Source organism: Streptomyces sp. AC602_WCS936 (genome assembly GCF_019049125.1).
Classification (GTDB): Bacteria; Actinomycetota; Actinomycetes; order Streptomycetales; family Streptomycetaceae; genus Streptomyces.
On the sequence record NZ_JAGMUF010000020.1, the window covers coordinates 1 to 55,389 of the forward strand.

Genomic DNA, 55,389 nt, shown 5'->3' on the forward strand with positions numbered 1-55,389 from the left:
GAGTAGCTGAGTGGTCGGAGGCCGGGGCGGCTGGGGCGGTTGGGGCGGTTGGGGGCTGGGGCGGCGAGGGGGGGCTGGGGCGGCCGGACGGTCGGGTGACCGGGACGGCCGGGCGGCCGGACGGTCGGGTGACCGGGACGGCCGGGCGGCCGGGCGGTCGCGCGTCGGACGGCCGGAGCGGTCGGGCGACCGGGTCACCGGGTGACCAGCGCGGCCGAGGCAACCGAGGCGGCCCGCCAGCGGGCGCCAAGCCTCGCGGGCGCCAAGCCCCACGGGCGCCAAGCCCCACGGGCGCCAGACCTCGCGGGCGCCAAGCCCCACGGGCGCCAAGCCTCGCGGGCGCCAAGCCTCGCGGGCGTCAGGCGTCGCGGGTGTCAGGCGTCGCGGGCGGCGGTGACGTCCGCCGGCCGGCCCAGCGGCTGCGGCTCGGGGTCGTCCGGTGCCGGGCCCAGCGGCTCGCCGCCCGCCTCGCTGAAGGCGGTGAGCGCCTCGACCAGGGCCGCCCGCTGGTGCGGCGCGAGCCGTTCGACGATCGTGGCGACCTCGGCGCGCCGCCGGGCGCTGACGTTCTCGACGGTGCGCCGGCCCTCGTCGGTGAGGCGCAGAAGGGTCTCGCGCCGGTTGTCGGGGTTGGCCCGGCGGTCGGCGAGCCCCGCCGCGATCAGCCGGTCGACCATGCGCATCGCCGTCGACGGAGCGACCCGAAGGTGGTCGGCGAGCGTGACCAGCTTGGTGTCGCCCCTGGTGAAGAGCACCATCAGCATCCGGAACTGGGGCAGCGTCACCCGCTCCTCCACCTCGGCGAGGGACCGTGCGGAGACCGCCACCAGCAGTCGTGAGGCGGCCAGTACCGCCCTGGTGACCGCGTCGACGTCGTCCAAGCCCTCGGCGGGCGTCTCACGCTCCGGCATGTGTCCTTTCTACCGCGCCGAATCCCGGTGCCGAACCTCGGCCGGCACCCGGGAACGGCCGGCACCGCCTGTACATCTTTCCCCTGTGCAAGGGTGGGGACGGATTCCCGGACCCGGAGGACGGCGATGACACGAGGGACACCCGCGGTGGCACCGGGAACGGCCCGGAGTCCCCGCGCGTTCACGGGGTTGGCGGTGGACGGTCAGAGGGCGCCGCTGGGCGGGGCGAAGAAGGAAGGAAGAGCGGGATCATGACCGCTTCGGGGCCGAACGGCGGCGCGACGCCGAACGAGCCGCACGAGCCGGGCGGTGTGCCGCCCGTGTCCGAGGACGTCTGGCGGAAGTTCCTCGAGGACGACGAGCGCGCCATCCGCGCCTCCGCCTTCCGGGAACCCGCGGCGCGCGAACGGACGCCCGGATGGCGGCCCGCGCCGCCGCCCGCCGCGGTCGGCGAGCTGTGGCGCCCGGAGGACCCGTGGCCCGGACCGGCCTGGCGCGAACTGGACGGCCGCGCCCGCGTCCGGCGGATCGGCCGGGTGATCGGCACGGCCGCCGCGGTGGCCCTCGCCCTGACCGCGTGGTCCCAGCTGTCCACCGGCCCCGGCACGCCCGGTGGCGGACCGGCCGACACGATCGGGCAGCGCCTGGAGGAGAGCCCCGTGCTGCCCAGCGCCGCCACCCCCGCGCCGACGGCGTCCGCCGCCACCAACCCGGCGGTCTTCGAGCCCGACCCGTCAGCCGTTCCCCGGGCGTCCCTCTCTCCCTGGACATACGACTGAACGCTCGTTTAGCATGTTGTACATGCGTTCAATCCCGGAGGACCGGACCACCCGGGCCCTCATCCGCGACGAAGCCCTCGGCCTGTTCGCCGCCCACGGGCCGGACTCGGTGACCGTGCGGCAGATCGCCACGGCGGCCGGAGTGTCGCCCGGGCTGGTGGTGCACCACTTCGGCTCGAAGGACGGGCTGCGCCAGGAGGTCGACCAGTACGTCGTGGCCGCCTTCGAGGCGATGCTGGGCGAGCTGACCGGCGACGGGAGTGACGAGCCGCTCGACTCCGGCGCCGGGGCCGCGTCCCTGAGCGCGGCGTTCACCCGCCACTTCCCGGCAGGCTCGCCGCTGCCCGGCTACCTCCGCCGCCTGCTGCTGGCCGACTCGGAGGCCGGACGACAGCTGTTCGGCCGCCTGTACGAGCTGAGCCGTGCCGCCCTGGACGACCTGGCGGCCGCCGGACTGGCCGTACCGGGCCGGGACCCGGCGGCCCGCGCGGCCGTGCTGCTCGCCAACGACCTGGCCGTGTTCCTGCTGCGCGACCGCATCGGCGAGGTGCTGGGCACCGACCCCCTGTCGGCCGACGGCATGGCCCGCTGGGCGCCCGAGGTCCTCGGCATCTACACGGGCGGGCTGAACGCGCCACCTCCAGCGGAGGGACCCCGAGAAGCCTAGGAAGGCAACGGTGACCGCACATGCCGACCGACCCGCCACCCGTACCGCGCACGCCGTCCACCCCGCACATGCCGTCAGCACCACAGTCGGCATCCGCACCACAGCCTGCACCCGCACCACAGCCGGCATCCGCACCCGCCGCGCCCGGCTCCGCCTCCTCCCCCGTGCTGCACGCCCGTGACCTGCACAAGGCGTACGGCAGCCACCAGGTCCTGCGCGGCGCCGACCTCACCGTCGCCCCCGGGCAACTCGTCGCGGTCGTCGGCGAGAACGGCGCCGGGAAGTCCACCCTCCTCAAGGCGCTCGCCGGCACCCTGCCCCTGGACCGCGGCGAGGTCCGGCTGACCGGGACGCTCGGCTACTGCCCCCAGGACCCGGTGCTGAACGGCAGCCTGACGGTCGAACAGCACCTGCGCTACTTCGCCGCCGCCCACCGCCTGCCCGGCCTCGACCGCGGCCGGGACCTCGTCCGCGCCCTGGGCTACGAGCGCTACGAACGGACCCCCGCGGGCGAGCTGTCCGGCGGCACCCGGCAGAAGCTCAACCTCACCCTGGCCCTGCTCCACGACCCCGGCGTACTGCTGCTCGACGAGCCGTACCAGGGCTTCGACTGGGAGACGTACCTGCGCTTCTGGGACCTCGTGGAGGATCTGCGCACCCGCGGCAGGGCCGTCGTGGTCATCACCCACCTCGTCTTCGAGCAGGACCGGTTCGACCTGCTGGCCGACCTGGCCGAGGGCCGCCTCACCGCGCGCGCGGCGGCCGGAAGGGAGCACCGCCGTGTCGACGCCTGACCCGACCACCCGTCCGGGACCGCTGTACGGGCAGTTCCCGACCGCCCTGCGTTTCTCGGTGCGCGACCAGACCCGCAACCGGCTCGCCGGTCTGCTGCTGCTGGTGTTCGTGCCCGTCTGGTACCTGGTCATGAACGCGATGGCCGGGGGCGAGCCGCTGGACTTCAAGCTGTACGCCACCGGTGAGGTGCTGCACGTCGACGGCGGGCACCTCACCCTGATCACGGCGGGGCTGAACTCGGTGACGATGATCGCCGGGTTCGTCGTCTTCGACGCCGTGCGCAAATCGCTCGCCTTCGACCGGCGCCTCGTCTTCGCCGGATACCGGCAGTCCACCCTCATCGGTGCCAAGACCCTGGCGGTCGCGGCGGTCGCCACGGGTATCGCCCTCTACACCGCGCTGGCGGTGCTGGTCTTCTGGCGCCCGGCGGTGGGCGCGTGGTTCGCCGTGCTCGCCGGGTTCACCGTCATCGCGCTCACCTACGGGGCTCTGGGTCTCCTCCTCGGCGTGCTGGTCAAGCGCGACCTGGAGGGCTTCTTCCTGATCATCATGGGCGGGCTGATGGACACGTTCCTGCAGAACCCGCTGGGCAACCCGCTCGCCAACGAGCCGATCCTGCAGTGGTTCCCGTCCTTCGGCCCCATGCAGTTCGCGGCCGGCGGCGCCTTCGCGGACGGCGCGCTGTGGGGGCACCTCGGGCTGGGGCTGGCCTGGGCCGCCGGGTTCAGCGCGGTGGGGCTGGTCATCTTCCGGGTGCGGACCCGCAACCGCGTCCGCTGAGGCGTCAGGCGCTGCGCTTGCGGGACGACGCCGTCTTCCTGGCGGTGCCCTTGCCGGCCGTACTCTTGCCGGCCGCACTCTTTCCGGTCGCCTTGTCCGTCGTCTTCTTCGGGGAGGCCCGGTCCGCCGTCTTCTTCGCGGGCTGGGCGGACTTCGCCGCCGACTTACGGGCGGCCGGCGAGGCCGACTTCTTGGCCGCCGTCTTCTTCGCGGTCGTCGACGTCGACTTCTTGCCGCCGGTCTCCTTGGGTGTCCGACGGGCCGGCCGCTCGCGCTGCGGCAGGGTCCTGACCTCGGCCGTCCCGGTGCCTTCCCCGTCCCGGGACTCCCGGGCGGCCCGCACGCTGCTCTCCAGCGCGGCCATCAGGTCCAGCACCTTGCCGGGCGCCGCCTCCGCGGAGGCCTGCGGGGGTGCCTCGCCGGCCGCCTTGGCCGCGATGACCTCCTCCAGCGCCTCGCGGTACTCGTCGTGCAGGTCGTCCAGGTCGATCTCGCCGAGCGTGTCCATCAGCGCGTCGGCGAGGTCCAGCTCCTGGTCGCGGACGGTGACGCCGGTGTCGGGGACGACGCCCTCGGGGGCGCGCACCTCGTCCGGCCACAGCAGCCCGTGCATGGCGATGGCGTCGCCGACGACCCGGAGCATGCCGAGGCGTTCCCGGCCGCGCAGCGCGAACTTGGCGATGGCGACCCGGTTGCTGCGCCCCAGCGCCTCGCGCAGCAGGGTGTACGGCTTGGCCGCGGTCGCACCGCTCGCCGCGAGGTAGTACGCGGAACCCATCTGGAGCGGGTCGATGCGCTCCTGCGGGACGAACGCCACGATCTCGATCGTCCGCGCGGTCGGGACCGGCAGGTGGGACAGGTCCTCGTCGGTGATCGGGATCATCGAGCCGTCGGCGTCCTCGTAGGCCTTGCCGATCTCGGCCTGGCTCACCTCGCGGTCCTCCAGCTCGCAGACCTTGCGGTAGCGGATGCGGCCGCCGTCCTCCGTGTGGATCTGGCGGAAGGAGACCGAGTGGTTCTCGGTCGCGTTCATCAGCTTGATCGGAATGCTGACCAGGCCGAAGGAGATGGCGCCGTTCCAGATGGATCGCACGTGCCGCACCTTTCCTGCCAGTTTCGTGAGATTGTCATGGTATGGCGCCTATCACCGAGGTGGAGGGGCGGCGGGTCGCACTCAGCAACCTGGACAAGGTGCTGTATCCCGGGACCGGCCTCACCAAGGGCGAGCTGCTGCACTACTACGCGACGACCGCCGAGGTGCTGCTGCCGCACCTGCGGGACCGTCCGGTCTCCTTCCTGCGTTACCCGGACGGTCCGGACGGCCAGGCCTTCTTCACCAAGAACGTGCCGCCGGGTACGCCCGACTGGGTCACCACGGCCGAGGTCCCCCGTTCGGAGGGGCCGGCCCGGATGGTGCTGGTGCAGGACCTGGCGAGCCTGATGTGGGCGGCGAACCTGGTGACCGAGTTCCACACCCACCAGTGGACCGCGAGCGACCCCGACGAGGCCGACCGGCTGGTCTTCGACCTCGACCCCGGCCCGCCCGCGACCGTCGTGCACTGCTGCGAGGTCGCGCTGTGGCTGCGGGAGCGGCTGGCGGCGGACGGCATCGAGACGTACGCCAAGACGTCCGGCGCGAAGGGGCTGCACCTGCTGGCGGGGGTGCGGGGGGCGTCGTCGGAGCGGGTGTCGGAGTACGCGAAGGCGCTGGCCGTGGAGGCGGAGCGGGCCTTGCCGCGGCTCGTGGTGCACCGGATGACGCGCAGCCTGCGGCCGGGGAAGGTGTTCGTCGACTGGAGCCAGAACGCCGCTCGCAAGACGACGGCCACCCCGTACACGGTGCGGGCCCGCGCGGTGCCGGCCGTCTCCACCCCGGTGACGTGGGAGGAGGTGGCCGGGTGCCGGCGGGCGGAGCAGTTCGTGTTCCGGACCGAGGACGTGGGGCCGCGGGTGCAGGACTACGGCGACCTGCTGGCGCCGCTCTTCGACCGGCGGCGGGCGGCCGCACTGCCCTGACCCGCGGCACAGTGCCCTGGCTGCCCCGCACGCCGGGCGGGTCCTCAGACGGGCGTCCAGGTGCCGCGGTCCCGGGCCACGGCGTGCAGGGCCTCCACGTCCGCCGGTTTGAGCGTTCCGCCCAGACGGGCCAGGTCCGGCAGCTCCCCGTCGGTGAGGACGCGGACCGAGCGCGGCGGCCCAGCGCGACCAGGGGGCCGGTGACGTGGACGCCTTGCCGGCGGGCGGGCAGCGCGTGGACGGCGAAGAGGCCGCCGGGGCCGATCACCAAGTCAGGTGATGGACCCGGCCATATCCGCACTTCCGAGATCGCCTTGGTGACGTTACGAGGCGCACAGTCATCATCCCCACGACCACGGGAACAGGCGGGGTGCTGCCCGGGCAAGAACCGGGCTACCTTTGACAGCGGTTGGGGAGATCGGTGCCGGGGAGTCCGCGGGCCGGTCTGCTCGGGCGGGTTTGGGGAGGCGCCGTTGCGTACTCGTGGGCCGGCCGTGGACGGAGATCGTGCCGGGGCTGTGGATGGGCGGGCACGAGTGCCGGCGGCAGGCCGGGCGGGTGGAGCCCGTCGTCGTGCGGGACGAGTTCGATCTGGTGCAGACCCTGCTGCGGCTGCCCGGGCACGGGCCGGACCCGGGCGTCGAGCACCATGTGTGGCCGATCCCCGACGGCCCCCTCGACGGCACCCAGCTGGCGGGTGTGATCCGGCTGGCCCGGGCCGCGGGCGAGGCGCTGGACGCCGGCCGCACGGTCCTTGTCCGCTGCTTCCACGGGTACAACCGCTCGGGTCTCGTCGTCGCGCACACGCTGATGCGCCGGGGCGCCGACGCCGACGAGGCGGTCCGGCTGATCCGGGCCCGGCGCTCGCCGTGGGCGCTGCACAACGAGCTGTTCGTCGAGTATCTGCGGGCCGGCCTGGACACCGTGCGGCTGCTGGAGGAGCTGGCCGAGTAGCCCGCCGCGCGGGGCCGCGCGCAGAATGGACTCCCGTACGAGCGATCTACAAATGATCTACGAATGATCACCGAACGCCAGGAGTGCAGTGGTCCCGAGCCGCCGCGGGCGTCCCGTCCGCGTCCCAGCCGCCCTCGCGCTGCTCGCGGCGGTGGCGGCGACCGGGGCGCTGGCCGCGTGCGGTGACTCGGGCGGGCTGCGCGGCGCGGGCGCGACACCGGCCGCGCAGAGCCCGGCCCGGCTCTGGCCCGACCTGACGCCGGCGTCGAGTCCCGCCTACGACATCGGCGAGGTCGACCACGAGGCCGTCAAGGGCGTCGCGGTCCCCGGCGGCGACATCCGCCGGGCGGACCCGGTGGCCGTCGTGCGGGCCGAGATCGCCGCGCACCCCGGCGAGTACGAGGGCGCCGGGGCGCCGTACCGGGAGACGGCCGACCGGATGGCGGACTGCGGCGAGGGCGCCGGGAGCGGCCGGTGTCCGGTGCTCCGGCCGTACTACCGCGACCTGACCGGCGACGGGCGCCCCGAGATGACCCTGGGCTTCCGGCTGCTGCCCGAGAAGCTGACCGCCGTGCGCGTCTACACCGTCGACGGGGACCGGCTGGTGAGGATCATGTCCTACGAGGACGCCGTGAGCGCGGTGGCGCTGGCCGGACGGACGGTGATCGTCCGTTCCCCCTCGGAGGTCGCCGGCTACGAGTACCGACTCCAGTGGACCTGGGACCCCGACCAGCGGGCCATGCTGCTGACCAGCGACGAGATGCTGCCCACGGAAGGCGGCGGCAAGCGCACCGAGCGGCCGTCGGCATCCGCGTCCCCGTCGGCGAGCGCCCGGTGAGGCTCGCGCTTCCCCGGTGGACCGGACCGCTCGCGGTGAAGGCGGCCGTCTTCATCACCGTGATGTGCTGCGCGCTCGCCGCGCTGCTCGGCGTCCTGGTGCACGTCTCGGTGACCAACCAGACCGTGGGGCAGGCCCGGGACACGGCCCTGGCCCGGCTGCGGGAGGCCACCGAGGCGTACGAGGCCGGGGACCCGCTGCGGCGGAGCGCCGGCGTCGATCCGCCGGGGCTGCCCGGGTCGCTGCGGGAGCTGGCGGTGTCGGGCCGGCGCGGCACGATGGTCGCCGAGTACGGGGGGCGCCCCACGATGTGGGCGGCGGGTCCGGTCGCCGGTGGCCGGGCGCTGGCGGTGCGGGTCGACCACACCCAGGGCGAGCGCACCATCGACGGTCTGGACGGCGCGATCGTGTGGTCGTCGGCGCTGGCGATCGGGGCGACGCTGCTGGTCGGCGCGTTCGCCGTGACGCGGGTGACCAGGCGGCTGCACGCGACGGCGCGGGTGGCCCGGCGGATCAGCACGGGCGACCTCGACGCGCGGGTCGGCGACCCTCGCGCGTCGGACCCGACCCGCCCGCAGGACGAGGTGGCCTCGGTCGCCGCCGCGCTGGACTCCATGGCGGCGTCGTTGCAGGGCAAGCTGCTCGCCGAGCAGCGGTTCACCGCGGACGTGGCGCACGAGTTGCGCACCCCGCTCACCGGTCTGCACGCGGCGGCCGAGCTGCTGCCGCCGGGCCGCCCGACCGAGCTGGTGCGGGACCGGGTGGCCGCCCTGCGCACGCTCACCGAGGACCTGCTGGAGATCTCCCGGCTGGACAGCGGGCGGGAGCGGCTGGAGACGGAGCCGGAGGCGCTGGGCGACCTGGCCGCACGGGTCGTGCGGGGCTCCGGCACGGGCACGCGCGTGGAGGTCGTACGGGACGCGCGGGTGGAGACCGACCGGCGGCGGCTGGAGCGGGTGCTCGGCAACCTGGTCGCGAACGCGCACCGGCACGGGCGGGCGCCGGTGGTGCTGACCGTGGACGGGCCGGTGATCACCGTACGGGACCACGGGGACGGCTATCCGGAGTACCTCCTCGTCCACGGGCCGCAGCGGTTCCGCACGGAGAGCGGGACCAAGGGGCACGGTCTCGGTCTGACCATCGCACTCGGGCAGGCGGAGGTGCTGGGCGCCCGGCTGGAGTTCGCGAACCCGCCGGACGGCGGGGCGCTGGCGACCCTGACCCTGCCCCACAAGCCCTGACCCGACCCGTACGGACGGGACCGTGCCCCGATGGCGCAGTGCGACGGGCGGACCGTACCCGCCGCTCCTAATGTGGCGATCAGTCACGCCCCGTCCGCTGCCCGGGAGGTACTCCCATGTCCCTGCTGAACGCACCGTCCCCGCGCTCGTCCCTCATCCGCGGCCTGGCCACCGCGGTCGCCGCCGGGGCGCTCGCCACCACCGTCGCCGTCACGCCCGCCGTCGCGAACGACGAGTGGGGCGGCGGCAACTCCGGCTCCGGCTCCGGCAGCTCCTCCGCCGGCCCCACCGGCGGGAACGGCGGCGACGGCCGACACGAACAGGCCCGCTACCGGGGCGTGGTCACCGCCCACCGGCTCGCCCTGCGCACCTCGCCGACCCGCGGCGGAGAGGTCATCCGGTACGCCCACCGGGGCGAGACCGTGCACATCTACTGCAAGACCCCGGGCGACAAGGTGAAGGGCAACCCCCTCTGGTACCTCCTCACGGACGGCACCTGGGCCTGGGGCGCGGCCCGCTACATCGACAACATCGGTCCCGCGCCGCGCTGGTGCTGATGCGAACGACCCCCACACCACACCATTTGGGTAAGTTCCGGACATGACCAAGGCCGGAACCGGAACCGGAATCACCGTGGCCCAGGCGGACACGCCCGCTCCCGTCGCCCGGCTCCCCCGGCGCCGTGGCATCGAACTCGCGCTGATCCTGATGGCCGTGCTGCTGTCGGTGTTCGGCTACTGCAACGTCGGTCTCGCCCAGCACGGCACCCTCCCGCCCGGCGCCGCCGGTTACGGCGCCGGGCTCGGCGTGCTCGCGCTCCTCGCCCATCTGGCGGTACGGCTGCGCGCCCCGTACGCCGACCCGCTGCTGCTGCCGATCGGCGTGCTGCTCAACGGCCTCGGCCTGGTGCTGATCTACCGGCTCGACCTGGAGACGCCGGGCGACCGGGCGGCCCCCACCCAGCTGGTGTGGTCGACGCTGGGCGTCGCGCTGTTCATCGTGGTCGTGCTGCTGCTGCGCGACCACCGCGTCCTGGCGCGCTACGCCTACGTCTGCGTCGCCACCGCACTCGTCCTGCTCATCGTGCCGATCTTCTTCCCGGCGGTGAACGGCGCCCGGATCTGGATCCGGATCGAGGGCTTCTCCATCCAGCCCGGCGAGTTCGCGAAGGTGCTCCTCGCCGTCTTCTTCGCCTCCTATCTGGCCGCCAACCGCAGCGCGCTTGCGTACGCGGGCCGCAGGGTGTGGCGGCTGCAACTGCCGACCGGCCGTGTCCTCGGCCCGATCGTCGCGGTGTGGCTGGTCAGCGTCGGCGTCCTGGTCCTGGAGCGCGACCTGGGCACCTCGCTGCTCTTCTTCGGCCTGTTCGTGGTCCTCCTCTACGTCGCCACCGGCCGCACCGGCTGGATCGCCGTCGGCCTGCTGCTGGCCTCGCTGGGCGCGGTCGCCGTGGGCTGGCTGGAACCGCACGTGCACAGCAGGGTGGAGGACTGGCTGCACCCCTTCGCGTCCATCGAGGCGGGTGACGGGCCCAACCAGCTGGCCCAGTCCCTCTTCGCCTTCGCGGCGGGCGGGGTGACCGGCACCGGCCTCGGGCTCGGGCACTCCATCCTGATCGGCTTCGCCGTCAAGTCGGACTTCATCCTGGCGACCGCCGGGGAGGAGCTGGGCTTCCTGGGCCTGACGGCGATCTTCCTGCTGTACGCGCTGCTGGTGGAGCGCGGCTACCGGGCGGGGCTGGCCGCGCGGGACCCCTTCGGCCGGCTGCTCGCGGTCGGCCTCTCCTCGATCGTGGCGCTCCAGGTCTTCGTCATCGCGGGCGGGGTGACCGGGCTGATCCCGCTGACCGGCATGGCGATGCCCTTCCTGGCGCAGGGCGGCTCGTCGGTCGTCACCAACTGGGCGATCGTGGCGCTGCTGATCCGGGTGAGCCACGCGGCGCGGCGCCAGGCGGGCCCATGACCCGGCACATCCGGCACGCCGCCGTCTTCTGCGCCCTGCTGCTGGTCGCCCTGCTGGTGAACGCGGCCCGGGTGCAGATCGTCCAGGCCCCGGAGTACGACGACAACCCGGCCAACCGCCGCCCCGACATCGCCCGCTACCAGCAGCCGCGCGGCGACATCCTGGTGGGCGGCGAGCGGGTCACCGGCTCCCGGGACACCGGCGAGCACCTGCGATTCGAACGGACGTACGCCGACGGGCCGCTGTACGCGCCGATCACCGGTTTCGCCTCGCAGGCGTACGGGACGACCCTGCTGGAGCACGCCGAGGACGGCCTGCTCTCCGGCGCCGACCCGCTGCTCGCGCCTCTCCCCTACTGGAACGACGTGACGGGGGCGCACAACCCGGGCGGCGACGTCGTGACCACGATCCACGAGGCGGCACAGCGGGCGGCCTTCGAGGGGCTCGGCGGGCGCAAGGGCGCGGTGGCCGCGGTCGAACCGTCCACGGGCCGCGTCCTGGCCCTGGTCTCCACCCCCTCCTACGACCCCCAGCTGCTGTCCGGCAACAGCGCGGACGCCACCCGGACCTGGGCCCGGCTGAACGGCGACCCGGACAAGCCGATACTCAACCGGGCGGTGCGCCGCACCTATCCCCCGGGTTCGACGTTCAAGGTGGTCACCGCAGCGGCGGCCCTGGACGCCGGCGTCATCCGGGACCTCGACACCCCGACCCGCTCGCCCGACCCGTACACCCTCCCCGGCACCCGGACCCGGCTGACCAACGAGGCCGACGGCTGCCGGAACGCCACGCTGCGGGAGGCGTTCGAGTGGTCCTGCAACACGGTGTTCGCCAAGCTCGGCGTGGACGTCGGGGTGCGCGACATGGCGGCCACGGCGGAGGCGTTCGGCTTCAACGACGACGGGCTGCGCATCCCGTTCGCGGTCTCGCGGTCCACCTTCGACACCTCGGTGGACCGGGCGCAACTCGGGCTCTCCTCCATCGGGCAGTACAACACGCGGGCGACCCCGCTACAGATGGCGATGGTGGCGGCAGCGGTCGCCAACGGCGGCCAGGTGCGCTCGCCGTACCTGGTGGAACGCACCCTGCGGGCGGGCGGCAGCCTCGTGGCGACCGCCGGTTCGCGGCCCTCCCGGGAGGCGATGCGGCCGTCCACCGCGGCGCGGCTCAAGGAGCTGATGCGGGGCGTGGTGGAGAACGGCACCGGCGCGAACGCGGCCATCCCCGGCGCCGTCGTCGGCGGCAAGACGGGCACCGCCCAGCACGGCGTCGGCAACTCGGGGGCGCCGTACGCCTGGTTCGTCTCCTGGGCGCAGGGCGAGCGGGACCTGGAACCGAGGGTGGCGGTCGCGGTGGTGGTGGAGGGCTCGGCGGCGGACCGGGAGGACATCAGCGGGGGCGGGCTGGCGGCGCCGATCGCGCGCGGGGTGATGGAGGCGGTGCTCGGGGGATGAGACGGGGGTACCGCCGCGCCGGGCGCCCGACCTAACGTTCGGTACATGACTGATGCCGTCGCGTACGAACTCGCTCAGGTCAACATCGCCCGCCTCAAGGCCCGGCTGGACTCCCCGCAGTTGAAGGACTTCGTCGACTCGCTCGACCCGGTGAACGCCGACGCGGACGCGGCGGACGGGTTCGTGTGGCGGCTGCAGAGCGAGGAGGGGGACGCGACCGGCATCGCGGTCTTCGACGACTCCTGGCTGATCATCAACATGTCGGTGTGGCGGGACGCGAACGCCCTGACGGCGTTCATGTACCAGGGGCGGCACCGGGAGATGCTGGCGCGGCGCAGGGAGTGGTTCGAGCGGGTCGCGGAGGCGATGACAACCCTGTGGTGGGTACCGGCGGGACACCGGCCGACGGTCGCGGAGGCGGAGGAGCGGCTGCTCCACCTGCGGACGCACGGGCCGACGCCGTACGCGTTCACGTTGCGGACGTCGTTTCCGGCGGAGGCGTCGGTGCCGGTCGCGGGTGAGGCACCGGCCGGGTTGGGGCGCTCCGTCTAGCGGCGGCGATCGATCGCGGTGAGGTCGATGTCGATGAGAAAGGGGACCGTGAGTTTGAGTCGGTTGTGGAAGATGCCTGTGGGTACGTAGGACTTGGTCATCGACTCCAGCTCATAGACGTAGACGACGGGAAGCCCGTTGCTCTCCTCGACCCGCCAGTAGTGCGTGATGCCCGCAGCGGCGTACTTGCGCGGCTTGGTCTCGCGGTCCCTGTCAACCGAGTCCTCGGAGACCACTTCGGCCGCCAGAAGGACGTCGCGGTGCAGGAGCCGAGTCTGCTTCGGCCCCAAGTCCGCACCCGCGCGGGCCACCAGCACGTCGGGTTCCGGACGGTTCCGGTTGTTGAGTGTCACCGTGAACTCGCGGTAGATCTCGAATTCGTCCGGTGCCTGGTCAATGAGGGCACGGTCCAGCAAGCGGATCGTACGCATGTGAAAGGCGGTCTGCGGACTCACGAAGACAAGGCTCCCGTCGATCAGCTCCGTGTGCGGAGGCAGGTTGGGAAGCTCGTCGAGGTCGTCCGCCGTCCAGCCGCCCTCCGGCGGACGGGGCCACTGGTAGTCGTCGTCCAGCCCGTAGTCGCGTGCGGCGCTCATGATCGCTCCCATGTGCCGGAGTCTGACTGACGTGGCCAGCGTACCCAGGGCGAACGACGACGGAGCGCTCCATCGAGCGATACCGCGCCGGACGATTGACGGCCGCCCACCTTTACCCCCGGTCAACAAGTCCCGCCCAAGGGATTGACGCGCTTGCTGACGCGCAGTCTCATAAGTCGGAGCGAGTCAGAGTGACCCCGGGTAACACGACGAGGTGGGACAGCCATGAGGACCCTGACGGAAGCCGACGCGCTCGATGGCCTGCGCGACGCGCTGGGCCTGCTCAAGGACCGGGAACAGGTGGCCGAGCGACTGCTCGAATCCTCCGCCAGGCACTCCTTCGACCCGGACGAGGAACTGGACTGGGACGCCCCCTTCGAGGAGGGCAAGTGGTTCTGGCCGCCGGAGCTGGTGTCGTTGTACGACACCCCGATGTGGAAGCGGATGAGCGAGGAGCAGCGCATCCTGCTCTCCCGGCACGAGGCCGCCGCGCTCGCCTCGCTCGGCATCTGGTTCGAGCTGATCCTCATGCAGTTGCTGGTCCGGCACATCTACGACAAGGCGGCGACGAGCGCCCACGTGCGCTACGCGCTCACCGAGATCGAGGACGAGTGCCGGCACTCGAAGATGTTCGCCCGGCTGATATCCCGGGGCGACACCCCGTGGTACCCGGTGAGCCCCGTCCACCAGCACCTGGGCCGCCTCTTCAAGACGATCTCCACCACGCCGGGCTCCTTCACCGCGACCCTGCTCGGCGAGGAGGTCCTGGACTGGATGCAGCGGCTGACCTTCCCCGACGAGCGCATCCAGCCGCTGGTCCGGGGCGTCACCCGCATCCACGTCGTGGAGGAGGCCCGGCACGTGCGCTACGCCCGTGAGGAGCTGCGCCGCCAGATGGTGACCGCGCCGAAGTGGTCGCGGGAGTTCACCCGGCTCACCTCCGGCGAGTTCGCCCGCGTCTTCTCCGTCGCCTTCGTCAATCCCGAGGTGTACACCAACGTCGGCCTGGACCGGCGCGAGGCCATGGCACAGGTCAAGGCCAGCGGCCACCGCCGGGACATCATGCAGACCGGCGCGAAGCGCCTGACCGACTTCCTGGACGACATCGGGGTGCTGCGCGGGGTCGGGCGGCGGATGTGGCGGTCGTCGGGGCTGCTGGCGTAGCCCTCCCCGGCAACGGCCGGTCCGTTCCGCCGGCGTGGGTGGCCGCCGGGGTCCGCGGGTTACGCTGCGCTTCATGACCCCGCAGGCCCCCACCCCCGCCTACCGCCGGCTCAGTGTCGAGGAGCGCCGCGTCCAGTTGCTGGAGGCCGCGCTCGCCCTCTTCGCCCACCGGCCGCCTCAGGAGGTCTCCCTGGACGACGTGGCCGAGCAGGCCGGGGTCTCACGGCCGCTGGTGTACCGGTACTTCCCGGGCGGCAAGCAGCAGCTGTACGAGGCCGCGCTCCGGTCGGCCGCCGACGAGCTGCGGCTGTGCTTCGACGAGCCGCGCGAGGGCCCGCTGCTGGACCGGCTCTCCCGCGCCCTGGACCGCTACCTCACCTTCGTCGACGAGCACGACACCGGCTTCAGCGCCCTGCTGCGCGGCGGCAGCGTGGCCGAGACCTCCCGTACGTCCTCCATCGTGGACGGCGTACGCCGGGCCGCCGCCGAGCACATCATGAGCCACCTGGACGTCGCCGAACCCGGCCCGCGGCTCCACATGACCGTCCGGATGTGGATCACGGCGGTGGAGGCGGCGTCGCTGATGTGGCTGGACGAGGACAAGCAGCCGTCCCTCGACGAGATGCGGGACTGGCTGGTGGAGCAGTTCCTCGCCGTGCTGACGGTCACCGCCCGCCGCGACCCGCAGACGGCGGCACTGGTCGAGGCGCTCGCGGCGGACCTCTGACAGCGGCCGGCGGATCACCGAGACTGGTGCCGTGAAGAGCGAAGACACCCCCTTCGAGGGCGGCCCGATGGACGGGCGGGTGCTGCCCGTGCTCGTCGGGATGACCGGGCACCCGCCGAAGACCTACCGCATCCCCGTACCCGACCCGGACGGCGGCCCGCCCACCGTGCTCGTGTACCGGAGGGAGCCCCGGGACGCGCGGGGCGGGCTGCGGTTCGCCCGTTGGAAGTACGTCCACGACCCGGATGGCAAGAAGGCTTCCGGCCGGAAGTGGCCCTGGTCGAAACCGGACCGCCCCGCAGCCGCCGATCCAGACGCCACGCCGGGTGGCAAGCCGGACGACGCCGACGGGTGACCCCGTTGCGCCGAACCGCGCACACTCGGCGCGCGGAGCCGGCCGGCCCGCCACATGCTCACCGTGCGGAGCGGACCCACCGCCCCGCACCGGAGGTGATGGCGTGTCAGGAAGGCTTCTGCGTCTGGTGTGTACGGCCGCGTTGGCGGCCGGGATCGTGTGCGTGCCCGGGCCCGCCGCGGCCGAACCCGCGCCCGGCACGGCCGAGGACCGTTCCGTGGCCGGGCTGCTGACGGATCTTCAGCGGCTGTACCGGGAGGCGGAGAAGGCCACCGAGACCTACAACGGCACCGAGGAGCGCCTGAAGAAGCAGCGCGCCGAGGTGCGGCGGCTGGACGCGGAGCTGGCGCGGACCCGCCTGTCCCTGCACGACAGCCGTGGCGCGGCCGGGCGGCTGGCCCGGCAGCAGTACCAGAACAGCGGCAACCTCTCCCCGTACCTGCGCCTGCTGCTGGCCCGCGACCCGCAGCACGCGCTCGACCAGGGCCATGTGATCGGCCGGCTGGCCCGCGAGCGGGTCGAGACCGTAGGCCGCCTGACCGGTGCGGAGAAGAAGGCCGAGGACCTGGCCCGGCGCTCCCGCCAGGCACTGGACCGGCAGGTCGCGCTCGCCGAGCGCCAGGAGGAGCAGCGGGACGACGTGCGCGAGCGGCTGCGCGCCGTGGAGGAGCTGCTCGCCTCGCTCACCCCCGAGGAGCTGGCCGCGCTGGCGGAGCTGGAGGAGAGCGGGATCGCCGAGGAGCAGGAGCGGTTCCTGGCGTCCGGCGCGCTCGGCGACGACGCCAAGCCGTCCGCCGGGGGCAAGCGGGCGGTGCGCTTCGCGGTGGAGCAGCTCGGCAAGCCGTACGAGTGGGGCGCGGAGGGCCCGGCCACCTACGACTGCTCGGGACTGACCTCCGTGGCCTGGCAGCGGGCCGGGACGCCGATCCCGCGGACCAGCCAGGAGCAGTGGGCGCGCCTGGAGCGCGTGCCGCTGGACGAGCTGCGCCCCGGTGACCTGGTCGTGTACTTCCCCGAGGCCACCCACGTGGCGATGTACCTCGGCGACGGCATGGTCGTCCAGGCACCGCGCCCCGGCGCCGAGGTCAAGGTGTCACCGATCGCCGCCAACCCGGTGCTGGGCGCCGTACGGCCCGACCCGGGCGGGGAGCCGCTCGGGCGGTACACGCCGCCGAGGCTCCCCGCGGGGGCGACGGACGGGTCGGACCAGGGGTACGCCGACGCCTACGCGCCCGCGGCGCCCGAGACCTCCATCAGGTAGCCCTCGGTCTTCGCCGGGTCGTAGAAGAAGTTCTCGAAGTCGGCCGGGTCGTTGAAGCCGTTGGCGAAGCGGTCGGCGACGGGCTGGAGCTGGCCGGCGGCGCCGATCAGGTTGAGGATGTGCTCGGGCGGCGGGGCGAGCATGGCGTTGGTCCACTTGGTGACGTGCTGGGCGGTCTCCCAGTAACGGTCGAAGGTCTGCCGCATCCAGGTCTCGTCGAACTCCTTGTCGCCGTGCTCGAGGATCGACGCGAGGTAGGAGGCGGCGCACTTGGAGGCGGAGTTGGAGCCCTGGCCGGTGATCGGGTCGTTGGCGACGACCACGTCGGCGACGCCGAGGACCGCGCCGCCGCCGGGGAGGCGGCCGACCGGGTTGCGGACGGTGGGGGCGTAGCGGCCGGCGAGGGTGCCGCCCGCGTCGGTCAGCTCGACCTTGGTGGCCCGCGCGTACTCCCACGGGAGGAACTTCTCCATGAGTTCCAGGGTCAGGGAGAGGTGCTCCGAGGGGTCCTTGACGTCCTTGAAGGCGTCCAGCGGGCCGCCGGGTATGCCCTCCCAGAACAGGATGTCGGCGCGGCCCGAGGTGGTGAGGGTCGGCATGATGAACATCTCGCCGACGCCCGGGACCAGGTTGCAGCGGACGGCCTCCGTCTCCGGGTGCTCCGGACGCGGGCCCATCCCGTGCACGTAGGCGACGGCGAGGGCGCGCTGCGGCTCGCTGTACGGGGACCTCTCCGGATCGCGGCCGAACATCTGGACCAGTTCGCCCTTGCCCGCCGAGACGAGGACGAGGTCGTAGGCGCGGGAGAAGTAGTCGAGGTCGCCGACGGCCGCGCCGTGGATGACGAGCTGGCCGCCGCGCTGGGCGAAGGTCTCCATCCAGCCGGCCATCTTCACCCGCTGGTCGACGGACTGTGCGATGCCGTCGAGGCGGCCCAGCCAGTCGATGGCGCGCTGCGAGGGGCCCGGGTCGAAGGAGCCGGGGGCCGCGACCGAGACGCCGAGTCCTTCGATCTTCGGGGCCTGGGACTCCCAGAAGTTCAGCTGGAGATCGCGCTCGTGCTGGAGTGCCGTGTGGAACATGCACTGCGTCGACATGACCCGGCCGGTGCGGATCTCGTCCGCGGTCCGGTTGGACATCAGGGTGACCTCGTAGCCGTGCGACTGCAGGCCGAGGGCGAGCTGGAGACCGGACTGGCCGGCTCCGACGACGAGTATCTTCCGCATGCGGTTTTCCGTCTCCTACTCGGGGGTCGTCTACTCGGGTGTTTCGTCGAGCGCGTGGCCCACGAGGGACAAGAGGGTCTCGATGGCCGAGATCCGGCGGCGCGCGTCCATGATCATTACAGGTATGTGCGCGGGGATCGTCAACGCCTCCCGCACGTCCTCCGCCTGGAACAGCTCGCTGCCGTCGAAGTGGTTAACGGCGACGACGTACGGCAGTCCGCAGCTCTCGAAGTAGTCCAGGGCCGGGAAGCAGTCCTTCAGGCGGCGGGTGTCGGCCAGGACGACGGCGCCGATCGCGCCGCGCACCAGGTCGTCCCACATGAACCAGAACCGCTGCTGTCCCGGCGTGCCGAACAGGTAGAGCACCAGGTCGTCGTCGAGCGTGATGCGGCCGAAGTCCATGGCCACGGTGGTGGTCAGCTTGCCCGGGGTGGCGGTGAGGTCGTCGGTCTCCTCGCTCGCCTCGGTCATCAGCGCCTCGGTCTGCAGGGGCGTGATCTCCGAGACGGCGGTGACCAGGGTGGTCTTGCCGACGCCGAACCCGCCGGCCACCACGATCTTCGTGGCTACGGGCGCGCGTGTGCGGTCCGTCTGCCAGGGCTGCATGGGCTCGTCCGGGTCGACGAGCGGGGAGACGCCGGAGGCGGCGGCGTCAGAGACGACGGAGTCCACTGAGCACCCTTTCGAGCAGAGCGCGGTCCGGACGGCCCGTTCCGTGGCCGGTTCCGGTGCCGTACACACGGATCTTTCCCTGGTCCGCCAGGTCGCTGATGAGGACGCGGACCACACCGAGCGGCATCTTCAGCAGCGCGGCGATCTCGGCCACCGTACGCATACGGCGGCACAGTTCGACGATGGCCCGCATCTCCGGCATCACACGGGAGGTGAGCGAACCGTTCGTGAGTTCCTTGCGCTCCTCGGCGGCCTCCAGCGCGGCGGTGCCGGCCGTGGCGCCGACGAACGTCTCCACGAGCAGGACGTGGCCGAAGCGGGTGCGGCCGCCGGTGAGCGAGTAGGGGCGTACGCGGGCGGGCTTGCGGTCGGCGCCGCGTACGGGGAGGTTCCCCCGGCCGTTCTTCTTGGGGGTGCTGCTCATCGGAGACTCCCCGTCGACTCGGACTCCAGGGATTGCCGCAGCTCGCTGCGGAGTTCGGGGGTCAGCACGTGGCCGGCGCGGCCGACGAAGAGCGCCATGTGGTACGCGACGACGCTCATGTCGCAGTCCGCGGAGCCGTGCACGCCGAGCAGCGAGCCGTCGCTGATCGACATCACGAAGAGGCTGCCCTCGTCCATGGCGACCATCGTGTGCTTCACGTTGCCGTAGTCCATCAGCCGGGCGGCGCCGATGGTGAGGCTGCCGACGCCGGAGACGACCGTGGCGAGGTCGGCGGCGGAGCCGCGCGGTCCGGCGCGGCGCACGGCCTGTGCCTCGCGGGCCGCGTCGTTCCGCTCCTGGTCGGAGGAGAGGAGCAGCAGGCCGTCGGAGGAGACCACGGCGACCGATTGGATGCCGGGGACCTCCTCGACGAGGTTGGTCAGCAGCCAGTGGAGATTGCGGGCTTCACTGCTCAGTCCGAAGGTACTGGGCGCGGTCAACTGCTTGCCTCCTCGACAGTGCCCCCCGTGGCTTCTTCGGTTGTCCCCGCTGCGGCGGACGGCGCCTCGTGCTGCTCCGTCCGGTCGGCTATCTCGGCCTCGACGTCGCGCCGGCCGGCCTCCGCACCGCGGCGGAACCCTCCCAGGCGACGGCGGAGTGCTTCGGCGTCCACGGAACCCGAGGTGCGCGGCTTCGGTGCCGCGGCGGGGGTGGTGAGTTTCGGGGTCCGCTTGGGCAGGCCCTTGGCGGTGACGGGCTCGGCGGCCGCTTCGCCGTCGGTGTCCTCGTCGGCCCGCGACGTGCCCTCGTCCGGCGTGCGGTCGTGGGCCTCGGGGCCGATGGCGTACGGGTCGGGTGCGGGCTCCGGGTCCGGCTCCGGTGTCCGGTCCTGGCGCTGATCGTGGTCCTGGGGACCCGCCTGAGCGGGGATCAGCAGCGCCATCGTGGAGTCGTCGGGGAGGTCGTGGCCCGGGGCCGGCGCGGTCTCCGGCTCCGGGGCCGTCTCCGGTCCGGTGGCGGCCGGGGCCGTCTCCGGTCCGGCGGCGGCCGGGGGCGTCTCCGGGTCCGCCGTCGGCTCCGTGCCCTCCGGCTCTCCGGCGTCCTCGGGCTCGTCCGCCGCGTCGGCCTCCGCCCGCCGTACGGCCTGCTCCGCCGAGGCGACGAGCGGGTCCGCGTCCTTGTGCGCGCCCTTCTCCGCGCGGCCGTGCAGGACGTTGGAGTTGGCCTCCGCGTCGGCGCCCGGCAGCGAGAAGGACCCGGTGTCGGTCATCGGCACGCTCGGTGCCAGCGCCGCCGGCGGGGCCGCCGCGAGGAGCGGGCCGGGCAGGACCACGACGGCCGCGACACCGCCCTGCTTCTGCTCCCGCAGCCGCACCCGTGCCCCGTGCCGGTGGGCGAGCCGGGCCACCACGTACAGGCCGAGCCCGAGACCGTCGTCGCCCTCGTGCTCGTAGGGCGCGTCCGGGTCGAAGTCGGTGAGGCGGCCGTTGAGGCGCTGGAGGCGTTCGGTGGCCATGCCGATGCCCTCGTCCTGGACGGAGAGCATCACCTCGCCGTTCTCCAGCAGCCAGCCGGAGACCTCGACGGGCAGGTCCGGCGGCGAGAAGGAGGTGGCGTTCTCCATCAGCTCGGCCAGCAGGTGGGAGAGGTCGTCGGCGGCGAAACCGGCCACGTGCGCGTGCGGCGGCAGCGCGGCGATGCGGACCCGCTCGTACCGCTCGATCTCGCTGACCGCGGCCCGGACCACGTCGACCAGCGGCACCGGTGAGGCGCTGTGCTGGACGTGCTCGGTGCCGGCGAGGACGAGGAGGTTCTCGCTGTGCCGGCGCATGACGGTGGCGAAGTGGTCGAGCTTGAACAGGGTGGCCAGGCGGTCCGGGTCCTGCTCGCGCTCCTCCAGGCTCTCGATGACCGCGAGTTGCCGCTCGACCAGGCCGAGGGTGCGCAGCGCCAGGTTCACGAAGGTGGAGCCGATGCTCTTGCGGACGACGTCCAGCTGGGCGGCGGAGCGGTCGAGTTCGGCGCGCAGCTCCTCGCGGGCGTCGGCCATCTTCTGCCGCTGGCCGACGAGGTGCTTGCGGTCGGACTCCAGGGTGTTGACGCGCTCGGCGAGCGTGACGGCGTGCGCGTGCAGGGCATTGACGGAGCGGACGACCTGGGCGAACTCGTCGTCGCGGCCGGTGAAGGCGACGGCTTCCTCGGCCGTCGGGTCCTGAGCCTCCGCGAGCCGGGCCGACCCGCGGCGCAGTACCGACAGCGGGCGGGTGAGGGTGCGGGCCATGGCGGTGGCGATGCCCACGGCGACCAGGAGGAGGGCGGCAAGGGCGGCGATCCGGATCTCCAGCGCGGTGACGTCGTCGTCGCGCAGCTTCTCCAGGTCCGTGACGCGCTTCTCGTAGAGGGCGGACTCGGCGCCGCGCATGGCGTCGACGCGGGCGGAGAGCGCGGCGTCGAGCCGCTTGGGGCTGGTCTCCAGGTCGTCGTCGGAGAGCGTCGGCTCGTCGGTGAGGCCGGCAAGGTACTTGTCGGCGGAGTTGACCTCGGGGCCGGCGACCGTGGCGTCGAAGCGGTCCCGGGCCTCCTTGGGCGCGCCCTCCCGGAAGTCGGCGAGGGCGGCGTCGGAGCGCACCCGGGCTTGCTGGGCGGCGGCGGCGAGCGCGTCGCGCTGCTCGGCGTCGGCGTCCGAGGAGGTGGTCGTCTCCGTCGGCAGGCCCGTGATCGGGTCGATGACGGTCTCGGTGGTGCTCGGCACGTTCAGGGCGGCGAGCAGCAGTCCGCGGGTGGCGGAGGCCTGCTGGACGGCGGTGTCCAATTCGGCGAGGGCGTACGCCCCGGCCCCGGCGCGGGGCGGCATCTGCTCGGCCAGTTCCTCGGCCAGGGCGTGGAGTTCGGTGATCGCCTCCGAGTACGCCTCGTGCGCTTCGAGGGCGGTGCTCTTGCCGGTGAGGGCGGCCCGGCGCAGGGCGGCGATGGCGTCCAGGTCCTCGCGCAGGGAGGCGGGCGTGTCGGTGTCGGCGCGCAGCTCCTCGACCTGCCGGTCGACGCGGGCGCTGCGCTGCTCGGAGGGCGCCTTGGACTCGGGGCGGCCCGCGGCGATGTAGGGGGTGACCTCGTCGCGTTCGTCGGCGAGGGAGTGGGCGAGGGTCAGCGCGCCCTGGGTCCGCTCGGCGAGGGTCACCAGTTCCTGGGAGTCGTGCAGCTGCCCGGAGGCGGCCACGACCGACGGGGCTCCGGCTCCGGCGACGGCGGCGGCCACGACCGCCACGGCGACGATGAGCCGGTTGCGTACGTGGGTGGGGCGGCCCTTGCCGACGGGGGCCGCCGGCGGCGCCGGAGTGGAGGTGCCGGGGGTGCGCTCCGCGCTCCCCGCGGGGGCCGTCTGCTTGTCTGTGCGACGAGGCCGCGTCTTCTGCACCGGTGCTCGCATTCCTGACTCGTGTACCCGTGGGCGCGGGTGGCGCTCCGTCAACTGGCCGGCCGGCGCGTGCACCCTCCGCCACGCTCCGGGCCGCTCCCCGGCCGCCGGCTGCGCGTCGGACGGGGGCACCGCGTGAGCAGGGCAGGCCCGCCACCGGTCCCCGACCCTCCCAGTGCCGGTGGGTGGTGGGCGCGCATCGTCCGACCCGCCACCCGAAGGAGTGAACCCCGGACCGGAGTTGGTGGGCAAGTTCCCCCGGCTCGTGCGACTCGCCCGCGCGGCGAGCCGGTTGGACGTCTGGGACGGGCGGTGGCACTATGTGCCGCCACGCGTTGCCGGAGTACCGAATTCCGCCCCAAAAGCGGCGCCTGACCTGCGTCACCGCGCCGATTCCGGGAGAAGTCGAGGAAGGTGCCAGGCTTTTGCGGACGCTGTGAAGGGGTCGTGCAGACTGGCCGGATGCGTACGGAACTCGTCTCGGAACCCGGACTCGCCGACCACCCCAACGAGGACTTCGCGAGCGTCGGACTACCGGCCTCGGGACAGGGTGGTTCGCTCGTCGTGCTGGACGGCGTGACACCACCGCGGGGCGAGACCGGATGTCTGCATTCCGTGCCCTGGTTCACCGCGCGCCTCGGTGGTGCGCTGACCGAACTGACCGTTTCAATGCCGGATGTTCCCCTCGACGACGCCCTGGCCCGCGCCATCGCGCGTACCTCGGCGGCACACGCGGAAACCTGTGAGCTTTCTCACCCCCGCACGCCGCAGGCAACCGTGGCCGTCGCCCGCTGGTCCCCCGCGTCGGTCGAGTACCTGGTCCTGTCCGACTCCGCCCTGCTGGTGGAGGCGCCCGACGGCACCGTCACGGCTCTTCTGGACGACCGGCTGGCCCGGCTGCCCCGCTCGGCCCTCGCCACGGACGCGCTGGTGGACGCCCATTACCGCAACAAGGAGGGCGGCTTCTTCACGGCCGCGGCCGACCCGTCGGTGGCGACGCGGGCGGTGACGGGGGTACTGCCGCGGGGCGAGGTGCGGACGCTGGCCGCGCTGACGGACGGGGCCGGGCGGTGGGTGGAGAAGTTCCGGGAGGGCGACTGGGCGGACTGCCTGGCGCTGGCGCGCAAGCAGGGCGCGCAGGCACTGGTGGACCGGGTGCGGGAGCTGGAGCGCGCCGACGCGGCGGGGCCCCGGTCCTTCCTGGGCCGCAGCAAGACGCACGACGACGCGACGGTGGTGTACGCGGAACTGTGACCGTGCCGGAGGCCGGCCCCGCCCCGCGCCGCTACTTCTCCATCCCCCGGTTCAATTCGTGCAGCAGCCGGGCCAGTTCGGTCACTTCGCGCGGGTCCCAGCCGGCGAGCCGGCGGGCGTACCGGGCACGGCGGGCCTCCCGGACCCGGCCGACGCGGTCCTGGCCCTCCTGAGTCAGGGTGACCAGCCAGGCGCGGCCGTCCGCGGGGTCGGGCTCGCGGGCGACGAGGCCGAGTTCCTCCAGGGCGCGCAGCTGGCGGGACATCGTCGCCTTGCCGACGCCGATGTAGGCGGCGAGTTCCGTGGCCCGCTGCCCCCCGCACTCGCCGAGCCGCACGAGGAGGCCGTAGGCGGACGACTCCAGGTCGGGGTGGACCTCGCGGGCCATCTCGCCCTGGTTGGCCCGGGCCCGCCGCAGCAGGACGGTCAACTCCCGCTCCAGCGCCAGGAACTCCGGTTGGTTCACACCACTGCCGGACACCGCGGATTCGACTCCGCGCCCGTCGCCGTTCCCGTCCTCGTGCACGTCAGCCCCTGCCTCGATTTTCCCGGTCCTGAAAGTTTCCGCCACAAGGCGTCATCGCCGCAGCTCGGCAAGTATTTCGCAGGCTTAGACCAACGGCAGCTCCCGACCCCTCTTCCACCCGGCGTTCTACGTGCGTAGCGTTCCCTCCGGGACAGGCGGATGGCATGCGCACGCCAGCCCGGCGCGCACGCCCCGCACGGTCTCTCCCCACCCGCGCATCCCCCACCGAGCACCACCGAGCCATCGGAGGCACGTCATGCTCGTGCACAGATCGGGATCGGCCCGCGGACGGCGCTTCGCCGTGACCGGGACTCTGCTCGCCGCGTTCTCCCTGCTGTTCACCGTCCCCGCCCACTCCTCGTCGGCCGCCGACACCCCGCCGCGCGGCTCCGCCCACATGGGCATGGGCGTCGTGGAGCACGACGGACAGCACGGCACGCCCGTCCCCGGCCGCGCCGTCCAGACGGAGGGCGTGGACGTCTCCAGCCACCAGGGCAACGTCGCCTGGTCGACCCTGTGGAACAGCGGGGTCAAGTGGGCCTACGTCAAGGCCACCGAGGGGACGTACTACGAGAACCCCTACTTCGCCCAGCAGTACAACGGCTCGTACAACGTCGGCATGATCCGCGGGGCGTACCACTTCGCCACTCCGGACACGACGAGCGGCGCCGCCCAGGCCAACTTCTTCGTCGACAACGGCGGTGGCTGGTCCCGCGACGGCAAGACGCTGCCGGGCGCGCTGGACATCGAGTGGAACCCGTACGGGGCCACCTGCTACGGCAAGACGCAGAGCCAGATGGTCTCCTGGATCCGCGACTTCCTGAACACCTACAAGGCCCGCACCGGCCGCGACGCCGTGATCTACACGGCCACCAGCTGGTGGACCCAGTGCACCGGCAACTACGGCGGCTTCGCGGCGAACAACCCGCTGTGGATCGCCCGGTACGCCTCGTCGGTGGGGACGCTGCCGGCGGGCTGGCCGTACTACACGATGTGGCAGTACACGTCGTCCGGACCGACGGTCGGGGACCACAACAAGTTCAACGGGGCCCTGGACCGGGTCCGGGCGCTGGCCAACGGCTGACGCTCCCGGCGCGTACGGCGAGGGCCCGGACTCCACGCGGAGTCCGGGCCCTTTCCCTTTACTCATCCGGCCGCGTGCTCCGTCACGCCGCGACCGGAACCTTGCGCTCCGCACCGTTCGTCGCCGGTGCCAGCGCCAGTTCCAGGACCTGCCGGACGTCGGTGACCGCGTGGACGTCGAGCTTGTCCAGCACCTCCGCCGGGACGTCGTCCAGGTCGGGCTCGTTGCGCTTGGGGATGATCACCGTGGTGACGCCCGCCCGGTGCGCCGCGAGCAGCTTCTGCTTGACCCCGCCGATCGGCAGCACCCGGCCGGTCAGCGAGACCTCGCCGGTCATCGCCACGTCCGTGCGGACCAGCCGCCCGGAGAGCAGCGAGGCCAGCGCCGTGGTCATCGTGATGCCCGCGCTCGGCCCGTCCTTGGGGACCGCGCCCGCCGGGAAGTGGATGTGCACGCCACGGTCCTTCAGATCGGCCACCGGCAGCTCCAGCTCGGCGCCCCGGCTGCGCAGGAAACTCAACGCGATCTGCGCGGACTCCTTCATCACGTCGCCCAGCTGACCGGTCAGGGTCAGACCCGCCGCGCCCGTCTCCGGGTCGGCCAGCGACGCCTCGACGTACAGGACGTCGCCGCCCGCGCCGGTGACCGCGAGACCGGTGGCCACGCCCGGCACCGAGGTGCGGCGCTCGGCCGGGTCCTGGGCGGACTCGGGCACGTGGTGCGGCCGGCCGATCAGGGCGCGCAGGTCGTCCTCGGTGACCGTGAAGGGCAGCTCCCGTTCGCCCAGTTCGCGCTGGGCGGCGACCTTGCGCAGCAGCCGGGCGATGGCCCGCTCCAGGGTGCGCACGCCCGCCTCGCGGGTGTACTCGCCGGCCAGCTTGCGCAGCGCGCCCTCGTCGACCTTCACCTCGTCCCCGTCGAGTCCGGCCCGCTCCAGCTGGCGCGGGAGCAGGTGGTCACGGGCGATGACGACCTTCTCGTCCTCGGTGTAGCCGTCGAGGCGGACCAGCTCCATGCGGTCGAGCAGGGCCTCCGGGATGGCCTCCAGGACGTTGGCGGTGGCGAGGAAGACCACGTCGGACAGGTCCAGTTCGACCTCCAGGTAGTGGTCCCGGAAGGTGTGGTTCTGCGCCGGGTCGAGGACTTCGAGCAGGGCGGCGGCCGGGTCGCCCCGGAAGTCCGAGCCCACCTTGTCGATCTCGTCGAGGAGGACGACCGGGTTCATGGACCCCGCCTCCTTGATCGCCCGTACGATCCGGCCGGGCAGCGCGCCGACGTACGTACGCCGGTGGCCGCGGATCTCGGCCTCGTCGCGCACACCGCCGAGAGCGACGCGGACGAACTTGCGGCCCATCGCGTGGGCGACCGACTCGCCGAGCGAGGTCTTGCCGACGCCGGGCGGGCCGACCAGGGCCAGTACGGCACCGCCGCGCCGCCCGCCGACGACGCCGAGGCCCCGGTCGCCGCGCCGCTTGCGCACCGCCAGGTACTCGGTGATGCGCTCCTTCACGTCCTGAAGGCCCGCGTGCTCGGCGTCGAGGACGGCCTGGGCGCCCTGGATGTCGTAGGCGTCCTCGGTGCGCTCGCTCCACGGCATCTCCAGCACCGTGTCGAGCCAGGTGCGGATCCAGGAGCCCTCGGGCGACTGGTCGGAGGAGCGCTCCAGCTTGTCGACCTCCTTGAGCGCGGCCTCGCGGACCTTCTCGGGCAGGTCGGCGGCCTCCACGCGGGCGCGGTAGTCGTCGGACTCCTCACCCTCCTGTTCGCCGTTGAGTTCGCGCAGTTCCTTGCGCACGGCCTCCAGCTGGCGGCGCAGCAGGAACTCCCGCTGCTGCTTGTCGACGCCCTCCTGGACGTCCTTTGCGATGGTCTCGGCGACGTCCTGCTCGGCGAGGTGGTCGCGCAGCTGCCGGGTGGCGAGCCGCAGCCGCTCGACCGGGTCGGCGGTCTCCAGCAGCTGGACCTTCTGCTCGGTGGTGAGGAAGGGCGAGTAGCCGGAGTTGTCGGCGAGCGCGGAGACGTTCTCGATGGCCTGGACGCGGTCCACGACCTGCCAGGCGCCGCGCTTGCGCAGCCAGGCGGTGGCGAGCGCCTTGTACTCCTTCACCAGCTCGGCGACCTGGCCGGGCAGGGGCTCGGGCACGGTCTCGTCGACCCGCGTGCCCTCGACCCACAGGGCGGCGCCGGGGCCGGTGGTGCCGGCGCCGATGCTCACCCGGTGCCGGCCGCGGATCAGGGCGCCCGGGTCGCCGTCGGCGAGGCGGCCGACCTGCTCGACGGTGCCCAGGACGCCGGTCCTGGCGTAGGTGCCGTCGACGCGTGGGACGAGCAGCACGCGGGGCTTGCCGGGCTCGGACCCGGCGGCAGCCTGGGCGGCCTCCACCGCGGCCCGAACCTCGGCGTCGCTCAGGTCCAGGGGGACGACCATCCCGGGCAGCACCACTTCGTCGTCGAGCGGCAGCACGGGCAGGGTGAGCGGTGTGAAGGCGGCGGACTCAGCAGCCATGATCTCCCCTTCGGCAGTCAAGTTGAGTTACATCGACTCAATGAAAGGGAGTCCCGGAATGTTCCCCGGGGCCTGTTCGCTCTGAGCGATCAACCTCTCGGCGCCCCGTCTGCCGGGAGAGCGCCGTCGAGCCGCCCGGAATTCCTTTGCCAGGATGGGCCGATGCCCACCACTTCTTCCCACGACGTCCCCGAAGTACTGGACCGCCGCGAGGGCCCGCACGGTGAGGTCGTCCTGCGCCGGCACGGGGCGCTGCTGCAGATCATCGCGAACGGCTGCTTCCTGATGGACACCTCCGACGGGCGCTCGGAGCGGCGACTGGTCGACGCGGCGGCCGAGGCACTCGACGCCTCCGGCGGGCGGTCCGCGCCGCCCCACCTGCTCATCGGCGGTCTCGGCGTCGGCTTCTCGCTCGCGCACGCGGCCGCCGACCCGCGCTGGGGCCGGATCGCGGTCGTCGAGCGCGAGCGCGCCGTCATCGACTGGCACCGGGGCGGCCCCCTCGCGGAGCTGTCCGCCGAGGCATTGGACGACCTCCGCACGGAGGTCGTCGAATCGGATCTGGTCCGTTACGTCAATGAGACTTCCGACACGTACGACGCGCTCTGCCTCGACATCGACAACGGCCCCGGCTGGACCGTCACCGAGGACAACGACGGGCTGTACGCACCGGCCGGACTGGCGGGCTGCGCACGGGTGTTGAGGCCCGGCGGGGTGCTCGCCGTGTGGTCCGCGCAGCCCTCTCCGGAATTCGAAGAAACCTTGCGTAATGCCGGGTTCCAGCAGGTGCGTACCGAAGAGATCCCGGTTGCCCGGGGCGTTCCGGACGTCGTCCACCTCGCCGTCGGGCCTGGATAGCAAAGGCGCGTCCGATCCCCGTACGCTGCTGCCCTGACGCGGTCTTTCAAGCGTCAATCGCAGTCATGCGCAGACGAGGGATCACCCCACTGATTCCGGTAAGCACACCTCAGGGGCGGGCGATGGAGCAGACACAGACCTCCCACAACGGCACGGCGACGGCGACCCAGGGCGCTCAGCGGCGGGTGCTGGTGGTCGAGGACGACCAGACGATCGTCGACGCCATCGCGACCCGCCTGCGCGCCGAGGGGTTCCTGGTGCAAACGGCGGGCGACGGGCCCGCCGCGGTCGACACGGCCGAGGCCTGGCAGCCCGACCTGCTGATCCTCGACATCATGCTGCCCGGCTTCGACGGCCTGGAGGTCTGCCGGCGCGTGCAGGCCCAGCGGCCGGTGCCGGTGCTGATGCTCACCGCGCGGGACGACGAGACGGACATGCTGGTCGGCCTCGGCGTGGGCGCCGACGACTACATGACCAAGCCGTTCTCCATGCGCGAGCTTGCCGCGCGCGTGCACGTGCTGCTGCGCCGGGTGGAGCGGGCCGTGGTGGCCGCGTCGACGCCGCGCAGCGGCATCCTGCGCCTCGGCGAACTGGAGATCGACCACGCGCAGCGCCGGGTGCGGGTGCGCAGCGAGGACGTCCACCTCACGCCGACCGAGTTCGACCTGCTGGTCTGCCTGGCGAACACGCCCCGCGCGGTGCTCTCCCGGGAGCAGCTGCTGGCCGAGGTCTGGGACTGGGCGGACGCCTCCGGCACCCGGACCGTCGACAGCCACATCAAGGCACTGCGCCGCAAGATCGGCGCCGAGCGCATCCGCACGGTGCACGGCGTGGGGTACGCGCTGGAGACCCCGACGCCATGAGCCGAGGGCGGGATGCCGCACGGAGGAGCCCCGGCCCCCGGAGCGCCGGGGAACCCTGGGGCGGCGTACGCCCGTTCTCGATCAAGACCAAGCTGGGCGCGCTGGTCGTCACGTCGGTACTGATCACCACCGGGCTGTCGGTGATCGCGGTGCACACCAAGACGGAGCTGCGCTTCATCACGGTCTTCTCGATGATCGCCACGCTCCTGATCACGCAGTTCGTGGCGCACTCGCTGACCGCGCCACTGGACGAGATGAACGCGGTGGCCCGGTCCATCTCGCACGGCGACTACACCCGTCGGGTGCGCGAGAACCGCCGCGACGAGCTGGGCGACCTGGCCGTCACCATCAACCGCATGGCCGACGACCTGGAGGCCCAGGACCTCCAGCGCAAGGAGCTGGTCGCGAACGTCTCGCACGAGCTGCGCACCCCCATCGCGGGCCTGCGCGCGGTGCTGGAGAACATCGTCGACGGGGTCACCGAGGCCGATCCGGAGACGATGCGCACGGCGCTCGGGCAGACCGAGCGGCTCGGCCGGCTGGTGGAGACGCTGCTGGACCTCTCCCGCCTGGACAACGGCGTCGTACCGCTGCGCAAGCGGCGCTTCGAGGTGTGGCCCTACCTGTCGGGCGTGCTCAAGGAGGCCAACATGGTCGCCTCCGCGCGCGCGGGCATCGCCTCCGGCTCGGGCAGCCACACCCGCAAGGACGTCCACCTCGCTCTCGACGTCTCCCCCTCGGACCTGACCGCGCACGCCGACCCGGAGCGCATCCACCAGGTCGTCGCCAACCTCATCGACAACGCGGTGAAGCACAGTCCGCCGCACGGCAGGGTGACGGTCAGGGCGCGGAGCGGCGAGCTCCCCGAGTCGCTGGAGCTGGAGGTCCTCGACGAGGGGCCCGGCATTCCGCGCTCGGAGTGGCGCCGGGTGTTCGAGCGGTTCAACCGGGGTTCGGTGTCCCGGCCGCACGGTCCGGGCAGCGACGGCGGCACCGGTCTGGGCCTCGCGATCGCGCGCTGGGCCGTGGATCTGCACGGCGGCCGGATCGGCGTGGCCGAATCCGAGCGGGGATGCCGGATTCTCATCACTCTTCCGGGCCTGCCGACGGCTCCGAGTTGACGTAGGGTTCGAAGCGGAGCGTCAAGATCCACTGACGTCCGCGCTGACGGACACGTGTGATCAGGCACAGGCCCGCGTTGTCCCGGCGCCGGGTCGCGCTCTCCCCTTCCCACACGCAACGGAACCTCGCTTGTTTCCCGCCATTTCCAGCGCCGAAACGCAGTCTGCGATGTGACTTACGCGACGATGAACGGGCCCGGTCTGACCTTCCGGGTCGGGGAGGCGTAGCCTTGATTCCCGCTGTCCACCATCTTGTGAAGCGGAAGAGGGCGGTTCTCGCCGTGTCGCCACAGTCCCCCAGTAACTCGAGCATCTCGACCGACACCGACCAAGCGGGCAACGCGGGCAAGAACCCCGCGGCCGCCTTCGGTGCCAACGAATGGCTCGTCGACGAGATCTATCAGCAGTACCTCCAGGACCCGAACTCCGTGGACCGAGCCTGGTGGGACTTCTTCGCCGACTACAAGCCCGGAGCGGCCGCTGCCCAGTCCGCCTCCGGCACCGCGGCCACGGACTCCGGCAGCACCCCCCAGGCCTCCCCCGCGCCGCAGGCGCAGGCGCCCGCCCCGGCCCAGCCGAAGGCGGCGCCCCAGCAGGCCGCCCCCGCGCAGCCCGCCGCTGCCGCCCCGGCGGCTCCTGCCGCCCCGGCCGCGAAGCCCGCCGCCGCCCCGGCCAAGCCCGCCGCCGCCAAGCCGCAGGCCAAGGCCGCCGCGCCCGCCAAGGACGCCGGCTCGGCGCCCGAGGGTCCGGAGACGGTGACCCTGCGCGGCCCCGCCGCCGCGGTCGCGAAGAACATGAACGCCTCGCTGGAGCTGCCCACGGCCACGTCCGTGCGCGCGGTCCCGGTGAAGCTGCTCTTCGACAACCGCATCGTCATCAACAACCACCTCAAGCGCGCCCGGGGCGGGAAGATCTCCTTCACGCACCTGATCGGCTACGCGATGGTGCAGGCCATCAAGGCCATGCCGGCGATGAACCACTCGTTCGGCGAGAAGGACGGCAAGCCGACGCTCGTCAAGCCGGCGCACGTCAACCTCGGCCTCGCCATCGACCTGGTCAAGCCCAACGGCGACCGCCAGCTGGTCGTCGCGGCGATCAAGAAGGCCGAGACCATGAACTTCTTCGAGTTCTGGCAGGCCTACGAGGACATCGTCCGCCGCGCCCGCGACAACAAGCTGACGATGGACGACTTCTCCGGCGTCACGGTCTCGCTGACCAACCCCGGCGGCCTCGGCACCGTCCACTCCGTGCCGCGCCTGATGCCCGGCCAGTCGGTGATCATGGGCGTCGGCTCCATGGACTACCCGGCGGAGTTCCAGGGCACCTCCCAGGACACCCTGAACAAGCTCGGCATCTCGAAGGTCATGACGCTCACGTCGACCTACGACCACCGGGTCATCCAGGGCGCCGCCTCCGGCGAGTTCCTGCGCCAGGTCGCCAACCTGCTCCTCGGCGAGAACGGCTTCTACGACGAGATCTTCAAGGCGCTCCGCATCCCCTACGAGCCGGTCCGCTGGCTCAAGGACATCGACGCCTCGCACGACGACGACGTCACCAAGGCCGCCCGCGTCTTCGAGCTGATCCACTCCTACCGGGTCCGCGGCCACGTCATGGCCGACACCGACCCGCTGGAGTACCAGCAGCGCAAGCACCCCGACCTGGACATCACCGAGCACGGGCTCACCCTGTGGGACCTGGAGCGCGAGTTCGCGGTCGGCGGCTTCGCCGGCAAGTCCCTGATGAAGCTGCGCGACATCCTCGGCGTGCTGCGCGACTCGTACTGCCGCACCACCGGCGTCGAGTTCATGCACATCCAGGACCCGAAGCAGCGCAAGTGGATCCAGGACCGCATCGAGCGCTCGCACACCAAGCCGGAGCGCGAGGAGCAGCTGCGCATCCTGCGCCGCCTGAACGCGGCGGAGGCCTTCGAGACCTTCCTGCAGACGAAGTACGTCGGCCAGAAGCGGTTCTCCCTGGAGGGCGGCGAGTCCGTCATCCCGCTGCTGGACGCGGTCATCGACTCGGCGGCCGAGTCCCGCCTGGACGAGGTCGTCATCGGCATGGCCCACCGCGGCCGGCTGAACGTGCTGGCCAACGTGGTCGGCAAGTCGTACGCGCAGATCTTCCGCGAGTTCGAGGGCAACCTCGACCCGAAGTCGATGCACGGCTCCGGCGACGTGAAGTACCACCTGGGCGCCGAGGGCACCTTCACCGGCCTGGACGGCGAGCAGATCGCGGTCTCGCTGGTAGCCAACCCCTCGCACCTGGAGGCGGTCGACCCGGTCCTGGAGGGCGTCTCGCGCGCCAAGCAGGACATCATCAACAAGGGCGGCACGGACTTCACGGTCCTGCCGGTGGCGATCCACGGCGACGCGGCCTTCGCGGGCCAGGGCGTGGTGGCCGAGACCCTGAACATGTCGCAGCTGCGCGGCTACCGCACCGGCGGCACGGTCCACGTCGTCATCAACAACCAGGTCGGCTTCACCGCCGCCCCGGAGTCCTCGCGCTCCTCGATGTACGCCACCGACGTGGCCCGCATGATCGAGGCCCCGATCTTCCACGTGAACGGCGACGACCCGGAGGCCGTGGTCCGCGTCGCGCGGCTCGCCTTCGAGTTCCGCCAGGCGTTCAACAAGGACGTGGTGATCGACCTCATCTGCTACCGCCGCCGCGGTCACAACGAGTCGGACAACCCGGCCTTCACCCAGCCGCTGATGTACGACCTGATCGACAAGAAGCGCTCGGTGCGCAAGCTGTACACCGAGTCCCTCATCGGTCGCGGCGACATCACCCTGGAAGAGGCCGAGCAGGCGCTGCAGGACTACCAGGGCCAGCTGGAGAAGGTCTTCACCGAGGTCCGCGAGGCCGTCTCCCAGCCGTCCGCCGCGGAGCCCTCGGACCCGCAGGCCGAGTTCCCGGTGGCCGTGAACACCGCGGTGACCGCCGAGACGGTCAAGCGGATCGCCGAGTCGCAGGTCAACATCCCCGACCACGTCACCATCCACCCGCGCCTGCTGCCGCAGCTGCAGCGCCGCGCGGCGATGGTCGAGGACGGCACGATCGACTGGGGCATGGGCGAGACCCTCGCCGTCGGCTCCCTCCTCCTGGAGGGCGTCCCGGTCCGGCTGTCCGGCCAGGACTCGCAGCGCGGCACCTTCGGCCAGCGCCACGCGGTGGTCATCGACCGTGAGACGGGCGACGAGTTCACGCCGCTGCTGTACCTGTCCGAGGACCAGGCCCGGTACAACGTCTACAACTCCCTGCTGTCCGAGTACGCGGTGATGGGCTTCGAGTACGGCTACTCGCTGGCCCGTCCGGACGCGCTGGTGATGTGGGAGGCGCAGTTCGGCGACTTCGTCAACGGCGCGCAGACGGTCGTGGACGAGTTCATCTCGTCGGCCGAGCAGAAGTGGAACCAGACCTCCGGCGTCACCCTGCTGCTGCCGCACGGCTACGAGGGCCAGGGCCCGGACCACTCCTCGGCCCGTATCGAGCGCTTCCTCCAGCTCTGCGCGCAGAACAACATGACGGTCGCGATGCCGACCCTGCCGTCGAACTACTTCCACCTGCTGCGGTGGCAGGTGCACAACCCGCACCACAAGCCGCTGGTGGTCTTCACCCCGAAGTCGATGCTGCGCCTGAAGGCCGCGTCCTCGAAGGCGGAGGAGTTCACGACGGGCCAGTTCCGCCCGGTCATCGGCGACGACTCGGTCGACCCGGCCGCCGTCAAGAAGGTCGTCTTCACCGCCGGCAAGGTCTACTACGACCTCGACGCCGAGCGGAAGAAGCGCGGTCTGACGGACACGGCCATCATCCGCATCGAGCGCCTGTACCCGCTGCCGGGTGCCGAGCTCCAGGCGGAGATCGCCAAGTACCCGAACGCCGAGAAGTACCTGTGGGCCCAGGAGGAGCCGGCGAACCAGGGTGCCTGGCCGTTCATCGCGCTCAACCTGATCGACCACCTGGACCTGGCGGTCGGCGCCGACGTCCCGCACGGCGAGCGCCTGCGCCGCATCTCGCGTCCGCACGGCTCGTCCCCGGCCGTCGGCTCCGCCAAGCGGCACCAGGCGGAGCAGGAGCAGCTGGTGCGTGAGGTGTTCGAGGCGTAGCTCCTCCGCGGCGGCGCGACACCGCCGCGCAGCGCGTCCGGGCCGGGCCGCATCCCCTCTTCGGGAGTGCGGCCCGGCCCTTTGCCTGCACTTATCCTTGACGGCATGTACTTCACCGACCGTGGCATCGAGGAGCTGGAGAAGCGGCGCGGCGAGGAGGAGGTCACCTTCGAGTGGCTCGCCGAGCAGCTGCGGACCTTCGTCGACCTGAACCCGGACTTCGAGGTGCCGGTGGAGCGGCTGGCCACCTGGCTGGCGCGGCTGGACGACGAGGACGAGGACGAGTAGGCACGCACAGCCCGTACGGGCCGACGGCGCCCCGGGGTGCCATCAGGAGCGCTTGGAGAGGCCGTACGCCGTCCCGAGCGCGCCGTGCGCCAGCAGCAGTGCCCCCGCGGTGGTCCAGCCGCCGCTGCGGCGCCGCAGGCCCCAGACGGTGAGCGGCAGACCGGCCGCCATCTGCGCCAGGGCCAGGGCGCGGGCCCCGGGGCCGCCCACCCAGGGCATCCAGGCGGCGAGGTGGCTCTCGTCGGCGGTCGGGCGGCGTCCGGGGGCCTCGGTCCACCGGGAGCCTGGCAGGGCGCCGGCGACCGGACCGAGGCGTTCCGCGCCTTCGCCGGGACCGAGCCCGGCAGGGAGGGTGATCCCCGCGCGCGTGAGCACCGCCAGCAGGCCCCGCAGTCTGGCGACCGCGTCGGCCTCGCGGTCCGGGCGGGTCAGCCCGTCCAGCGCCTGGAGGTCCAGAACGGGGTCCAGCCCGAGGCGGGCGGCGAAAGTGCGCATGGCCTCCTCCTCGCCGGCCGGGGTGCCGTCCGCGAGCCACACGTAGCCGACGGGGCGGCGGAAGCCTGACGCGAGGGTGTAGCCGGCCCGGTCGGCGTCCCACCACAGGGCCAGTACGGGCCAGTCGGCGCCGACGGCGAGCGCCGCGGCCCAGCCGGTGACCACGCGGTCGACCGGTTCGTCGCCGTGCCGCCAGGGCCCGCCCTCCGGGACGAGCACGCTCCACCGCGCGCCGGCCGGGACCAGTGGCATGCGTTCGCCCAGCAGCGGGGCGACGGCGGCGACGGAGTCCGGATCGGCGCGGCACAGGAGCAGGGCGCCGGAATCGGGTGCGGACTCTTCTGTCGACATGCTCACAAACTAGATCAAATCCTCATCCTCGGCCGGTCACGGATCACCAGGACGAGTGTCTTGACTTTCCGTGTCCGCGATATATCGTGAATAAGGAAGGACGCGATATGGCGCGTTCGGTCGAGGAGGTCTGCACCATGTCCGAGTGGTCCGTCGCGGAGCCCAGGAAGCTCGCCTTCGACGAGTCCGTCAGGGAGCTCCAGGTACGCATCGTCCATGGAACGGTGAACGTCGTGGGCACGGACGAGGGTTCCGCACGCCTGGAGGTCTCCGAGATCGAGGGGCCACCCCTGATCGTGACCCAGCAGGACGGCGTGCTCACCGTGGCCTACGAGGACCTGCCCTGGAAGGGCTTCCTCAAATGGCTCGACCGCAAGGGCTGGCGCCGCAACGCGGTGGTCTCCCTCGCCGTTCCGACCAGCACCCGTGTGGAGGTCGGGGTGGTCGGTGCGGCGGCCGTCGTCTCGGGGCTGGAGGGTCGTGCCGAGGTGAAGGGCGTCTTCGGGGACACCACGCTGGTGAGCCTCGCGGGCCCGGTCCGCGCGGACACCGTCTCGGGGAATGTGGAGGCGCAGGCCCTCGCCGGCGACCTGCGCTTCAATTCGGTCTCCGGGGACCTCACGGTGGTGGAGGCGGGTTCCTCCGTGCGGGCCGACTCGGTGAGCGGTTCGATGGTCGTCGACCTGGACACGACGGGCGGGCCGACCGACATCAGCCTGAACAGCGTCTCGGGCGAGATCGCCATCCGGCTGCCGCAGCCGGCCGACGCGAAGGTGGAGGCCAACACGGCGAGCGGCTCCGTCTCCAACGCCTTCGAGGATCTGCGGGTGACCGGCCAGTGGGGCGCCAAGCGGATCACCGGCCGGCTCGGCGCGGGCAACGGCCGCCTGAAGGCCACCACGGTCTCCGGCTCGATCGCCCTGCTGCGCCGACCGGCGACGGAGGAGGCACCGTGGGAGGACGATGCGCCGGGTCGGTCTTCCGGCCCGGTGGGCGATGCACAGGACGACTCGGGGGACAATTCCGCTTCCGGCCGGGACCACGGCGCCGCCGGCGCCCCGGCCGACAGCACGACCGACAAGAAGGTGCTCTGACATGCCCCCCGTCTTCGCGCACGGCCGCCTCCGCCTCTACCTCCTCAAGCTCCTCGACGAGGCACCGCGCCACGGCTACGAGGTGATCCGCCTCCTCGAGGAGCGCTTCCAGGGCCTGTACGCGCCGTCGGCGGGCACGGTGTACCCGCGCCTGGCCAAGCTGGAGGCCGAGGGCCTGGTCACCCACACCACCGAGGGCGGACGCAAGGTGTACGCCATCACGGACGCCGGCCGTGCCGAGCTGTCCGACCGCAGCGGTGAACTTGCCGACCTGGAGCTGGAGATCCGCGAGTCGGTCGCCGAGCTCGCCGCCGAGATCCGGGCCGACGTCCGCGGTGCCGCGGGTGACCTGCGCCGGGAGATGCGCGCCGCGGCCGGCGCGGCGCGCCGGGGCACCGGCTCCGGGGCGCAGGGCGAGGGCGACTCCTTCGCCACCGGCACCGCGGGCGCCGACGACAAGGAGGCCTGGCGCGCGGCCAAGGAGGAGATGCGGCGCGTCAAGCAGGAGTGGAAGGAGCAGGCCCGCCGCGCCAAGGACGAGAGCCGCCGCGCCCGCGAGGAGGCCCAGCGGGCCCGGCGCCAGGCCAAGGAGGCCCAGGAGCGGGCCCGGACGCAGGCGCAGGAGGAAGTGCAGCGCATCGCCCAGCGAGTCCAGGAACAGGTGCAGGACCACTTCGCACGGGGCGACTGGCCGACGGGGCTGCGCGAGGGGCTGAGCGAACTGGCCAAGGAGGTCGGCGACTTCGGCAAGGACTTCGGGAAGGAGTTCGGCAGGGACTGGGGCTTCGGCCGCTCCGACGACACCACGTCCGGCCACCGGGCCGAGTACTCCTCCACGCCCGAGGACTTCCCGGCCGGTTACGCGCCCGCCTGGGCCCACGAGGACGCCGCGGAGTCCACCGGCGACCCCGCCCGCGACCTGGACCGGCTGCTCGACCGCTTCCGGGACGACATCCGGGACGCGGCCCGGGACCACGGGGTGACGGCCGACCAGCTGAGCGAGTCACGCCGGCGCCTGTCGGCAGCCGCGGCTCACATCGGAGCGATACTGCGGGCCCCCAAGCCCTGAGCCCGGGGGGCCGCGGAGCCGCTTCCGTCAGGCGCAGGCCTCTCCCGAGTCGCCGCCCAGCACCCTGGTCAGCGACTCGTACGTCACTCCGTGGTCGGCGAGCACCTCGGCGGGCACACCGGGTCGGACGGTCAGGGCGAGGAGGATGTGCTCGTCCCCGATCCACCGGTCGCGCCGGTCGACGGCGACCCGGAGGGCCTGCTCCAGCGCTTCCTTGGCGCCCTTGCCGAAGCTGCGGTGTCCGGACCACCAGCGCCGGTCCTTCCGGTCACCGGACATCGCGCCGACGCCGTGGGCCTCCTCCACCCGGGCGACGATCTCGGAGACGTCGATCCCGAGCCCGGCGAGCGCGTCGGCCTCGGCCTGCGACAGCCCGGCGCGGCGCCGCGCCTCCGCCAGCGCCTGCCGCACCGCGTCACCGCGCCCTCCGGCTCCGAGCACCCCCAGCGCCCCCAGCGCGAAGGAGCCCCGGCTGCCCTCCCGGTCGAGCAGCGCCAGCAGCAGGTGCTCAGGGCCGACGGTCTGCGCCCGCGCCTCCTCGGCGTACCGGACCGCCTCCTGCACCACGTCCCGGGCGTCCTTCGTGAACCGATTGAACATCAATGCCTCCCGTACTTCTTGTGCACGGCCTGCCTGCTGACCCCGAGTTCGGTGGCGATCTCCTGCCACGACCACCCCTGATTGCGTGCGCCGCGTACCTGCACCGCCTCGAGCTGCTCCAGCAGCCTGCGCAGTGCGGCGACGGCCCGCAGCCCGACCCGGGGATCGCGATCACCCGCGCGCGCGGCGAGATCGGTTGCTTCGCTCATGCAGTCAACATAGGTTGACACCCGGGCTTTGTCAATGCTGGTTGACAGAACCCGGGTGCGGGAGGCACCTGGAGAAGGCGTCAGGAGCCGCTGAGCACGATCTTGCCGAACTGCTCCCCGGAGGCCATCCGCTCGAAGCCCTCGCGGGCCCGGTCCAGCGGGAGCACCTCGTCGATGACGGGACGGACACCGGTGGCGGCACAGAAGGACAGCAGGTCCTCCAGCTCGTCCTTGGTGCCCATCGTGGAACCGACGACCTTGAGCTCCAGGAAGAAGATGCGGGTCAGCTCGGCATGGGAGGGCCGGTCGCCGCTGGTGGCGCCGGAGATGACCAGGGTGCCGCCCGGCTTGAGCGACTTCACCGAGTGGGACCAGGTGGCCGCACCCACGGTCTCGATGACGGCGTCGACCCGCTGCGGCAGCCGCGCGCCCGTCTCCACGGCCTCCACTGCGCCCAGCTCCAGGGCACGCTTGCGCTTGGCCTCGTCCCGGCTGGTGGCGAAGACCCGCAGCCCTGCGGCCTTGCCGAGCACGATCGCGGCCGTGGCGACCCCACCGCCGGCACCCTGCACCAGCACGGAGTCCCCGGGGCGCACCCCGGCGTTGGTGAACAGCATCCGGTACGCCGTCAGCCAGGCGGTCGGCAGACAGGCGGCCTCCGCGAAGGAGAGCTCCTTCGGCTTGGGCAGGACGTTCCAGGTCGGCACGGCGACCCGCTCGGCGAACGTCCCCTGGTAGCGCTCGGTGAGGATCGAGCGGGGTTCCTCGGGGCCGACGCCGTGACCGGTCTGGCCGATCACGGAGTGCAGGACGACCTCGTTGCCGTCCTCGTCGACGCCCGCGGCGTCGCAGCCGAGGATCATCGGCAGCCGGTCCTCGGGGAGGCCGACGCCTCGCAGGGACCACAGGTCGTGATGGTTGAGGGAGGCGGCCCTGACATCGACGACGCTCCAGCCGGGGCGGGCCTCGGGAGCCGGGCGCTCTCCCAACTCCAGGCCGGTCAGCGGCTGGTCGCGGTCGATTCGGGCGGCGTAGACAGCGAACATGACCTTGACGATAAGTAACACACCCGCCGACCGGAACCACACCGCCGTGTGACACTCACCCTCTTGCCGCCGGGCACCCCAGCTGCGGGCAGTCGTGCCCGCCGTAGCTGCGGGCGGTCGTCCCCGCCATAGCTGCGGGCGGTCGTCCCCGTCGTAGCTGCGGGCAGTCGTGCCGCTGGGGCGGCACGGGTGGGCGGTGGGGGCACCTCCCGCTCGAGCGCAGCCGAGAGTGGGGGAGGCACCCCGCAACGCCGGGCTGCGCACCCACCCCCGGCCCGCACCAACGCCGCCCCGCCCGAAAAGCGAACGGCCCCGTCCACCGAGGACGAGGCCGCTCACCACACACACATCACACCGTCACCGGCGCGCGACACCCTCCGCCCGGGCCGCCGCCGCCACCGCCGCCGTGACGGCCGGCGCCACGCGCTCGTCGAACGGGGACGGGATGACGTAGTCCGCGGCGAGGTCGTCGCCCACCACGGAGGCCAGCGCCTCGGCCGCCGCGAGCTTCATGCCCTCGGTGATCCGCGACGCCCGCACCTGCAGCGCGCCCGCGAAGATGCCCGGGAAGGCCAGCACGTTGTTGATCTGGTTCGGGAAGTCGGACCGCCCCGTCGCCACGACCGCCGCGTACTTGTGCGCGACCTCCGGGTGCACCTCGGGGTTCGGGTTGGCCATCGCGAAGACGAAGGCACCCTTCGCCATCGAGGCGACCGCCGGCTCCGGCACCGTACCGCCGGACACGCCGATGAAGACGTCGGCGCCCGCGAGGGCCGACTCGAGCGAGCCGGACAGCCCGGCCTTGTTGGTGAAGGAGGCCAGCTCCTGCTTGACCGGTGTCAGGTCGTCCCGGTCGGCGGAGACGACGCCCTTGCGGTCCGCGACCGCGACGTCCCCGATGCCGGCCTCGACCAGCATCTTGGCGATGGCGACGCCGGCCGCGCCCGCACCCGAGATCACCGCCCGCAGCTCACCCAGCGTCCGCCCGCTCAGCCGCGCCGCGTTCCGCAGCGCCGCCAGCGTCACGACCGCCGTGCCGTGCTGGTCGTCGTGGAAGATCGGGATGTCGAGCCGCTCCTGGAGCTTGCGCTCGATCTCGAAGCACCGCGGTGCCGAGATGTCCTCCAGGTTCACGCCGCCGAAGGAGGGCGCGAGCCGCACCACCGTCTCGACGATGTCGTCCGCGTCCGTGCAGTCCAGCGCGATCGGAACCGCGTCCACGCCGCCGAACTGCTTGAAGAGGATCGCCTTCCCCTCCATCACCGGAAGGGAGGCCTCGGGGCCGATGTCCCCGAGCCCCAGAACCGCAGTACCGTCCGTCACGACCGCCACGACCGACGACTTCCACGTGTAGTCGTGCACCAGGTCGGGCTGCTCGGCGATCGCGCTGCACACTTTCGCGACGCCGGGCGTGTACGCCAGGGACAGGTCGTCCTTGTCGCGGACCGGCACGGTGGCCTGCACGGCCATCTTGCCGCCGCGGTGCAGCGCGAACGCCGGGTCGAAGGAGTCGAGGGGCTCCCCCGTCTCCTGCTCCGTACCGGCGTCGCTGTCGCTGCGAGGATTGACGATCTCCGCTGCCACTTGTCTTACCCCTTAAGAGTTCATGGTTTGAGGGTTTGTCCACTCCTGGTGAGGAATGGGCGGGCACCGCACAGGTGGATGGCCGTTGGGGCCACAGGGAGGCCTGCGCGACGGGCGCGCCGCACACGCGCCCTGAGCCCCTGATGAGGGGTGTAAAGAACCTTCTTACCCGACGGACGCCCCCTGCGACGAGTCGGATAAGGGCAAGCTCACATGCCGGACCTCGAGCGCCGCATGTCGGTGACATGACTCATAGGCGAGTATCAGGACAACTTCACTGGAGCCCTTGACAGACGTCGGCGACAAGCTCTTGACAGGCGCACGCACCGCCGGACCATCTCCGCATTTCCAGGAATGCCGAAGATCTTTCGGCCGGAAGAGGAGATTCCCGTAAAGGTTCGGTCGTGTTGTACCGGCCTGGTGCGGTTCGGGGGGTCACCCGTTATCCGATTTTGACATGACGTCCCCCCTGAATGGCCGAGTCCGAATGGCAAGATGCCGTAATCACACGAGGTCGCGACACTCGAAGGCGTGTGCTCTCGTCGACCCACCGCGCCTGCCGGTCCCCCGGCCGGCGCCCCGCCCCACCGGAACTCCACCGTCCCCATCGGCATCTCCTTTCATCCGCCGGAGGAACCACCATGACCGCACGCTCCACCCGTCGTACGACCGCCGCGCACTCCCGGACAGCAGCGGCCGGTGCGATCGCGGTCGCAGGCGCCCTGCTGCTCACCGGATGCGGCGACCAGACCGAGAACAGCGACTCCGGCAGCGACAACCAGTCCGCGGTGAGCGCCCCGCTGGCCGACAGGCTGCCGCAGGACATTCGGGACGCAGGCGTCATCAAGGTCGGTTCCGACATCGCCTACGCCCCGGTCGAGTTCAAGGACAAGTCCGGCAAGACGGTCGGCATCGACCCCGACCTCGCGGACGCCATGGGCAAGCAGCTCGGCGTGAAGTTCGAGTTCGCGAACGGGACCTTCGACACCCTGATCACCGGTCTGCGTTCCGGGCGCTACGACATCGCCATGTCGGCGATGACCGACACCAAGGAGCGCCAGGAGGGCATCGACTCCGAGACCGGCAAGAAGGTCGGCCAGGGCGTCGACTTCGTGGACTACTTCACCGCCGGTGTCTCGATCTACACCAAGAAGGGCGACGACCAGGGCATCAAGACCTGGTCCGACCTGTGCGGCAAGAAGCTGGTCCTCCAGCGCGGCACGGTCTCCGAGGACCTCGCCAAGGCCGAGAACGAGAAGTGCCCGGCCGGCAAGAAGATCACCATCGAGCCCTACGACAACGACCAGCAGGCCCAGACCCGCCTGCGCGCGGGCGGCGCCGACGCCGGTTCCTCCGACTTCCCGGTCGCGGCGTACGCGGTGAAGACCTCCGGCGGCGGCAAGGACTTCCAGATCGTCGGCGAGCAGGTCGAGGCCGCCCCGTACGGCATCGCGGTCGCCAAGGACAACACCCAGCTGCGGGACGCCCTGAAGGCGGCGCTGGACGCGATCATCGCCAACGGCGAGTACGAGAAGGTCCTCGACAAGTGGGGCGTGGCGGAAGGCGCCGTCACCGAGGCCACCGTCAACGGCGGCAAGTGACGCCCGGCCGGCGCTGAAAGGCAACATCCGTGACTGTTGACATCGACAAGACGGCGGGCGGCCCGGCCGACACTCCGCCGGCCGGGCCGGAGGCCATCAAGGCCATCCCGGTCCGGCACTACGGGCGGTACGTCTCCGCGACCGTCGCGATCGCACTGCTGGCCGCGGTCGTGTACGCGTTCTCCCAGGGCAAGATCAACTGGGGCGCGATCCCGGACTACTTCTTCGACGACCGGATCGTCTCCGGCGTGGGCAAGACGCTGCTGATCACCGTCCTGGCCATGGCGATCGGCATCTTCGGCGGCATTCTGCTCGCCGTCATGCGGCTGTCGAAGAACCCGGTGACCTCGTCCATCGCGTGGTTCTACATCTGGTTCTTCCGCGGCACGCCGGTCCTGGTGCAGCTGGTGGTCTGGTTCAACCTGGGCCTGGTCTTCGAGTACATCAACCTCGGTCCGGTCTACCGGGACGAGTGGTCGGACTTCATGACGCCGTTCCTGACGGTGCTGCTCGGCCTCGGCCTCAACGAGGCCGCGTACATGGCGGAGATCTGCCGGGCCGGTCTGCTCGCGGTCGACGAGGGCCAGACCGAGGCGGCGCACGCGCTGGGCATGAGCCACACCAAGACGCTGCGCCGGATCGTGATCCCACAGGCGATGCGCGTGATCGTGCCGCCCACGGGCAACGAGGTCGTCAACATGCTGAAGACGACGTCACTGGTCTCGGTCGTCCAGTATCCGGAGCTGTTCCGCGCGGCCCAGGACATCGGCCAGACCTCCGGCGCACCGGCCGAGATGCTGTTCCTGGCGGCGGCCTGGTACCTGCTGCTGACCTCGGTCTTCAGCGTGGGCCAGTACTACCTGGAGCGGTACTACGCGCGCGGTTCGAGCCGGTCCCTGCCGGCCACCCCGTTCCAGAAGATCAAGGCGAACGTGCTGTCCCTGTCGAACCGCTCCAGCACGACGGGAGGCACCGCATGACCGCCATGGTGAAGGCCGAGGGCGTCCACAAGTCCTTCGGCGCCGTCGAGGTCCTCAAGGGCATCGACCTGGAGGTGAAGCAGGGCGAGGTGTTCTGCCTCATCGGCCCCTCCGGCTCCGGCAAGTCCACCTTCCTCAGGTGTATCAACCACCTCGAGAAGATCAACGCCGGGCGTCTGTACGTCGACGGCGAGCTGGTCGGCTACCGCCAGAAGGGGGACAAGCTCTACGAGCTGAAGGACAGCGAGGTCGCCCTCAAACGCCGGGACATCGGCATGGTCTTCCAGCGCTTCAACCTGTTCCCGCACATGACGGCCGTCGAGAACGTCATGGAAGCGCCGATCCAGGTCAAGGGCGCGAGCAAGGCCCAGGCCAGGGAGCGCGCCACCGCCCTCCTGGAGCGGGTGGGCCTCGGCGACAAGGCCGGCAACTACCCCTCGCAGCTCTCCGGCGGCCAGCAGCAGCGCGTCGCCATCGCCCGCGCCCTGGCGATGGACCCGAAGCTGATGCTGTTCGACGAGCCGACCTCGGCCCTCGACCCGGAGCTGGTCGGTGACGTCCTGGACGTCATGCGCGACCTCGCCGAGTCCGGCATGACGATGGTCGTCGTGACCCACGAGATGGGCTTCGCCCGTGAGGTCGGCGACAGCCTGGTCTTCATGGACGGCGGCGTGGTCGTGGAGTCGGGCAACCCGCGCGACGTCCTGACGGACCCGCAGCACGAGCGGACCAAGGCGTTCCTGTCCAAGGTCCTCTGAGCACCCGCCCTTGCGCACGCCGGAGGGGGGCGGTACGGACATCCGTACCGCCCCCTCCGGCGTTCCCGCCGCCTACTTCAGCGCCAGCAGCAGCGTGTCCGACGGCGAGCACCACACCGGCCGCGCCTCACCGAAGCCCTTCTCGCGCAGCACGCGCGCGTGCCACTGGGCCGAGGGCATGTCGCCGTCGGCGTGCTCGCCGTAGATCTCGAAACGGCGGGCGGTGGGGCCGGCGAGGACCGGGTCCTTGGCGGCGAGCTGCCACCACTCGGACCAGTCGAGCGCACCCCCCGCCTTGGCCGCGTCCATCTGCGCGTGCCGCTGCACACGCTCCGCCGCGTTGATCCGGGGCGTCGTCTCGTCGATCATGTGGTCCGCGTTCATGAAGAGACCACCGTCGCGGACGACCTCCGCGACCCGACCGTAGAGGGCCGCGAGGGGTTCGGCGTGGAGCCAGTGCAGGGCCGTGGCGGTCAGTACGGCGTCGTACGAGTCGTACGGCAGCTTCGCCGTCCAGTCGGGGTCCTTGAGGTCGGCGGTGACCAGGGAGACCCGTTCGTCGCCGGCGAAGGTGCCCTCGGCGATGGCGAGGAGCGCCGGGTCGAGGTCCACGCCGGTGCTGGTGGCCTCGGGGAAGCGGGCCAGCAGGCGGGCCGTGATGGTGCCGGTGCCGCAGGCGAGGTCGAGCACCCGGGGTGCGGGCCCCACCAGTGCCTCGACCATGTCCAGCATGATCCGGAAGCGTTCCTCCCGGTCGGGCATGTACCACTCCTGCTGCCGGTCCCAGCTCTCCTGCCAGGCCTGCCAGTCGGCTGCGGGCGTGGTGGCCGTGGTGATGTCCGCGTCCGTCATCGAGCCCCTCCATCGCGTGCGTGACGTAATACCCTGTAAGCACGATCAGGCATTACCTGACCGCAGGCACGACCATAGAGCCCCTTCGTAAGGACTACAAGTGGAACTGGCCTATTACTCGGATTACGCCGTGCGTCTCGTCAACACCGAGGAACCGGCCCGGGGACAGGACTCCCTCACCTCCGTCGAGGCCGTCCGCGAGCTCTTCGGCGCCAACCAGTCCGCGGCCCGGCGCGCCGCGGACGCGGACGTGACCCGCTTCCGCTCGGTCCGCGGGCGGCTGCGCGCGGTCTTCGAGGCGGCCGACGGCGGCGACGAGACCCTCGCCGTGGACCTCCTGAACTCACTCCTCCTCGAATTCCCGGTGAGCCCGCAGATCTCCGGCCACGACCACCGCGACGACGACGGCAGCCCGCTGTGGCACATGCACCTGGCCGACCACCCGTCCAACGCGACCGCCGGTTTCGCCGCCATCGCGGCGATGGGCCTGGCCTTCCACCTCACCGAGTACGGCGTGGACCGCCTGGGCCTGTGCGAGGCGACCCCCTGCCGCAACGCCTACCTGGACACCTCGACGAACCGCTCCCGGCGCTACTGCTCGGACCGCTGCGCCACCCGCGCCAACGTAGCGGCCTACCGCGCCCGCAAGCGCCTGGAGGCGGACCGGTCGGCCAGTACCGGCCGGAGCGCGGAGAGCGCCCAGCGGCCCACGGCGAACGGCGAGCGCTGACCCGGCCTCAAAGGCCGGTACCGCGCCCGCGCCCGCCCGAGGACCAATTCCTCCGGGACGACCCCGTAGTCGGTGCTGTCACCGCCCGCGAAGGCGTTGTCGCCGAGCACCCACCAGCCGGCCCCGCGCCGCTCGACGGCCCGCTTGACCACCAGCAGGTCCTGCTGGAAGGGATGCCGCAGCACCACGACGTCACCCGGCCGGACCTGCGCCCCCCAGTGCACGAGGAGCACGTCGCCGTGATGGAGCGTGGGCACCATCGACGGCCCGGTCACCTCGGCCGGGCCGAAAGGCAACGCCCCTCTCGGGCGTTCGGTCTCCTGCGACGACTGTTCCGGCATGACCCGGCACCTCCCCGGTGTTTCCTCCACCAGTCTCAGTCTCACCCCGGACTTTTGTCCTAAGCCCACGGGGGCACTCGCGAAATCGCGCCTCCCAGGGAGTAATGTCCCCCCTGAGAAGACGATCACGAGGAAGGAACGCTTCATGCTTTCCCGCCTGTTTGCCCCCAAGGTCACGGTCAGCGCCCACTGCGACCTGCCCTGCGGCGTGTACGACCCGGCCCAGGCCCGCATCGAGGCGGAGTCGGTGAAGGCCGTGCAGGAGAAGATGGCCGGCAACGACGACCCGCACTTCCAGACGCGTGCCACGGTCATCAAGGAGCAGCGCGCCGAGCTGGCGAAGCACCACGTCTCCGTGCTGTGGAGCGACTACTTCAAGCCGCCGCACTTCGAGAAGTACCCGGAGCTGCACCAGCTGGTCAACGACACCCTGAAGGCCCTCTCGGCCGCCAAGGGTTCGAAGGACCCGGCGACCGGCCAGAAGGCGCTGGACTACATCGCCCAGATCGACAAGATCTTCTGGGAGACCAAGAAGGCTTGATTTATGGCTAGGCCGTCTGACCTGCCATGACGCAGGTCGCATCGCCTACCTGTCCGCACCCGGTCCGCAGGCCGCCGAGAACGGCGTCCATGACGGTCCGGGTGCGGTCGTTTCCGGCCTCGCCGCAGTAGGCGGCGACGCCGGTCAGCGCTTCCTGCGGTACGTCCGCACCACGACGCCGTTGCCGAAGCTCCGCACCGACTGCGGGACGAACTCGGTGACGGCGACGCCGGTCCCGAACATCGGCATGCCGGTGCCCAGCACCACGGGGTAGGTCTTGATGACCAGTTCGTCGACCTCGTCGAACAGCTCGCCGGCGACGGCCGATCCACCGCACAGGTAGATGTCGAAGCCGCTGTCCTCCGCCTTGAGTTCGCGGACCTTGCCGACCAGGTCCGTCGAGACGATCTCGACGTTGGGGTCGAGCGACTCCGTGAGCTTGCGCAAGACGGTGCCCTCTCCCTTGAAGCACTCCGTTTATAGTGCTCCGCCTGGAGTGGTCCAAGGGGTTTGCCGCGGCTCGCGCCACATCGGCCACATCCGGGGGCCGTCCGGGAGGTCCAGGGCCCGGCCGGTGAACTCGAAGCCGAGGCGTTCGTACAGGCCCTTGCTGCGGTCGCTGCTCGCCTCCAGATAGGCGGGCAGCCCCTCGCGGTCGCACCGGTCCAGGACCGTCCCGATGAGCGCGGTGCCCAGACCCTCGCCCTGTCGGCCGGGGGCCACGCCGATCATCCACAGGTACTCGTGGGCCCGGCCCGACGGATGGATGCCTTCCGTCAGCCGGGCTATCAACTCCACCCGCTCGTTGTCCGGATCGACGGCCTCGCGCACCAGGGCCGGGACGTCCTCGGCGTCGTCGCCCGGCTCCTCGCCGGTGTCCTCACCCGCGGGCACGGGCAGCCAGAGCGCGCAGGCCGCACCGTCCTCCATGAGGTCGATGCGCCCGTCGGCGAGCACGGCGTCGGTGAAGGCGGCCATGAGCCGGTGGTGAGTCCGGCGGCGGTACTCCTCACCGGGGAAAATCCAGCCGCTCACCGGATCGTCCTGGAACGCCTCGTCCAGCAGCCGGACGACCCGTTCCCGGTCGCCCTCTCCCGCCGTCCGGATCGCCACACCCATGTCCCGCCCGCCCTTTCGCCTCAACCTCGCTCGTGCGTACGGCGGTTGAGCCTAGTCGCCGACATCGGCGGGCACCGGGAGCGGTCTCGGACGTACGCCGAGAAGGCGGGCCCCGCACACCGTGGGGAAGTGCGGGACCCGCCGGGCCGGAGCCCTCGGCGGCGCGACCGTACGTCGGTCAGGTCCGTACGGCCCTGCACGGGCTCCGGGGTCGTGCCCGGCCGTCCGGCGCTCGATCGCCGTCGGACGGCCGGGATGGTCAGGTGGTGCGCCGGGTCACGAACTCGGCCAGCGCGAGCAGGCCGCCCGCCGCCTCCGGGTCGGGCACCGCGCGGGCCAGTTCCTGCATGGCCCGGGCCATGTGGTCGGCGGCCTGGGCCTGCGCCCAGTCACGGCCACCCGCCCGCTCCACGGCCAGGGCGCTGCGCTCCAGGTCCTCCTTGCCCTCGTCGTACGGTGCCGCGTACAGCTCGGCGAGTTCGGCGGCGGCCGGAGTGCCGGAGGTGAGGGCGGCGACCACCGGAAGCGACTTCTTCCGGGCGGCCAGGTCCGCGCCGGCCGGCTTGCCGGTGCGGCGCGGGTCGCCCCATATGCCGATGACGTCGTCGATGAGCTGGAACGCCAGCCCGGCCTCCCGGCCGAAGGCGTCCAGGGCCTCCACCTCCTCGTCGGCCGCCCCGGCGTAGAGCGCGCCGACCGCGCAGGCGCATCCCAGCAGCGCGCCCGTCTTGGCCTCGGCCATGACGAGCGTCTCCTCGAGGGTGACCTCGTCCGGGGCGCGCCGCTCCATGGCCGTGTCCGCGTGCTGGCCCTCGCAGAGTTCCATGACGCAGTCGGTGAGCCGGGCGGCGGCCGCCGCCGACGCCGGGTGCGGGTCCACGGCGAGCAGCCGCAGGGCCAGCGCCTGGAGGGCGTCCCCGGCGAGGATCGCGTCGGCGTCGCCGAACACGGTCCACGCGGTCGGCCGGTGGCGCCGGGTGCTGTCGCGGTCCATCACGTCGTCGTGCAGCAACGTGAAGTTGTGGACCAGCTCCACCGCCGCCGCGGCCGGCACCGCCGCCGCCCGGGCCGCGGGACCGCCGAGGGCGGCGGCCGAGGCGAGGACGAGCGCGGGGCGGATCGCCTTGCCCGCGTTTCCGGACGCCGGTGTGCCGTCCGCGTGCTGCCAGCCGAAGTGGTAGAGCGCGACCCGCCGCATACCGGCGGGCAGGGCCGCGAGGGCGGACCGCAGCCCGGGGTCGACCGACGCCCGGGACTCCCGCAGGAGCACCCCCGCCTCGTGCCCGTCGGCCGGGCCTTCCGGCTCCTCCCCCCGCTGTGTGCCGATGCGCTCGCCCCTTTCCAGCGTTCCGACGGGCCGGCGCGCCCCACCGGTGCCGTGCGGAGCCTCCGTCATCGACTCGCCTCCCCCCGTGCGCCCGCGACCGTACCCGGGGGGTGTACCCGCCCGGGAGGGCGGGAACACGGCGTTCGGGAGACTGGCGTCACTGCCAGCGGCCGATCTCGACGTTCTCCAGCACGCCGAGCGCGTCCGGTACGAGGACGGCGGCCGAGTAGTAGGCCGTGACCAGGTACTTGATGATGGCCTGCTCGTTGATCCCCATGAACCGCACCGACAGACTCGGCTCGATCTCGTCGGGGATGCCGGTGGCGCGCAGCCCGATCACGCCCTGGTCCTGCTCGCCCGTACGCATCGCGATGATCGAGGACGTGCGGGCCTCGGTGACCGGGATCTTGTTGCACGGGTAGATCGGCACCCCGCGCCAGGTCGGGATGCGGTTGCCGGCGACGTCGATCGTCTCGGGGACGAGTCCGCGCCGGTTGAACTCGCGGCCGATCGCGGCGATGGCGCGCGGGTGGGCGAGGAGCAGCTTGGTGCCGCGCCGGCGGCTCAGCAGCTCGTCGAGGTCGTCCGGGCCGGGCACGCCGTCGTGCGGCTGGATCCGCTGGTCGTACTCGCAGTTGTGCAGCAGGCCGAACTCGCGGTTGTTGATGAGCTCGTGCTCCTGGCGCTCCTTCAACGCCTCGACGGTCAGGCGGATCTGCTGCTCCGTCTGGTTCATCGGCTGGTTGTAGAGGTCGGCCACGCGCGAGTGGATGCGCAGCACGGTCTGGGCGACGCTCAGTTCGTACTCGCGGGGCCGCGCCTCGTAGTCGACGAAGGTGTGCGGGATGTCCGGCTCGCCGCTGTGGCCGGCGGAGAGGTCGATCGCCTTCTCGCCGTGCCTGTTGGTGGGCTGCTCGGGGAGCGAGCGGCGCTCGTCGAGGTGGGAGCGCAGGGAGTCCGAGCGCTCCGCGACCTGCTCCACCTCCTGACGCGGCAGCACCAGCACCGTGCAGGCGGTGACCGTGCGGGCCGTGTACTCCCAGATGGCGTCCCCGTCCAGCAGCGCCTCGTCGCCGAAGTAGGCGCCGTCGGCGAGGACGCCGAGCACCGCGTCGTCGCCGTAGGGGCCGGTGCCGACCTTCTCCACCTTGCCGTGGGCCAGCAGGTACACCTCGTCGGCCTGGGCGCCGAACGAGGCGATCACCTCGCCGGGGCCGAACTCCCGCTGCTCACAGCGCTGTGCGAGCTCCGAGAGCACCTCCTCGTCCTCGTACGACCGCAGGGCCGGCAGTTCGCCCAGCTCCGCGGGGATGACCTCGACGCGGTCGCCGGTCTTCACGAACGTGACCCGGCCGTCGCCGACGGCGAAGGTCATGCGCCGGTTCACCCGGTACGTGCCGCCCTGGATGTCGACCCAGGGAAGCGTGCGCAGCAGCCAGCGGGAGCTGATCTCCTGCATCTGAGGAACGGACTTGGTCGTGGTGGCCAGGTTCCGCGCGGCCGCCGTGCCGAGGCTCTGCTGCGGCCTGGTCTGCTCGGTGCGGACCTCTTCGCCTACCGACATAAGGAATTGCCCTCCCGGTCATGCCGGACGGCTGCGCCCGGCATCGATGTGCGTGGACCAGCCTTCCTCACGGAGCGTGCCGGTGCTATTACCCGAAAGAGCGGGAATGGATCACCGCCGACCGGGGCAGAGATGGGGGCTTGTTCGGCGTATCGGCGACTTGTCCGGCGCAGGTCAGAGCCGATGGCCGGTATGACATTGGCCGAAACGGCTCGCACGGGGACCGAACAAGTCGTAGGCAGCACTCCATTTCGGTAGAAGCACTGTACGAGGCGGTCGCGCCGGGCGGTCGTCGCGCAGCGTGAAGGAGTCGGCCGTGGCCCCACCCATGTCCGCGAGCAGTTTCCTCAAGGCACTGAAGACGGAGGGCCTCACCGTCGTGCAGGTCGGCGACTGGCGGGACCACAACCGCAACCACAAGGGGCCCTGGGGGCCGGTGCACGGCGTGATGATCCACCACACGGTCACCAAGGGCAGCGCGCGGACCGTGGAGATCTGCCGCAAGGGTTACGAAGGCCTGCCGGGTCCGCTGTGCCAGGGGGTCATCACCAAGGACGGCAAGGTCCACCTGGTCGGGTACGGGCGGGCGAACCACGCCGGGCTCGGCGACGACGACGTGCTGCGCGCGGTGATCGCGGAGAAGGCGCTGCCCCGGGACAACGAGTCGAACACCGACGGCAACCGTCACTTCTACGGCTTCGAGTGCGAGAACCTGGGCGACGGGGACGATCCCTGGCCGGCCGCGCAGCTCGAGGCGATCGAGCGGGCCGCCGCCGCCGTCTGCCGCCATCACGGCTGGAATGAACGATCCGTCATCGGCCACCTCGAATGGCAGCCGGGGAAGGTGGACCCGCGGGGGTTCTCGATGGGGTCGATGCGGGAGCGGATCCGCGACCGGCTGAAGTGAGGCGTGCGACCGGAGCGCGCGGCGGGACAATGGCGGGGTGACCGGCACCTTCACCCCCGAGCTCGCCGCTCTGCGACCGCGCCTGCCCTCTCCCTTGCAGGAGGTCGCCGACGAGCGGTTCGAGCGGCGCGGGCTCCGGTTGCTGCTGAAGCGCGACGACCTGATCCATCCGGAACTGGTCGGCAACAAGTGGCGCAAACTCGCTCCGAACCTCGCCGGCGCGGCCGGGAGCACCGTCGTCACGTTCGGCGGCGCGTACTCCAACCACCTGCGCGCCACGGCCGCCGCCGGCCGGCTGCTCGGGCTGCCCACGGTGGGCGTGGTGCGCGGTCAGGAACTGGCCGGCCGGCCGCTCAACCCCTCGCTGGCCCGGTGCGCGGCCGACGGCATGCGACTACACTTCGTCGACCGCTCCACGTACCGCCGCAAGACCGAGCCCGACGTCCTGGCGGCGCTCCTGCGCGCGGTGGACGCCGAGGGCGCGGTCGTCGTGCCCGAGGGCGGCAGCAACCCGGCGGCCGTACGCGGCTGCCGGGCGCTCGGCGGGGAACTGGGTGAGCACGCCGACGTCGTCGCGCTCGCCTGCGGCACCGGTGGCACGCTCGCCGGGCTGGCCGCAGGACTGCCCGCAGGACGGCGGGTGCTGGGCATACCCGTACTCAAGGGCGGCTTCCTGGCCGACGACATACGGCGACTCCAGGACCGCGCGTTCGGCGGGCCGCGCGGCGACTGGAGCCTCGACGACCGCTTCCACTTCGGCGGCTACGCCCGCACCACCGCCGGGCTCGAATCCTTCGCCGAGGACTTCGAACGCCGTCACGGCCTGCCCGTGGAGCGCGTCTACGTCGCCAAGATGCTGCACGCCGTGGTCACCCTGGCCGAGGAGGGCGCCTTCCCGCGCGGGACGACCGTGGCCGCGGTCGTCACCGGCCGCCCCTTCCCCTGACCCCGGCCGGCCTACGTCGTCTCCCGGTACGCCGCCGCCTCCTCCAGGTCCAGCCGGCGCAGCAGGGTCCGCAGCATCTCGTCGTCGATGTAGCGGCCGTCCCGCAGCCGTACGAAGACCTCCCGCTCGGCGCCGATCATCTCCCGCGACAGCCGCCGGTAGGTGTCGTCGACGCTCTCCCCGGTGACGGGGTTCACCTGGCCGAGCCGTTCCCAGACGGCGTTGCGGCGACGTTCCAGGACCGTGCGCAGGCGGTCGGCGAGGGGCGCGGGCAGCGCGTTGCGCTCGTCGGTGAGGAGGTCGTCCAGGCGCTGCTCCGCGGCGCGGGAGGCCTGCGCCTGGGCGTTGGCCTCCGCCAGCGTCTCTGCCTGGACGTCATGGGCGGGGAACTTCAGCAGGCGGATCAGCGGCGGCAGGGTGACGCCCTGGACGACCAGCGTGCCGATGACCGTGGTGAAGGTGAGGAACAGGATGAGATTCCGCTCGGGGAAGGGCCCGCCGCCGTGCACGGTGAGCGGGATGGAGAAGGCGATGGCCAGCGAGACCACGCCCCGCATCCCCGCCCAGCCGATCACGAACGGCCCCTTCCAGGAGAGGTCCCCCTCGCGCGCGCGGACGCGTGCCGACAGGCGAGGCAGGAAGGTCGCCGGATACACCCACACGAAGCGGGTCACGGCGACCACCAGGAAGACGGCGACCGCGTACCAGGCGGCGTCGGCGCCCTCGTAGTCCCCGAGGCCCTTGAGGACCACGGGGAGCTGGAGGCCGATGAGCGCGAACACGGACGACTCCAGCACGAAGGCGACCATCTTCCAGACCGCGTCCTCCTGGAGGCGGGTGGCGAAATCGACCTCCCACGCGCGGTGGCCGAGGAACAGCGCGACGACCACCACCGCGAGCACGCCGGACGCGTGCACCTGCTCGGCGACCGCGTAGGCGACGAACGGGATCAGCAGGGAGAGCGTGTTCTGGAGGAGGGCCTCCTTCACGTGCGTGCGCAGCCAGTGGAGCGGCACCATCAGCACCAGCCCGACGCCGACGCCGCCGACCGCAGCGATCAGGAACTCGGCGATCCCGCCGGCCCAGGTGGCTCCCTCGCCGACCGCCGCGGCGAGCGCCACCCGGAAGGCGGTGATCGCGGTGGCGTCGTTCACCAAGGACTCGCCCTGGAGGATCGTGGTGATCCGGTTCGGCAGTCCCACCCGGCGCGCCACCGCCGTGGCCGCGACGGCGTCGGGCGGAGCCACCACCGCGCCGAGCACCAGGGCCGCGGTCAGGGGCAGGCCCGGCACGATCAGGTACGCGGCGGCGCCCACGACGAAGGTCGCGAAGAGCACGTAGCCGACGGACAGCAGCGCCACGGGCCGCAGCTGCGCCCGCAGGTCGAGGTAGGAGCTGTCGGTGGCCGCCGTGTGGAGCAGCGGGGGCAGCAGCAGCGGCAGGACGATGTGCGGGTCGAGGGTGTAGTCGGGCACCCCGGGCACGTAGCTCACGGCCAGGCCCACGGCCACCAGCAGCAGCGGCGCCGGCACCGGCAGCCGCCGGCCCGTCGCGGCGATCGCGGCGCTGCCCGCCACCAGCAACAGCAGCGGCATCACGTCCATCGTCCTCGCCCGCCCTCGTTCTCCACGCGGTGATCCGCACGCCCGTCGTAACCTGGCAATCATGAAACAGTGCACGCACGCCGACGCGCTGCCGCACCCGGAGCCGGAACCGCGCAGCGAGACCTGCCCGGAATGTCTGGCCGAGGGGACGGACCCGGTGCAGCTGAGGCTGTGCCTCGTGTGCGGCCACGTCGGCTGCTGCGACTCGTCGCCGAGACGGCACGCGACCGCGCACCACGAGGAGACCGGCCACCCGGTGATGCGCACCTTCGA

Annotated in this window: 54 protein-coding genes and 2 pseudogenes (1 of these 56 only partly in view); 33 read left to right on the forward strand and 23 right to left on the reverse strand. The window is 72.1% G+C overall.

Annotated features, from left to right (window positions below; genetic code table 11):
- Window positions 1-374: 374 nt before the first annotated feature.
- Window positions 375-911 carry a MarR family winged helix-turn-helix transcriptional regulator gene (locus tag KUM03_RS08625; RefSeq protein WP_217246439.1) on the reverse strand — a complete coding sequence of 179 codons (537 nt, stop codon included), beginning with the start codon at window positions 909-911 and terminating at the stop codon, window positions 375-377.
- A gap of 251 nt (window positions 912-1,162) precedes the next feature.
- On the opposite strand from KUM03_RS08625, the gene KUM03_RS08630 reads away from it, so the two are divergent.
- The 4 genes from KUM03_RS08630 (at window position 1,163) to KUM03_RS08645 (ending at window position 3,932) form a co-directional block, all read left to right on the forward strand.
- On the forward strand, window positions 1,163-1,690 hold the full coding sequence (locus KUM03_RS08630) for a hypothetical protein (protein WP_217246440.1): 528 nt from the start codon (window positions 1,163-1,165) through the stop codon (window positions 1,688-1,690).
- A gap of 22 nt (window positions 1,691-1,712) precedes the next feature.
- A complete protein-coding gene (locus KUM03_RS08635) occupies window positions 1,713-2,357 on the forward strand; it encodes a TetR/AcrR family transcriptional regulator (RefSeq protein ID WP_217246441.1) in 645 nt (214 codons plus the stop codon).
- 164 nt (window positions 2,358-2,521) lie between these two features.
- Window positions 2,522-3,151 (forward strand): ABC transporter ATP-binding protein, encoded by a 630-nt coding sequence (locus KUM03_RS08640; protein ID WP_308406282.1) that lies wholly within the window; start codon window positions 2,522-2,524, stop codon window positions 3,149-3,151.
- Window positions 3,138-3,932 (forward strand): hypothetical protein, encoded by a 795-nt coding sequence (locus KUM03_RS08645; protein ID WP_217246443.1) that lies wholly within the window; start codon window positions 3,138-3,140, stop codon window positions 3,930-3,932. The genes KUM03_RS08640 and KUM03_RS08645 overlap by 14 nt, the downstream gene beginning before the upstream one ends.
- A 4-nt stretch (window positions 3,933-3,936) precedes the next feature.
- On the opposite strand, the gene KUM03_RS08650 is transcribed toward KUM03_RS08645, so the two are convergent.
- The gene (locus KUM03_RS08650) at window positions 3,937-5,025 is read right to left on the reverse strand and encodes a Ku protein (RefSeq protein ID WP_217246444.1); all 1,089 of its coding nucleotides are present in this window, start codon (window positions 5,023-5,025) and stop codon (window positions 3,937-3,939) included.
- Between the two features lie 41 nt (window positions 5,026-5,066).
- Between KUM03_RS08650 and ligD the strand changes: the two genes are divergently transcribed.
- A complete protein-coding gene (gene ligD, locus KUM03_RS08655; RefSeq protein ID WP_217246445.1) occupies window positions 5,067-5,948 on the forward strand; it encodes a non-homologous end-joining DNA ligase in 882 nt (293 codons plus the stop codon).
- 44 nt (window positions 5,949-5,992) lie between these two features.
- Here the strand turns inward: ligD and KUM03_RS38180 are convergent.
- Window positions 5,993-6,219, reverse strand: a pseudogene (locus KUM03_RS38180) (NERD domain-containing protein); the annotation flags it as partial.
- Window positions 6,220-6,470: 251 nt separating this feature from the next.
- Here KUM03_RS38180 and KUM03_RS08660 point away from each other — a divergent pair.
- From KUM03_RS08660 to KUM03_RS08690, 7 genes are all read left to right on the forward strand, one after another.
- On the forward strand, window positions 6,471-6,902 hold the full coding sequence (locus KUM03_RS08660; RefSeq protein ID WP_254399078.1) for a dual specificity protein phosphatase family protein: 432 nt from the start codon (window positions 6,471-6,473) through the stop codon (window positions 6,900-6,902).
- 88 nt (window positions 6,903-6,990) lie between these two features.
- Complete coding sequence (locus KUM03_RS08665) at window positions 6,991-7,740, forward strand: hypothetical protein (RefSeq protein WP_217246447.1); 750 nt, start codon at window positions 6,991-6,993, stop codon at window positions 7,738-7,740.
- Window positions 7,737-8,981, forward strand: a complete 1,245-nt coding sequence (locus KUM03_RS08670) for an ATP-binding protein (RefSeq protein WP_217246448.1) — start codon at window positions 7,737-7,739, stop codon at window positions 8,979-8,981. The genes KUM03_RS08665 and KUM03_RS08670 overlap by 4 nt, the downstream gene beginning before the upstream one ends.
- A 116-nt stretch (window positions 8,982-9,097) precedes the next feature.
- Window positions 9,098-9,538, forward strand: a complete 441-nt coding sequence (locus KUM03_RS08675) for an SH3 domain-containing protein (RefSeq protein WP_217246449.1) — start codon at window positions 9,098-9,100, stop codon at window positions 9,536-9,538.
- A gap of 43 nt (window positions 9,539-9,581) precedes the next feature.
- A complete protein-coding gene (locus KUM03_RS08680) occupies window positions 9,582-10,943 on the forward strand; it encodes an FtsW/RodA/SpoVE family cell cycle protein (RefSeq protein WP_217246450.1) in 1,362 nt (453 codons plus the stop codon).
- Window positions 10,940-12,397 (forward strand): penicillin-binding transpeptidase domain-containing protein, encoded by a 1,458-nt coding sequence (locus KUM03_RS08685; RefSeq protein WP_217246451.1) that lies wholly within the window; start codon window positions 10,940-10,942, stop codon window positions 12,395-12,397. The genes KUM03_RS08680 and KUM03_RS08685 overlap by 4 nt, the downstream gene beginning before the upstream one ends.
- 45 nt (window positions 12,398-12,442) lie before the next feature.
- On the forward strand, window positions 12,443-12,949 hold the full coding sequence (locus tag KUM03_RS08690) for a DUF3291 domain-containing protein (protein WP_217246452.1): 507 nt from the start codon (window positions 12,443-12,445) through the stop codon (window positions 12,947-12,949).
- Here the strand turns inward: KUM03_RS08690 and KUM03_RS08695 are convergent.
- Window positions 12,946-13,545 (reverse strand): Uma2 family endonuclease, encoded by a 600-nt coding sequence (locus tag KUM03_RS08695; RefSeq protein WP_217246668.1) that lies wholly within the window; start codon window positions 13,543-13,545, stop codon window positions 12,946-12,948. The two genes, KUM03_RS08690 and KUM03_RS08695, sit on opposite strands and share 4 nt — an antisense overlap.
- A 225-nt stretch (window positions 13,546-13,770) precedes the next feature.
- Between KUM03_RS08695 and KUM03_RS08700 the strand changes: the two genes are divergently transcribed.
- From KUM03_RS08700 to KUM03_RS08715, 4 genes are all read left to right on the forward strand, one after another.
- A complete protein-coding gene (locus tag KUM03_RS08700; protein WP_217246453.1) occupies window positions 13,771-14,709 on the forward strand; it encodes a diiron oxygenase in 939 nt (312 codons plus the stop codon).
- Window positions 14,710-14,782: 73 nt separating this feature from the next.
- A complete protein-coding gene (locus tag KUM03_RS08705; protein ID WP_217246454.1) occupies window positions 14,783-15,436 on the forward strand; it encodes a TetR/AcrR family transcriptional regulator in 654 nt (217 codons plus the stop codon).
- Window positions 15,437-15,467: 31 nt separating this feature from the next.
- Window positions 15,468-15,791, forward strand: a complete 324-nt coding sequence (locus KUM03_RS08710; RefSeq protein ID WP_217246455.1) for a hypothetical protein — start codon at window positions 15,468-15,470, stop codon at window positions 15,789-15,791.
- 103 nt (window positions 15,792-15,894) lie between these two features.
- Window positions 15,895-17,052, forward strand: a complete 1,158-nt coding sequence (locus KUM03_RS08715) for a C40 family peptidase (protein ID WP_217246456.1) — start codon at window positions 15,895-15,897, stop codon at window positions 17,050-17,052.
- Here KUM03_RS08715 and KUM03_RS08720 read toward each other — a convergent pair.
- From KUM03_RS08720 to KUM03_RS08740, 5 genes are read right to left on the reverse strand one after another with little or no spacing between them, the layout of a single operon-like run.
- A complete protein-coding gene (locus KUM03_RS08720; RefSeq protein WP_217246457.1) occupies window positions 17,016-18,278 on the reverse strand; it encodes a styrene monooxygenase/indole monooxygenase family protein in 1,263 nt (420 codons plus the stop codon). The two genes, KUM03_RS08715 and KUM03_RS08720, sit on opposite strands and share 37 nt — an antisense overlap.
- Window positions 18,279-18,308: 30 nt before the next feature.
- Entirely contained in the window at window positions 18,309-18,950 is a 642-nt protein-coding gene (locus KUM03_RS08725) for an ATP/GTP-binding protein (RefSeq protein WP_217246458.1), read from the reverse strand.
- Window positions 18,931-19,374, reverse strand: coding sequence for a DUF742 domain-containing protein (locus KUM03_RS08730; protein ID WP_073724239.1), 444 nt, complete (start codon window positions 19,372-19,374; stop codon window positions 18,931-18,933). Before KUM03_RS08730 ends, KUM03_RS08725 begins: the two co-directional genes overlap by 20 nt.
- On the reverse strand, window positions 19,371-19,874 hold the full coding sequence (locus KUM03_RS08735) for a roadblock/LC7 domain-containing protein (protein WP_073724241.1): 504 nt from the start codon (window positions 19,872-19,874) through the stop codon (window positions 19,371-19,373). The genes KUM03_RS08730 and KUM03_RS08735 overlap by 4 nt, the downstream gene beginning before the upstream one ends.
- Window positions 19,871-22,789, reverse strand: a complete 2,919-nt coding sequence (locus tag KUM03_RS08740; protein ID WP_217246459.1) for a nitrate- and nitrite sensing domain-containing protein — start codon at window positions 22,787-22,789, stop codon at window positions 19,871-19,873. Before KUM03_RS08740 ends, KUM03_RS08735 begins: the two co-directional genes overlap by 4 nt.
- Before the next feature lie 462 nt (window positions 22,790-23,251).
- On the opposite strand from KUM03_RS08740, the gene KUM03_RS08745 reads away from it, so the two are divergent.
- A complete protein-coding gene (locus KUM03_RS08745) occupies window positions 23,252-24,043 on the forward strand; it encodes a protein phosphatase 2C domain-containing protein (RefSeq protein WP_217246460.1) in 792 nt (263 codons plus the stop codon).
- Window positions 24,044-24,074: 31 nt separating this feature from the next.
- On the opposite strand, the gene KUM03_RS08750 is transcribed toward KUM03_RS08745, so the two are convergent.
- Window positions 24,075-24,569 carry a MarR family transcriptional regulator gene (locus KUM03_RS08750; RefSeq protein WP_217246461.1) on the reverse strand — a complete coding sequence of 165 codons (495 nt, stop codon included), beginning with the start codon at window positions 24,567-24,569 and terminating at the stop codon, window positions 24,075-24,077.
- Window positions 24,570-24,825: 256 nt separating this feature from the next.
- Between KUM03_RS08750 and KUM03_RS08755 the strand changes: the two genes are divergently transcribed.
- Window positions 24,826-25,653, forward strand: coding sequence for a lysozyme (locus tag KUM03_RS08755; RefSeq protein WP_217246462.1), 828 nt, complete (start codon window positions 24,826-24,828; stop codon window positions 25,651-25,653).
- A gap of 82 nt (window positions 25,654-25,735) precedes the next feature.
- Here KUM03_RS08755 and lon read toward each other — a convergent pair whose 3' ends face one another.
- Window positions 25,736-28,159 (reverse strand): endopeptidase La, encoded by a 2,424-nt coding sequence (gene lon / locus KUM03_RS08760; RefSeq protein WP_217246463.1) that lies wholly within the window; start codon window positions 28,157-28,159, stop codon window positions 25,736-25,738.
- Window positions 28,160-28,321: 162 nt separating this feature from the next.
- Between lon and KUM03_RS08765 the strand changes: the two genes are divergently transcribed.
- From KUM03_RS08765 to KUM03_RS08785, 5 genes are all read left to right on the forward strand, one after another.
- Window positions 28,322-29,017 carry a spermidine synthase gene (locus KUM03_RS08765; protein ID WP_217246464.1) on the forward strand — a complete coding sequence of 232 codons (696 nt, stop codon included), beginning with the start codon at window positions 28,322-28,324 and terminating at the stop codon, window positions 29,015-29,017.
- A gap of 122 nt (window positions 29,018-29,139) precedes the next feature.
- On the forward strand, window positions 29,140-29,880 hold the full coding sequence (locus KUM03_RS08770; RefSeq protein ID WP_043380000.1) for a response regulator transcription factor: 741 nt from the start codon (window positions 29,140-29,142) through the stop codon (window positions 29,878-29,880).
- Complete coding sequence (locus KUM03_RS08775; protein WP_217246465.1) at window positions 29,877-31,001, forward strand: cell wall metabolism sensor histidine kinase WalK; 1,125 nt, start codon at window positions 29,877-29,879, stop codon at window positions 30,999-31,001. Before KUM03_RS08770 ends, KUM03_RS08775 begins: the two co-directional genes overlap by 4 nt.
- A 281-nt stretch (window positions 31,002-31,282) precedes the next feature.
- Entirely contained in the window at window positions 31,283-35,110 is a 3,828-nt protein-coding gene (locus KUM03_RS08780) for a multifunctional oxoglutarate decarboxylase/oxoglutarate dehydrogenase thiamine pyrophosphate-binding subunit/dihydrolipoyllysine-residue succinyltransferase subunit (RefSeq protein ID WP_217246466.1), read from the forward strand.
- 105 nt (window positions 35,111-35,215) lie between these two features.
- Window positions 35,216-35,398, forward strand: coding sequence for a DUF6104 family protein (locus tag KUM03_RS08785; RefSeq protein WP_003961784.1), 183 nt, complete (start codon window positions 35,216-35,218; stop codon window positions 35,396-35,398).
- Between the two features lie 42 nt (window positions 35,399-35,440).
- Here the strand turns inward: KUM03_RS08785 and KUM03_RS08790 are convergent, their stop codons facing one another.
- Window positions 35,441-36,244 (reverse strand): hypothetical protein, encoded by an 804-nt coding sequence (locus KUM03_RS08790; RefSeq protein WP_217246467.1) that lies wholly within the window; start codon window positions 36,242-36,244, stop codon window positions 35,441-35,443.
- A 137-nt stretch (window positions 36,245-36,381) separates the two neighbouring features.
- Between KUM03_RS08790 and KUM03_RS08795 the strand changes: the two genes are divergently transcribed.
- The gene (locus KUM03_RS08795) at window positions 36,382-37,338 is read left to right on the forward strand and encodes a DUF4097 family beta strand repeat-containing protein (RefSeq protein ID WP_217246468.1); all 957 of its coding nucleotides are present in this window, start codon (window positions 36,382-36,384) and stop codon (window positions 37,336-37,338) included.
- Between the two features lies 1 nt (window position 37,339).
- A complete protein-coding gene (locus tag KUM03_RS08800; protein ID WP_217246469.1) occupies window positions 37,340-38,407 on the forward strand; it encodes a PadR family transcriptional regulator in 1,068 nt (355 codons plus the stop codon).
- Between the two features lie 27 nt (window positions 38,408-38,434).
- On the opposite strand, the gene KUM03_RS08805 is transcribed toward KUM03_RS08800, so the two are convergent.
- From KUM03_RS08805 to KUM03_RS08820, 4 genes are all read right to left on the reverse strand, one after another.
- Complete coding sequence (locus KUM03_RS08805) at window positions 38,435-39,007, reverse strand: Clp protease N-terminal domain-containing protein (protein ID WP_217246470.1); 573 nt, start codon at window positions 39,005-39,007, stop codon at window positions 38,435-38,437.
- Complete coding sequence (locus KUM03_RS08810) at window positions 39,007-39,216, reverse strand: HTH domain-containing protein (RefSeq protein WP_043383227.1); 210 nt, start codon at window positions 39,214-39,216, stop codon at window positions 39,007-39,009. Before KUM03_RS08810 ends, KUM03_RS08805 begins: the two co-directional genes overlap by 1 nt.
- Window positions 39,217-39,296: 80 nt before the next feature.
- A complete protein-coding gene (locus tag KUM03_RS08815; protein WP_217246471.1) occupies window positions 39,297-40,262 on the reverse strand; it encodes a zinc-binding dehydrogenase in 966 nt (321 codons plus the stop codon).
- A gap of 357 nt (window positions 40,263-40,619) precedes the next feature.
- Window positions 40,620-41,846 carry an NADP-dependent malic enzyme gene (locus tag KUM03_RS08820; protein ID WP_217246472.1) on the reverse strand — a complete coding sequence of 409 codons (1,227 nt, stop codon included), beginning with the start codon at window positions 41,844-41,846 and terminating at the stop codon, window positions 40,620-40,622.
- A 641-nt stretch (window positions 41,847-42,487) separates the two neighbouring features.
- Here KUM03_RS08820 and KUM03_RS08825 point away from each other — a divergent pair.
- The 3 genes from KUM03_RS08825 to KUM03_RS08835 are packed head-to-tail and all read left to right on the forward strand — an operon-like array spanning window position 42,488 to window position 45,185.
- Window positions 42,488-43,447: an ABC transporter substrate-binding protein gene (locus tag KUM03_RS08825; protein ID WP_217246473.1), complete on the forward strand. Its 960-nt coding sequence runs from the start codon at window positions 42,488-42,490 to the stop codon at window positions 43,445-43,447.
- A gap of 29 nt (window positions 43,448-43,476) precedes the next feature.
- Window positions 43,477-44,427 (forward strand): amino acid ABC transporter permease, encoded by a 951-nt coding sequence (locus KUM03_RS08830; RefSeq protein WP_217246474.1) that lies wholly within the window; start codon window positions 43,477-43,479, stop codon window positions 44,425-44,427.
- Window positions 44,424-45,185 (forward strand): amino acid ABC transporter ATP-binding protein, encoded by a 762-nt coding sequence (locus KUM03_RS08835; RefSeq protein WP_302185843.1) that lies wholly within the window; start codon window positions 44,424-44,426, stop codon window positions 45,183-45,185. Before KUM03_RS08830 ends, KUM03_RS08835 begins: the two co-directional genes overlap by 4 nt.
- Before the next feature lie 72 nt (window positions 45,186-45,257).
- Here the strand turns inward: KUM03_RS08835 and KUM03_RS08840 are convergent, their stop codons facing one another.
- Window positions 45,258-46,037, reverse strand: a complete 780-nt coding sequence (locus KUM03_RS08840) for a trans-aconitate 2-methyltransferase (protein WP_217246475.1) — start codon at window positions 46,035-46,037, stop codon at window positions 45,258-45,260.
- A gap of 100 nt (window positions 46,038-46,137) precedes the next feature.
- Here KUM03_RS08840 and KUM03_RS08845 point away from each other — a divergent pair, with 100 nt between their 5' ends.
- The gene (locus KUM03_RS08845; protein ID WP_217246476.1) at window positions 46,138-46,767 is read left to right on the forward strand and encodes an ABATE domain-containing protein; all 630 of its coding nucleotides are present in this window, start codon (window positions 46,138-46,140) and stop codon (window positions 46,765-46,767) included.
- Here the strand turns inward: KUM03_RS08845 and sodX are convergent.
- Window positions 46,671-47,108 carry a nickel-type superoxide dismutase maturation protease gene (gene sodX, locus KUM03_RS08850; RefSeq protein ID WP_217246477.1) on the reverse strand — a complete coding sequence of 146 codons (438 nt, stop codon included), beginning with the start codon at window positions 47,106-47,108 and terminating at the stop codon, window positions 46,671-46,673. The two genes, KUM03_RS08845 and sodX, sit on opposite strands and share 97 nt — an antisense overlap.
- A 145-nt stretch (window positions 47,109-47,253) precedes the next feature.
- On the opposite strand from sodX, the gene sodN reads away from it, so the two are divergent.
- A complete protein-coding gene (gene sodN / locus KUM03_RS08855; RefSeq protein WP_003973716.1) occupies window positions 47,254-47,649 on the forward strand; it encodes a superoxide dismutase, Ni in 396 nt (131 codons plus the stop codon).
- Window positions 47,650-47,793: 144 nt separating this feature from the next.
- Here the strand turns inward: sodN and KUM03_RS08860 are convergent.
- The 4 genes and pseudogenes from KUM03_RS08860 to KUM03_RS08875 form a co-directional block, all read right to left on the reverse strand.
- Window positions 47,794-48,093: pseudogene (locus KUM03_RS08860) on the reverse strand (dihydrofolate reductase family protein); the annotation flags it as partial.
- 33 nt (window positions 48,094-48,126) lie between these two features.
- Entirely contained in the window at window positions 48,127-48,768 is a 642-nt protein-coding gene (locus tag KUM03_RS08865) for a GNAT family N-acetyltransferase (protein WP_217246478.1), read from the reverse strand.
- A gap of 259 nt (window positions 48,769-49,027) precedes the next feature.
- The gene (locus KUM03_RS08870; RefSeq protein WP_217246479.1) at window positions 49,028-50,164 is read right to left on the reverse strand and encodes a family 2 encapsulin nanocompartment cargo protein polyprenyl transferase; all 1,137 of its coding nucleotides are present in this window, start codon (window positions 50,162-50,164) and stop codon (window positions 49,028-49,030) included.
- Window positions 50,165-50,252: 88 nt separating this feature from the next.
- On the reverse strand, window positions 50,253-51,659 hold the full coding sequence (locus KUM03_RS08875; RefSeq protein WP_217246480.1) for a family 2B encapsulin nanocompartment shell protein: 1,407 nt from the start codon (window positions 51,657-51,659) through the stop codon (window positions 50,253-50,255).
- Between the two features lie 328 nt (window positions 51,660-51,987).
- On the opposite strand from KUM03_RS08875, the gene KUM03_RS08880 reads away from it, so the two are divergent.
- Both KUM03_RS08880 and KUM03_RS08885 read left to right on the forward strand, forming a co-directional pair.
- On the forward strand, window positions 51,988-52,566 hold the full coding sequence (locus tag KUM03_RS08880; protein WP_217246670.1) for an N-acetylmuramoyl-L-alanine amidase: 579 nt from the start codon (window positions 51,988-51,990) through the stop codon (window positions 52,564-52,566).
- A 37-nt stretch (window positions 52,567-52,603) separates the two neighbouring features.
- Window positions 52,604-53,512 carry a 1-aminocyclopropane-1-carboxylate deaminase/D-cysteine desulfhydrase gene (locus KUM03_RS08885; RefSeq protein WP_217246481.1) on the forward strand — a complete coding sequence of 303 codons (909 nt, stop codon included), beginning with the start codon at window positions 52,604-52,606 and terminating at the stop codon, window positions 53,510-53,512.
- Between the two features lie 11 nt (window positions 53,513-53,523).
- On the opposite strand, the gene KUM03_RS08890 is transcribed toward KUM03_RS08885, so the two are convergent.
- Complete coding sequence (locus KUM03_RS08890; protein WP_217246482.1) at window positions 53,524-55,116, reverse strand: Na+/H+ antiporter; 1,593 nt, start codon at window positions 55,114-55,116, stop codon at window positions 53,524-53,526.
- A gap of 61 nt (window positions 55,117-55,177) precedes the next feature.
- On the opposite strand from KUM03_RS08890, the gene KUM03_RS08895 reads away from it, so the two are divergent.
- A protein-coding gene (locus KUM03_RS08895) for a UBP-type zinc finger domain-containing protein (protein ID WP_217246483.1) crosses the window boundary here: on the forward strand, window positions 55,178-55,389 show its 5' portion. 49 nt of this gene lie beyond the right edge of the window; the window shows 212 of its 261 coding nt (coding positions 1-212); its start codon is at window positions 55,178-55,180; its stop codon lies beyond the right edge, outside the window.

Excerpts from the sequence above, each read along its gene's own strand:
- KUM03_RS08625 (WP_217246439.1), bottom strand. The coding sequence starts at position 911 with ATGCCGGAGCGTGAGACGCCCGCCGAGGGCTTGGACGACGTCGACGCG.
- KUM03_RS08630 (WP_217246440.1), top strand. The coding sequence starts at position 1,163 with ATGACCGCTTCGGGGCCGAACGGCGGCGCGACGCCGAACGAGCCGCAC.
- KUM03_RS08635 (WP_217246441.1), top strand. The coding sequence starts at position 1,713 with ATGCGTTCAATCCCGGAGGACCGGACCACCCGGGCCCTCATCCGCGAC.
- ligD (WP_217246445.1), top strand. The coding sequence starts at position 5,067 with ATGGCGCCTATCACCGAGGTGGAGGGGCGGCGGGTCGCACTCAGCAAC.
- KUM03_RS08660 (WP_254399078.1), top strand. The coding sequence starts at position 6,471 with ATGGGCGGGCACGAGTGCCGGCGGCAGGCCGGGCGGGTGGAGCCCGTC.
- KUM03_RS08675 (WP_217246449.1), top strand. The coding sequence starts at position 9,098 with ATGTCCCTGCTGAACGCACCGTCCCCGCGCTCGTCCCTCATCCGCGGC.
- KUM03_RS08680 (WP_217246450.1), top strand. The coding sequence starts at position 9,582 with ATGACCAAGGCCGGAACCGGAACCGGAATCACCGTGGCCCAGGCGGAC.
- KUM03_RS08685 (WP_217246451.1), top strand. The coding sequence starts at position 10,940 with ATGACCCGGCACATCCGGCACGCCGCCGTCTTCTGCGCCCTGCTGCTG.
- KUM03_RS08690 (WP_217246452.1), top strand. The coding sequence starts at position 12,443 with ATGACTGATGCCGTCGCGTACGAACTCGCTCAGGTCAACATCGCCCGC.
- KUM03_RS08695 (WP_217246668.1), bottom strand. The coding sequence starts at position 13,545 with ATGAGCGCCGCACGCGACTACGGGCTGGACGACGACTACCAGTGGCCC.
- KUM03_RS08700 (WP_217246453.1), top strand. The coding sequence starts at position 13,771 with ATGAGGACCCTGACGGAAGCCGACGCGCTCGATGGCCTGCGCGACGCG.
- KUM03_RS08705 (WP_217246454.1), top strand. The coding sequence starts at position 14,783 with ATGACCCCGCAGGCCCCCACCCCCGCCTACCGCCGGCTCAGTGTCGAG.
- KUM03_RS08720 (WP_217246457.1), bottom strand. The coding sequence starts at position 18,278 with ATGCGGAAGATACTCGTCGTCGGAGCCGGCCAGTCCGGTCTCCAGCTC.
- KUM03_RS08730 (WP_073724239.1), bottom strand. The coding sequence starts at position 19,374 with ATGAGCAGCACCCCCAAGAAGAACGGCCGGGGGAACCTCCCCGTACGC.
- KUM03_RS08745 (WP_217246460.1), top strand. The coding sequence starts at position 23,252 with ATGCGTACGGAACTCGTCTCGGAACCCGGACTCGCCGACCACCCCAAC.
- KUM03_RS08755 (WP_217246462.1), top strand. The coding sequence starts at position 24,826 with ATGCTCGTGCACAGATCGGGATCGGCCCGCGGACGGCGCTTCGCCGTG.
- lon (WP_217246463.1), bottom strand. The coding sequence starts at position 28,159 with ATGGCTGCTGAGTCCGCCGCCTTCACACCGCTCACCCTGCCCGTGCTG.
- KUM03_RS08765 (WP_217246464.1), top strand. The coding sequence starts at position 28,322 with ATGCCCACCACTTCTTCCCACGACGTCCCCGAAGTACTGGACCGCCGC.
- KUM03_RS08770 (WP_043380000.1), top strand. The coding sequence starts at position 29,140 with ATGGAGCAGACACAGACCTCCCACAACGGCACGGCGACGGCGACCCAG.
- KUM03_RS08775 (WP_217246465.1), top strand. The coding sequence starts at position 29,877 with ATGAGCCGAGGGCGGGATGCCGCACGGAGGAGCCCCGGCCCCCGGAGC.
- KUM03_RS08785 (WP_003961784.1), top strand. The coding sequence starts at position 35,216 with ATGTACTTCACCGACCGTGGCATCGAGGAGCTGGAGAAGCGGCGCGGC.
- KUM03_RS08790 (WP_217246467.1), bottom strand. The coding sequence starts at position 36,244 with ATGTCGACAGAAGAGTCCGCACCCGATTCCGGCGCCCTGCTCCTGTGC.
- KUM03_RS08795 (WP_217246468.1), top strand. The coding sequence starts at position 36,382 with ATGTCCGAGTGGTCCGTCGCGGAGCCCAGGAAGCTCGCCTTCGACGAG.
- KUM03_RS08800 (WP_217246469.1), top strand. The coding sequence starts at position 37,340 with ATGCCCCCCGTCTTCGCGCACGGCCGCCTCCGCCTCTACCTCCTCAAG.
- KUM03_RS08805 (WP_217246470.1), bottom strand. The coding sequence starts at position 39,007 with ATGTTCAATCGGTTCACGAAGGACGCCCGGGACGTGGTGCAGGAGGCG.
- KUM03_RS08810 (WP_043383227.1), bottom strand. The coding sequence starts at position 39,216 with ATGAGCGAAGCAACCGATCTCGCCGCGCGCGCGGGTGATCGCGATCCC.
- KUM03_RS08815 (WP_217246471.1), bottom strand. The coding sequence starts at position 40,262 with ATGTTCGCTGTCTACGCCGCCCGAATCGACCGCGACCAGCCGCTGACC.
- KUM03_RS08825 (WP_217246473.1), top strand. The coding sequence starts at position 42,488 with ATGACCGCACGCTCCACCCGTCGTACGACCGCCGCGCACTCCCGGACA.
- KUM03_RS08835 (WP_302185843.1), top strand. The coding sequence starts at position 44,424 with ATGACCGCCATGGTGAAGGCCGAGGGCGTCCACAAGTCCTTCGGCGCC.
- KUM03_RS08840 (WP_217246475.1), bottom strand. The coding sequence starts at position 46,037 with ATGACGGACGCGGACATCACCACGGCCACCACGCCCGCAGCCGACTGG.
- sodX (WP_217246477.1), bottom strand. The coding sequence starts at position 47,108 with ATGCCGGAACAGTCGTCGCAGGAGACCGAACGCCCGAGAGGGGCGTTG.
- sodN (WP_003973716.1), top strand. The coding sequence starts at position 47,254 with ATGCTTTCCCGCCTGTTTGCCCCCAAGGTCACGGTCAGCGCCCACTGC.
- KUM03_RS08865 (WP_217246478.1), bottom strand. The coding sequence starts at position 48,768 with ATGGGTGTGGCGATCCGGACGGCGGGAGAGGGCGACCGGGAACGGGTC.
- KUM03_RS08870 (WP_217246479.1), bottom strand. The coding sequence starts at position 50,164 with ATGACGGAGGCTCCGCACGGCACCGGTGGGGCGCGCCGGCCCGTCGGA.
- KUM03_RS08875 (WP_217246480.1), bottom strand. The coding sequence starts at position 51,659 with ATGTCGGTAGGCGAAGAGGTCCGCACCGAGCAGACCAGGCCGCAGCAG.
- KUM03_RS08880 (WP_217246670.1), top strand. The coding sequence starts at position 51,988 with ATGTCCGCGAGCAGTTTCCTCAAGGCACTGAAGACGGAGGGCCTCACC.
- KUM03_RS08890 (WP_217246482.1), bottom strand. The coding sequence starts at position 55,116 with ATGGACGTGATGCCGCTGCTGTTGCTGGTGGCGGGCAGCGCCGCGATC.